This window comes from Cohnella phaseoli (assembly GCF_003386235.1).
Classification (GTDB): Bacteria; Bacillota; Bacilli; order Paenibacillales; family Paenibacillaceae; genus Cohnella; species Cohnella phaseoli.
This window is the reverse complement of the sequence record NZ_QRDZ01000020.1, coordinates 1-57,671: the sequence shown is the minus strand read 5'-3', so window position 1 is coordinate 57,671 and position 57,671 is coordinate 1. Positions and strand designations below refer to the sequence as shown.

General features: G+C 54.3%; 40 protein-coding genes (1 of these 40 running past the window's edge). 8 read left to right on the top strand and 32 right to left on the bottom strand.

Annotated elements, in window-relative coordinates; genetic code table 11:
- The 3 genes from DFP98_RS23010 to DFP98_RS23000 all read left to right on the top strand — a co-directional run.
- Positions 1-816 carry the 3' portion of an extracellular solute-binding protein gene (locus tag DFP98_RS23010; RefSeq protein ID WP_116063034.1) on the top strand. 783 nt of this gene lie to the left of the window's left edge, so only the last 816 of its 1,599 coding nucleotides appear in the window; its start codon lies beyond the left edge, outside the window; it ends in the stop codon at positions 814-816.
- Positions 817-966: 150 nt separating this feature from the next.
- Positions 967-1,788 carry a response regulator transcription factor gene (locus DFP98_RS23005; protein ID WP_181917883.1) on the top strand — a complete coding sequence of 274 codons (822 nt, stop codon included), beginning with the start codon at positions 967-969 and terminating at the stop codon, positions 1,786-1,788.
- Positions 1,789-1,806: 18 nt separating this feature from the next.
- Positions 1,807-3,573: a sensor histidine kinase gene (locus tag DFP98_RS23000; protein WP_116062960.1), complete on the top strand. Its 1,767-nt coding sequence runs from the start codon at positions 1,807-1,809 to the stop codon at positions 3,571-3,573.
- Between the two features lie 297 nt (positions 3,574-3,870).
- Here the strand turns inward: DFP98_RS23000 and DFP98_RS39820 are convergent, their stop codons facing one another.
- From DFP98_RS39820 to DFP98_RS22960, 8 genes are read right to left on the bottom strand one after another with little or no spacing between them, the layout of a single operon-like run.
- Positions 3,871-4,821, bottom strand: a complete 951-nt coding sequence (locus DFP98_RS39820) for a hypothetical protein (protein WP_246016656.1) — start codon at positions 4,819-4,821, stop codon at positions 3,871-3,873.
- A complete protein-coding gene (locus tag DFP98_RS22990; RefSeq protein ID WP_116062959.1) occupies positions 4,818-6,095 on the bottom strand; it encodes an alpha/beta hydrolase family protein in 1,278 nt (425 codons plus the stop codon). The genes DFP98_RS39820 and DFP98_RS22990 overlap by 4 nt, the downstream gene beginning before the upstream one ends.
- Positions 6,096-6,107: 12 nt before the next feature.
- Positions 6,108-8,453, bottom strand: a complete 2,346-nt coding sequence (locus DFP98_RS22985; RefSeq protein WP_116062958.1) for an alpha-L-rhamnosidase-related protein — start codon at positions 8,451-8,453, stop codon at positions 6,108-6,110.
- 33 nt (positions 8,454-8,486) lie between these two features.
- Entirely contained in the window at positions 8,487-9,443 is a 957-nt protein-coding gene (locus tag DFP98_RS22980; RefSeq protein ID WP_116062957.1) for a zinc-dependent alcohol dehydrogenase, read from the bottom strand.
- Positions 9,444-9,498: 55 nt separating this feature from the next.
- Complete coding sequence (locus tag DFP98_RS22975; protein WP_116062956.1) at positions 9,499-10,506, bottom strand: zinc-binding dehydrogenase; 1,008 nt, start codon at positions 10,504-10,506, stop codon at positions 9,499-9,501.
- Positions 10,507-10,527: 21 nt separating this feature from the next.
- Positions 10,528-12,213 (bottom strand): ABC transporter substrate-binding protein, encoded by a 1,686-nt coding sequence (locus DFP98_RS22970; protein ID WP_246016655.1) that lies wholly within the window; start codon positions 12,211-12,213, stop codon positions 10,528-10,530.
- A 41-nt stretch (positions 12,214-12,254) separates the two neighbouring features.
- Positions 12,255-13,160, bottom strand: a complete 906-nt coding sequence (locus DFP98_RS22965) for a carbohydrate ABC transporter permease (protein WP_116062954.1) — start codon at positions 13,158-13,160, stop codon at positions 12,255-12,257.
- Positions 13,161-13,179: 19 nt separating this feature from the next.
- Positions 13,180-14,136, bottom strand: a complete 957-nt coding sequence (locus DFP98_RS22960; RefSeq protein WP_246016654.1) for an ABC transporter permease — start codon at positions 14,134-14,136, stop codon at positions 13,180-13,182.
- Positions 14,137-14,363: 227 nt separating this feature from the next.
- Between DFP98_RS22960 and DFP98_RS22955 the strand changes: the two genes are divergently transcribed.
- The gene (locus tag DFP98_RS22955; protein ID WP_116062953.1) at positions 14,364-15,221 is read left to right on the top strand and encodes an AraC family transcriptional regulator; all 858 of its coding nucleotides are present in this window, start codon (positions 14,364-14,366) and stop codon (positions 15,219-15,221) included.
- Positions 15,222-15,241: 20 nt separating this feature from the next.
- Here DFP98_RS22955 and DFP98_RS22950 read toward each other — a convergent pair whose 3' ends face one another.
- Entirely contained in the window at positions 15,242-16,438 is a 1,197-nt protein-coding gene (locus DFP98_RS22950; protein WP_116062952.1) for an SGNH/GDSL hydrolase family protein, read from the bottom strand.
- A gap of 406 nt (positions 16,439-16,844) precedes the next feature.
- Here DFP98_RS22950 and DFP98_RS22945 point away from each other — a divergent pair, with 406 nt between their 5' ends.
- Entirely contained in the window at positions 16,845-22,349 is a 5,505-nt protein-coding gene (locus tag DFP98_RS22945) for a discoidin domain-containing protein (RefSeq protein WP_181917882.1), read from the top strand.
- A 143-nt stretch (positions 22,350-22,492) separates the two neighbouring features.
- Positions 22,493-22,942 carry a hypothetical protein gene (locus DFP98_RS22940; RefSeq protein WP_116062950.1) on the top strand — a complete coding sequence of 150 codons (450 nt, stop codon included), beginning with the start codon at positions 22,493-22,495 and terminating at the stop codon, positions 22,940-22,942.
- A 343-nt stretch (positions 22,943-23,285) separates the two neighbouring features.
- On the opposite strand, the gene DFP98_RS22930 is transcribed toward DFP98_RS22940, so the two are convergent.
- The 10 genes from DFP98_RS22930 to DFP98_RS22885 all read right to left on the bottom strand — a co-directional run bounded on the left by DFP98_RS22930 (position 23,286) and on the right by DFP98_RS22885 (position 37,752).
- Positions 23,286-23,567, bottom strand: a complete 282-nt coding sequence (locus DFP98_RS22930) for a hypothetical protein (RefSeq protein WP_246016653.1) — start codon at positions 23,565-23,567, stop codon at positions 23,286-23,288.
- Between the two features lie 153 nt (positions 23,568-23,720).
- Positions 23,721-27,632 carry an S-layer homology domain-containing protein gene (locus DFP98_RS22925; protein WP_181917881.1) on the bottom strand — a complete coding sequence of 1,304 codons (3,912 nt, stop codon included), beginning with the start codon at positions 27,630-27,632 and terminating at the stop codon, positions 23,721-23,723.
- Between the two features lie 113 nt (positions 27,633-27,745).
- Complete coding sequence (locus tag DFP98_RS22920; protein ID WP_116062948.1) at positions 27,746-30,346, bottom strand: winged helix-turn-helix domain-containing protein; 2,601 nt, start codon at positions 30,344-30,346, stop codon at positions 27,746-27,748.
- A gap of 214 nt (positions 30,347-30,560) precedes the next feature.
- Positions 30,561-31,460: a nucleoside hydrolase gene (locus tag DFP98_RS22915; RefSeq protein ID WP_181917880.1), complete on the bottom strand. Its 900-nt coding sequence runs from the start codon at positions 31,458-31,460 to the stop codon at positions 30,561-30,563.
- A 2-nt stretch (positions 31,461-31,462) separates the two neighbouring features.
- On the bottom strand, positions 31,463-32,296 hold the full coding sequence (locus DFP98_RS22910) for a sugar phosphate isomerase/epimerase family protein (RefSeq protein WP_116062946.1): 834 nt from the start codon (positions 32,294-32,296) through the stop codon (positions 31,463-31,465).
- A 125-nt stretch (positions 32,297-32,421) separates the two neighbouring features.
- Complete coding sequence (locus tag DFP98_RS22905; protein ID WP_116062945.1) at positions 32,422-33,792, bottom strand: ABC transporter substrate-binding protein; 1,371 nt, start codon at positions 33,790-33,792, stop codon at positions 32,422-32,424.
- Positions 33,793-33,894: 102 nt separating this feature from the next.
- Entirely contained in the window at positions 33,895-34,731 is an 837-nt protein-coding gene (locus DFP98_RS22900; RefSeq protein WP_116062944.1) for a carbohydrate ABC transporter permease, read from the bottom strand.
- A 12-nt stretch (positions 34,732-34,743) separates the two neighbouring features.
- A complete protein-coding gene (locus DFP98_RS22895; protein WP_116062943.1) occupies positions 34,744-35,637 on the bottom strand; it encodes a carbohydrate ABC transporter permease in 894 nt (297 codons plus the stop codon).
- Between the two features lie 18 nt (positions 35,638-35,655).
- Complete coding sequence (locus DFP98_RS22890; RefSeq protein ID WP_116062942.1) at positions 35,656-36,642, bottom strand: hypothetical protein; 987 nt, start codon at positions 36,640-36,642, stop codon at positions 35,656-35,658.
- Positions 36,643-36,678: 36 nt separating this feature from the next.
- Positions 36,679-37,752, bottom strand: coding sequence for a Gfo/Idh/MocA family protein (locus tag DFP98_RS22885; RefSeq protein WP_116062940.1), 1,074 nt, complete (start codon positions 37,750-37,752; stop codon positions 36,679-36,681).
- A gap of 371 nt (positions 37,753-38,123) precedes the next feature.
- Between DFP98_RS22885 and DFP98_RS22880 the strand changes: the two genes are divergently transcribed.
- On the top strand, positions 38,124-39,155 hold the full coding sequence (locus DFP98_RS22880) for a LacI family DNA-binding transcriptional regulator (RefSeq protein ID WP_116062939.1): 1,032 nt from the start codon (positions 38,124-38,126) through the stop codon (positions 39,153-39,155).
- 126 nt (positions 39,156-39,281) lie between these two features.
- Here DFP98_RS22880 and DFP98_RS22875 read toward each other — a convergent pair whose 3' ends face one another.
- The 12 genes from DFP98_RS22875 to DFP98_RS22820 form a co-directional block, all read right to left on the bottom strand.
- Positions 39,282-40,085, bottom strand: a complete 804-nt coding sequence (locus DFP98_RS22875) for a formylglycine-generating enzyme family protein (protein WP_116062938.1) — start codon at positions 40,083-40,085, stop codon at positions 39,282-39,284.
- Between the two features lie 147 nt (positions 40,086-40,232).
- On the bottom strand, positions 40,233-40,865 hold the full coding sequence (locus DFP98_RS22870; RefSeq protein ID WP_116062936.1) for a glycoside hydrolase family 11 protein: 633 nt from the start codon (positions 40,863-40,865) through the stop codon (positions 40,233-40,235).
- 337 nt (positions 40,866-41,202) lie between these two features.
- On the bottom strand, positions 41,203-43,470 hold the full coding sequence (locus DFP98_RS22865; protein WP_116062935.1) for a glycoside hydrolase family 3 C-terminal domain-containing protein: 2,268 nt from the start codon (positions 43,468-43,470) through the stop codon (positions 41,203-41,205).
- Positions 43,471-43,494: 24 nt separating this feature from the next.
- Complete coding sequence (locus DFP98_RS22860; protein WP_116062934.1) at positions 43,495-44,382, bottom strand: carbohydrate ABC transporter permease; 888 nt, start codon at positions 44,380-44,382, stop codon at positions 43,495-43,497.
- Between the two features lie 24 nt (positions 44,383-44,406).
- Positions 44,407-45,339 (bottom strand): ABC transporter permease, encoded by a 933-nt coding sequence (locus DFP98_RS22855; protein WP_246016652.1) that lies wholly within the window; start codon positions 45,337-45,339, stop codon positions 44,407-44,409.
- Position 45,340: 1 nt separating this feature from the next.
- Positions 45,341-47,998 (bottom strand): glycosylhydrolase-like jelly roll fold domain-containing protein, encoded by a 2,658-nt coding sequence (locus DFP98_RS22850; RefSeq protein WP_116062932.1) that lies wholly within the window; start codon positions 47,996-47,998, stop codon positions 45,341-45,343.
- The gene (locus tag DFP98_RS22845; RefSeq protein WP_116062931.1) at positions 47,995-49,536 is read right to left on the bottom strand and encodes an ABC transporter substrate-binding protein; all 1,542 of its coding nucleotides are present in this window, start codon (positions 49,534-49,536) and stop codon (positions 47,995-47,997) included. The genes DFP98_RS22850 and DFP98_RS22845 overlap by 4 nt, the downstream gene beginning before the upstream one ends.
- 84 nt (positions 49,537-49,620) lie before the next feature.
- Complete coding sequence (locus tag DFP98_RS22840) at positions 49,621-51,249, bottom strand: response regulator transcription factor (protein ID WP_116062929.1); 1,629 nt, start codon at positions 51,247-51,249, stop codon at positions 49,621-49,623.
- A complete protein-coding gene (locus DFP98_RS22835) occupies positions 51,224-52,972 on the bottom strand; it encodes a sensor histidine kinase (protein WP_181917879.1) in 1,749 nt (582 codons plus the stop codon). The genes DFP98_RS22840 and DFP98_RS22835 overlap by 26 nt, the downstream gene beginning before the upstream one ends.
- A gap of 32 nt (positions 52,973-53,004) precedes the next feature.
- Positions 53,005-53,631, bottom strand: a complete 627-nt coding sequence (locus tag DFP98_RS22830) for a TetR/AcrR family transcriptional regulator (RefSeq protein WP_116062927.1) — start codon at positions 53,629-53,631, stop codon at positions 53,005-53,007.
- Between the two features lie 18 nt (positions 53,632-53,649).
- The gene (locus DFP98_RS22825; RefSeq protein ID WP_116062926.1) at positions 53,650-54,852 is read right to left on the bottom strand and encodes a pectin acetylesterase-family hydrolase; all 1,203 of its coding nucleotides are present in this window, start codon (positions 54,850-54,852) and stop codon (positions 53,650-53,652) included.
- A 35-nt stretch (positions 54,853-54,887) separates the two neighbouring features.
- Positions 54,888-55,778, bottom strand: a complete 891-nt coding sequence (locus tag DFP98_RS22820; protein ID WP_220377152.1) for a poly(ethylene terephthalate) hydrolase family protein — start codon at positions 55,776-55,778, stop codon at positions 54,888-54,890.
- Positions 55,779-56,032: 254 nt separating this feature from the next.
- Here DFP98_RS22820 and DFP98_RS22815 point away from each other — a divergent pair, with 254 nt between their 5' ends.
- The gene (locus DFP98_RS22815) at positions 56,033-56,320 is read left to right on the top strand and encodes a hypothetical protein (RefSeq protein ID WP_116062924.1); all 288 of its coding nucleotides are present in this window, start codon (positions 56,033-56,035) and stop codon (positions 56,318-56,320) included.
- A gap of 75 nt (positions 56,321-56,395) precedes the next feature.
- On the opposite strand, the gene DFP98_RS22810 is transcribed toward DFP98_RS22815, so the two are convergent.
- Positions 56,396-57,184, bottom strand: coding sequence for a TatD family hydrolase (locus DFP98_RS22810; protein ID WP_116062923.1), 789 nt, complete (start codon positions 57,182-57,184; stop codon positions 56,396-56,398).
- Positions 57,185-57,671 lie beyond the last annotated feature (487 nt).

The window sequence follows — 57,671 nt, the reverse complement described above, 5'->3', positions numbered from 1 at the left end:
AAGCTCATTACCCAAGATGCCCTTACGCAAACGAGAGATCAAGTCGTCGAAAAGCTAAATACGGGTAAAGTTGCCGTATATGCTTCCTACGACACGGCGGATCTGGGCAGCCAAGCGACGGTCGAGTTGAAGAAGAACGATCCTAACGCCGGATATACGATGATCTGGCCGCTGCGCAAGGAAGGCGTAGATCCCAACAAAGTCTATCCCAACAACTACGACAGCATCGGCTGGAACGTTAACGTCATTACGACCGAAGCCAAAAATCCGGAGGGGATATTCGCTTACCTGGATTGGTTAACGGGAGAAGAAGGAGAACGTATCATTTTCTGGGGACCCGAAGGCTTGTATTGGGAAGGAACGGATGAGGACGGCGCGCCGATCTGGACGGAGAAGTTCAAGACAGACGTGGAAGAGAGAACCAAATTCATGGCCGTTACGGACAGCTTTCAATGGGCCGGCAATACGAGCTTTATCGACGGTTCCAAGGCGAGCAACAACATGAAGCTGCCGGAGGATCAACGCGATTGGGCGGCGGAAGCCCAGTTCACGATTGCATGGAAAACCTCCTTTAACACGACGCAATTTTCCAACTTGACTCCGGATCCCGCATCCGAGGAAGGCAAAGTTCTGCAGAAAGTAGCGGATATCGAAACCAGCGTCATTGCCAAAGGTCTCTATGCCGGAAGCGATGAGGAGGTCGAGAAAATCATCATGGATGGCGAGGATGCCGCGAATAAAGCCGGTTACGTTAAGCTTCTGGAGTACGAAACGGCAAGGTGGCAAGAAAATCTTAAAAAAATGAACGGCAAATAAACCGGAATGCCCTGCTGAATTCAAGAATCGACTTCGAATACACTTCAAGTGATGCTTCGTGATCAAAATTGGACTTTTTGAACTACCTCTAGAGAGTATACTAGAAATAGTATGCTCTTTCGGCATGATACAGGAAAAGGAGGAATCCGGATGTACAACGTGCTGCTTGTGGACGATGAGGATTTAGACTTGGAGGCGTTGCGAAGATTCATTCCGTGGGAGCAACTGAACATGCAAGTCGTAAGCGCGCAGAACAGCGCGATTTCCGCTGCCAAATACATCGACCAAGCGGAGCTGGACGTCCTTGTTACCGATATTCGCATGCCCCAGATGTCCGGCTTGGAGCTAGCCAAGCTGGCGCAAGAGAGAAACAAAAACATACGAATCGTCTTCATTAGCGGGTACGAGGATTTCGCCTACGCCAAGCAGGCTTTAAGTCTTAATGCCTGTTCCTATATTTTGAAACCGGTTAACGACAACGAGGTCTATGAAGCTTTAACCAAAGTAAAGGAAATGCTGGACCAGGAACAGAACCGGAAGCAAACGGAAAGAGCCTATATGGAAATCGTGCAAGCCCGGAGTACGGATCGCAAGCCTCCATTGCCCGACCTGAAACAAGCCCTCGCGGATTGCGATAAAAAGCAAAACAAGAAAAACTCAAAATTAGCTCAGGAAATTATCGCCTATATTCATGCTCATATTCATGAAGTCATTACTTTGCGAAATGCCGCGAATACCTTCTCCTACACCCCCAATTATCTCGGGTTAATGTTCAGGGAAGAAACGGGAGTCGCCTTTACGGATTACGTGATTCAAGCGCGTCTTTTGAAAGCCCAGGAGCTGCTAACGGATACGAATCTGAAAATATATGAAATCGCGGATAAAGTAGGTTACCGGAATCTGAATTATTTCAGCAAACAATTCAAAGATTGCTTCGGAATATCTCCGTTGGAATTCAGAAGGCAAAGCTGATCGGGGGCAGGCATTCGGATGGAGGACACGCGTAAAAGATATATTCCTTTCGGCTATAAGCTATTGATCTCCTATATTCTTATTTGCCTCGTGCCGATTATCGCGATCGGCTTATTCTCTTATACGACCTTCATGAGCTCGATGAAAGAGCAAAAACGCGACAATATGATGGAAACGCTTCAGCAGATCGGGGACAATGTCGCTTTCAAGCTTGACGATATACGCCGTATATCCGATCTCCTGTACAACGACGACACCCTTGCTAGAGATATTCAGAACTATAACATGGGCTGGGATAGCTACGAGAGTACCGTCAGATATGTCATTCCCAAATTCCAAAGCACGATAAACGCCACCGGGCAAGAGATTCAATTGACCGTTTACATGAACAATCCGGCGTTTCCCGAAATCTACGGAAAATCCGAGCAGCAGATCGATCCACTCGGGGTGCAGAAGCGTTCGTTCGAAATGTACAACATTAGCCGCATCGAGAATGAAGATTGGTACAAGCGGTTTCCGGAAGAACAATACGGGAAAACGATGTTATGGCAGCAGGTCGGAGACGATCGCGAGCATGGCAATATTTCCTTCCTGCGCAGACTGGTCGACTCGAGCGACCCGTTCACGCACAGTCAAATCGGCTTTATCCGAATTACGACCAAGATCGCCGGAATTTTTCAAAGCCTGGATTATCGCAAGCTGGGAACGGGTACGTTGGTGTTTGCCATCGATGCTCGGGACAGGATCGCGTATTCCTCGGAGGATACTTTAATTCATCGCAATCTGGTCGACTACGCATCGGATAACAAGATGGTCATCTCGCAAGAGCTCCCCGGAATCAACATGAAATTAGCAGCGGTAATTCCGATCGAGCTCTTGGAAAACAACGCGAAGCGGCTCGCGAATTGGACCGTCCTCGTCTGTCTGATCAGCATATCCGTATGCGCCATTGCCAGCATCTTCATTTCTCGGGTGTTCTCGAAACGGATCGGCAAGGTGGTTTCCTTACTCCGCATGTTCCAAGAAGGCGAGTTCGACAAACGAATCCGCTATAAGGGCGGCGACGAATTTACGTTCATCGCGTCCGGGCTGAATCAATTGGGCGAGCATATGAATCGGCTGATTAAAGAAACGTACCTGACCAAGATAGAAAAGCAGGAGCTCGAGCTGGAATCGCTGCAAGCGCAGATCAACCCTCATTTTCTATACAATACGCTGTCTTCGATCAGCCGATTGGCCAAATTCGGGGAGCTGGAGAAGCTTCAATCGATGGTCATGGAGCTGTCCAAGTTTTATCGATATTCGCTGAACAACGGCGAGACGCTCATCTCGGTCGCCAAGGAACTCGAGCAGATCAAAGCGTATATCGAGATTCAAAAAATCAAATACACGGATCGGTTGGTCGCCGAATTCGAAGTGGACCCTTCGGTTCTGGCCTACGACACGGTTAAGCTGATCTTGCAGCCTTTCGTCGAGAACGCCATCGAGCACGGTTGGAGCGGAGAAGGAATTATCCGCATCGGGATTCATGCCGTCATGGACGGGGGGCATATCGTCTTCCGTATCATAGACGACGGATCCGGGATGAGCGAAGACACGATGGTCCAGATCTTCAAGCCGAACGACGGAGTCTATTTAGGTTATGGGATTCGTAACGTCGAACAGCGGATCCGATTATATTTCGGCAACGAATACGGGGTGTCCATTCGGAGCAAGATCGGCGGGGGCACCGAAATAACGATTACGATCCCCGCCACGACCAGACAACGAATAAATTCGGATTGAATCGTATTTTTCGCCAATTCAATCCATGGAAATCGAACTTTTACTGCGAATCTGTCTATTTGCACACAAATGTTTACGCAGGGAATTTAGCCGAAAAATCGTACAACGCAGCTCGAATCAGGCCCAAAATGAGAATATTTGTTCGGGAAATCGTACAAAGCACCTCAAATCGGGCTCAAACGATGGAAGTTTGTATGAAAAACCGTACAAAGTCGCTTAATCGATCATCCTTGTACGACCCTGCTTATGGGACACCCCTATTACTCTCGCCTAGCATTGCCGGACTGCCGGACTGCCTTAGAAGATCCCCATATCCCGGATCTGCATCTCGCTTCTGAAGACGCCGGGAACTTCCCAGCCGATATAGATCGCTTCCAATCCGAGATCGGAATAGGAGACCCCGTCGAAATAACCGTTCTGCTTGGCGATCTCCAGCGCCTGCTCGATGTGCGGCTGCAGTTCGACGTCGACGCGATGCCATTGTCCGTCTCCGGTCGGCGAATCGTACAGGCCGCCGCCGTCAAGCGTATAGATGAGCTTGTGCGTGTCTCCCGCCGGGTTGAAGCCGCTATCGATGTGCCATTCTCCCGGCGGAACGTCGTGGCGGTTGTCATAGATCGGCACGCAGAAATTGAGGAAATCCCCGCTTCCGGAAAGATCCCCGACGATAAGATAAAATACGGCAATCGAGGCGTGAAGGCCCGGATCGTACTGTTCCGGCGACATCAGGGACTCGGACTCCGTAATCCGCGCTTGAAAGCGCAGACGCAGATCGTCCCGGTCCGCGAGCCTGTACGGGCTGCCGTACCGCTGCTCAAGGTACAGATGCACCCAGGGGTCGGTCGGCCTGACCCGAGGCGTGTCGTACTCCTCTCCCGTATCGACGCGGAGCGTCACGGTTCCGTCGTCCGCTACGGCCAGCGTTTTGGCCGCGTTCTCGTACGTATACATTTTGCTGTCGCGCTTTCCAGTAATTTTGGAGATATCGCTCTTGGAATTCCATTGCGACACAATCCATTCCGACTTCAGCCCTTCCAGATCGCGGCCGAAATCCAGCTTTCCGCTTACGCGGGCCGCGCCGGGAATCGGATGGAATACCATCGCTCCGCGCTCGAAGCCCGTATCGAGAATCCAATTGCCCGCCGATTCGTTGTCCGCTCCGGACGGCGAACGCGTGCAACCGGTCTGAGCGAGCGGGATAGAGATAGCCAGCAGCCAGCAACCCAAAGATCGAAGAATGCGGTTCATTCATTCGCCCTCCCTGCTATATCCGTCAGCCCGACGCTGACGATATAACCTCTCGCGTCTATGGCATTCGCGTAGTAGGCTTTCGTCTTGGCGGGCAACGCGGCTTCGATCCGCGGCTTCAGACCTTCGTCCGTAGGCACATTCACGACCCGCTTGCTCCATACCGGACTGAGTCGATCGGATACGTTCAGCGTATAGTAGAACTCCGCGCGGACAATCGGCTCGGGACTATCCAGCTCGATTGAGACATCGACGCCGTCGATCCCGTCCCGCCATTCGTGACGGACGGTGCGTGCCAGCGGGGCGGACCCGGATACGACGCTGTCCGCAAAGGCGTAAATTTCCGGCGGACGGACGGCTTCCTCCTGATTGTGCGGCATGCCGGGATGAATGCTCAGAACGGCGTTATCCTTCACGACCTCGTAGGACTTGGTAAATACGGTCAGCGGAAAATGCGCGTCGTTATCCCCGTTCACCCACAGCATTGGCAGCTTGGCGCGCTGCAAATAGACGGAAGGCTCCCATAGACGCTCGAACCTCGCCCGGGTTTCCTCCGGCCAGCTCCGATAAGCGTCGCCGAAATAGCTTTCCGACTCCGCTACGAATCCGCTGCCGTAGACCGGAATCGCGAAGCGGTACCGCTCGTCGGTGCCGACCGCAATTTCCGTCAATACTGCGCCCCACGACACCCCGACGATTCCAGTACGCTGCGGATCGACTCCCGGCAGCGAACGCAGAAGCGAATGCGCGAGGGCGATGTCCGCAACGGCATGGTAAGTCCATTGCTCCCGCTCCGGCCTGTCGATGTCCTTCCATACCGGCTGATTGGCCGGTCCTCCCCATTCGTGAGGCTTGTATCCGCCTGCCTGCTCATCCCACTCTGGCAGATGACCTTCCAGATCCATCGCGATGGCGGCATAGCCGCGGCGGTTCCATTCCCTTACCCAATCGACATAGGCGGTACCGGCGCCGCCGTGCACAAGAACGACGGCCGGTACCCCGGCCTCGCCAGCAGCTGTTCCCGATTCCGGCATGCCGACGTAAGCGAATACCTTCGTCGGTTTATCTTCATACGGCAGACCTTCATAGAATAGCGCCCTGACGCCGTCTGCGGCATCATGCTCCGGCGCATAGGCGAAAGCGGGGATTTCCATTAGCCTCTTCCTTTCCCATGGTCCCGAATCCGGCGCTGTCCCGCATCCCGGAAGTCCGAGGATCAGGAGCGCAGCGGCGATAAGTGCGGCGACCGCGCTGACGGCGACCTTGGAGAACATCGCATTTCCCCCTTAACCGGAGCTGCCCGGCATGCGGCAGGCGAACTCGGCGCCATCCTTCCCTTCGACGCGCCGAACCGTTCCGTCCGGCAGCCGAACGTCCGCCGACCTCCCGCGCAGCCCGGCTACCTCTAGCCGGAACTCTCCTTCGGAAATGCGCCAAGCGACCTCCACCGGTCCGTGCGGGGTTACGGCTTGGCCTTGCGCCCATTGCAGCGGACCCGGCCGCGGCTCGATCCGGATGCGTTCGTATCCGATGCCGTCCGGCTTTACGCCGAGAATTTCGGACGTGAATTCGTACAAAGGCACGGCTCCCCAGGCGTGGCAATCGCTGCGTTGGGACACCGGGTCCTCCAGCCATGTCGTCAAATGCAGACCAATCTGATCCCGCCACCGATCCCACAGCGCGAAGCTAAGGTCGTATCGCCCGGCCGAGGACAAAGCGCGGAACAGAAAGAAAGCCATCGAGTAAGACACCTGTGGCAGCGAGGAATCCTCCATCAGCCGTTTCGCCAGCTCAGACGCTTCCTGCCCGTGTACCGCTCCCGAGAGAATCGCCCAGATTTGCGCATGCTGACTGTACGACTCCAGCTCGGGTCCGTCCCGGTACAAGCCCCGCTCGGCCGAGCGGCAGCGGGCGTTGACCGCCGCGAGAATTTCCTTCGCGCGGCCCCTGTACTCGCGGGCTATCTCCTGCCTGCCGGTTGCCTCGTTGATGAAGGCGGCCTTCTCCAGCGCGTCCGCATACATCAGGTTATACACGGTCAACGGGCCTTCCGAAGACGGAACGCCGCGCGTCCGCTCCCACTCCTTCACCCAATCGACATAGGACCAATACCCTCGCGGTGCGGCTCCGACGAGACCGTCGCCGCCGATCCGGCGTGCGAACCAGTCCAGCACGGCGTCCACGGTCGGACGGTAGCGCGCCGCATGCTCAGCGTCTCCGTAATACAGCAGGTGGTCGTATAGCATCATGATCCAATACAACGCGAAGCCGGGAATGACCTGCGGTTGAATCGACGGATAGCGGCTCAGCAGCATGCCGCCGGGCAGCAGCGAGCTATGGAATTCATAGATCGCCTTGCGCGCCAATCGGTCGTCCCCGCTAATCGCATACGTGAACATCGCCTGCAGACGGGTATCCATGCTGTACTGCAGCTGCTCATAGAACGGGCAGTCATAGTAACCCTCGTGCATGCAGCGTTGCAGCGTACGCACGCTGACGTCCCACAACGGCCCCAGACTGGAATCGGAGGCTTCGAAGGAAGCCCGAACTTCAAGCGGGTAGCCGGTTTCCCGGTAGTACGCGCGATGAATGACGAGCGGCTCGCCGCCCGCCTCGACTTCAAACCGGATAAAGCGGAACGTGCGGAACAGGAACGTTTCATAAACCTCGTCTCCCGCCATCCGGCCCGCCACCGAATACCGCTCGAGATACCCGCGCAGGACGTTGCCTTCGGCCTTATCGCGGACGCCTTTGACGCCGTCCTCCGATTCATAGCCCTCCGAGCACAGGAAGCGAATCTCGCTTCCCCGTCCGCCGGCCATCTCCATTCGCAAATACCCCGTCGTCAGCTCCCCGGCGTCCAGCTCTACGACCGCCTTGCCGTGCGCGGGCAGCCGAAGCCACTCCCGCTCGGACGAAGCCTCCCGCATTACTGCTCCCGGAGACATCTCCGCGCGGGTAACGGTCACGAAAGCTCTGTCCCGCTCGAACATCGGCGGAATCGTCCGCGCCGTAAGCTGCCAGGGCGTCAGGAAACCGTCGTGCTCCAGGTGGGTCCGTGCAATGACAACGGCCCGCTTCCAGTCCCGGTCGTCGAACTCCGTTTCCTGCCAGCCGTGCGGAAGCCGGTCTCCCTCGACCGACTCCCCGCCGCCGACGCAGGTATAGCTTTCCGGCAGGAACGCGATCGCGTCGTCCACCCGGCACAGCCACGACTCGTCCGTATCGAGCCGCAGCAGTTCTTGTCCATGCGGATCCGTTACCCTGCCTTGAAAAAGCAAAGCTCCGGTATGCGCGCTCGGAATCGCGGAAGGACGAGGCTCCCCTTCCTTATAATGCAGCACCTTCACGGCCAGCGTGTTAAGACCGTCTCTTAAAAAAGCGGACAAATCTATCGTTTCGTAATAGTGGGTCCGCAGATCGCCCCGGGCCGGTCCCGTCGACGCCGAAACGCCGTTCACGTACAGACGGTAGCGGTTGTCGGCCGACACTTCCGCGACCAAGCGGGCCGCATAGGCGTCCACAAGATGAAACGTTTTGCGGAAATAGACCAGCTCGTTGCCGTCCGCCCGCTCCCCGCGATTGCGCTCCGTCCAGATCCACGAGGCTTCCCACGCTTTATTTTCCTCCATTGCCGCCTCTTCGCCTCCTTTTCCATTCTTCGCTCACGGCACGAAGCAAATCTTGATAGCCTCTTGATCGCGCAGCAGCCGAACGGCCTCCCCGTAAGCCTCCAACGGAAGCTCCTTGGAAATCAAGGGCCGCATCTCCAGCTTGCCTGCCACGATAAGCTCCAGCGCATACTCTGCGGATTCCCGAAAATGACCCGGGTAGCCGATGACGCTCAGCCCCGAATGGTTCAGGACATAATCCTCCCGCTGGACGGCGAACAGCGCGACCGCTTCCTTCGTATGGTCCATCATGTAACTAACCGCAGCCGGGTATCCGACACAATCGACGGCGATATCCGGCGCCCCCGCCTCCGTCCGAGCGGCAAGCTCGTCCGATCCGGCTTCGTACGTCCGGTCTGCGCCTAACGACTTCGCCAGATCCCGTCGCGATGCGAGAGGATCGATGCCGACGACCTCCGAGGCCCCTTCGGCCTTCAGCATCTGCAAGGCGATCAGGCCGGCCGGACCTAGCCCGTTGACCGCACACCGTTTGCCTTCTATGCCCAGAGTGCGCTTGAGCCGAATAATCGTTCCGGCAATGCACATTGCCAGCTCCAGCGATACGACCTGCGTGTAATGCAGCTCCTGCGGCACCTCGATCACGTCGGCCTCGTCCATGACCACGTATTCGGCGTAGCATCCGGGACGAAGCTGTCCCGGATCGCGCCATGCGCATACGGTTTGACCGACCGCGAGCCTCGCTCCTTCGCCCGCGGACGCGATCGTCCCGGTCATTTCATGTCCGGGCTGCCCCGGAATATAGGGAAAGGGGACTGGCCCCTGATGGGCAAACATCGGCTTGCCGTGATAGATGTGCAGATCCCATTGCGGACACGTCGTCACCGCCTTCACCTGGACCAGCACCTGTCCCGGACCCGGCTCGGGAATCGGCACGCGGACGACCTCCGCCTGCTCCTTCCCGCTTATCACGAGCGTTCTCATTGTCTCCATGCCATATGGCTCCTCTCAATCTCTCTCTCAAGCTGCCGCTAGTTCCGGCAATTCGTTACGATTCCGATACGCCTTCCCAATCCAGCAGGACGCCCAGACAAGCTTCGCTGCCTCCGCGGATCAGCTCCCACGCCTTCTCCGCCTCGTGCGCCGGATAACGATGTGTGATGAGCGGCACCGTCTTCAGCCAACCTTCGCGAATCGCCTGTATTGTCGCCTCCATCCTCGGTCCCGTCCAGCCCGAGGGAGTATGCAGCGTAATCTCCTGCTCCCTCAGCTTCTGAATATCGACGACGCCTTCCGTGCCGAGATAACCCGCGGACACGAGATGGCTGTCTCGCTTCATCAGCGACTGCAGCTCTCGCACACTCTCCATCGCGCCGACCGTATCGACGACGATCGCCACGGCCTCGCCCCGCAGCGCCGAGCCAGCCGTCTCCCGCCGCATATTCACCTTGCGAACCGACGCTTCCGCCAGTCCAAGCCTGCCGTCATGCCGGCCGAGCATCGCGACCTCCGCGCCGCGATGGGCCAGCGTCTGGGCGGCCCAATGTCCGACAAGCCCGTCGCCGATCACGACGGCCAGCTCGCCCGGCGCAACCGCGGGACGCATCCCGCAGTTGTAGCCGACTTGCGCCAGCACCAGTCCGGCATAGGCGGACATGGATTTATCGTCCGTCTCGTCGGGCAGCTTCCACACCTGATCGGCGCCGGAGACGGAGGGCTGAATGTGGCCGGCTTCGGCAAAATACAGCCCGGAAACGCGGCTCATCGCCACGAACACCCGGTCTCCCTCCCTTAGCCCTTGCACGGCACGCCCAACCGAGCGCACGATGCCGACCTTCTGATACCCGGCCGCATGCGGGAAGGGCCAAGGATCGCCCTCCGCATACGGCCGTTCTCCGGCAATCCGCTCGCCGCGCAGGAACGAGCCTTCCGTTCCCGCGCTGATCCACGAATGCCGCACCTCTACGACGATGTCATCGTCTCCCGGCTCCGGAATATCGACCGTTTGGAACGATACGCGATTCCGATCCGGGAAGACGACCGCTTTCCCTTTCAATGCGCATTCCCCTCATCCGGTTTATTTTTTGGCGTCGTACGCCTTCTGATAAAGCTCCAAATAGCGGGCCAAGTTCATATCGTTCAGACTACTGACGTAGGCATCCCATTCCTTGTCGATGTCGACATCGCCTGTAATGGAGCGGACAAGCATCTCATTCGCCCGGTTGTGCAGCGTCAGCTGCAAATCGGCGATTTCCGAAGAATCCTCGTCGGACAGATAGAGCGGCGGCACGATTTGATCCAAGCCTGCTTTGTAAGGATCGTATTTCTCTTTGGTTTCGGTATACAGCATTTTCTCCAGCGGATTGGTCGGATCGTCGACTTGGCTCAGACGAAGCGTTGACGGATTAAAGATCGGACCGGACAAGCTCCAGTGTACGTTCTGCACGTTGCCCCAAGATTTCAGCGCCTTCCACACCGCTTGTTCGCCGTTGATGCCGATCTCCCCGTCCTTCGCCCACTCCCACTCCGAGCCCGGCTCGCCGTAGGAACTGCGCAGCGTCGTTTCGGTGTTGTACATAAAGTCGAGCAAGCGGAATGCGGCTTCCGGATTTTTCGCATCCTTCGTTATAACATAGGCTCCCGTATTCAGAACTCCGTATGGGTCGTATGGGGTTACCTGTACGCCAGCCGGTCCTTTCAATGGAGGCACCGCCACGTATTCCAGCCAACGTCCGCTCTCTCCGAAAAATTGGGTAAACTCGCCCATGTGCAAAGTCGAGACGGCGCCTAGAATCGGCACGTCCGGATTTTCGCCCAGCTGCTTCAGTTGGTTTCCGTCCTGCGTCAATGCCTGGGCATCCATCAGCCCATCCGCGTACAGGCGACGCAAATATTTGAGTCCTTCCTTCCACTCCGGCTTGTTGTAAGGAACCTCGATCTTGCCGTTATTGGCCGTCAGCCAGGACATCGGGGAATAGGTAAATGAATTGAGCAGGAAGTTATGGACCTGTGTCAAATAACCGGTCGGCGAGCCGGAAAACGGAATTTCGTCGGCTTTGCCGTTGCCGTTCGGATCCTTTGTCTTGAATGCCTGCAGCACATTGTAGAACTCCTCGGTTGTCGTTGGCATGGCCAAACCAAGCTTGTCGAGCCATGGCTTGTAAATCCACATTTTCTGCATGAACATCGCATGGAAGCCTTCGTTCGGAGCCGGCATCGCATAGATATTGCCGTCCGGAGCAGTAATCGTATCCTTCACGTAAGGCATCGCCTCGAATATCTTGTTCGTTTCCGTGCCGTATTGCTCGATCAGATCGTTAAGCGGCCGGAACAGGCCCTGGCTGCCGAAGATCATCTGCTGCGCCGGAGAAATCCCCATCGTCATAATGACGTCGGGAAGATCCTCCCCGCTGGCCAGAACCAGATTCAACTTCTCCGAAGCCGATTTCTCCGGCAGGATGTCCCATTCGATATGGATATTGGTCTTCTCCTCCAAATACTTCGTGAACGCATTGGTGGCGAAATCCTCGACGAGCGAGTTGGCGTGAGTCATAATCTTGATCGTTGTTTTCTCTTTCGTGATCGGAAGCTCCCCCGGCCCCGTAACGGAATCCGCATTGCCGGACGAAGAGGACTCCGGACTGGCGGCGCTTCCGCTCGGAGGCAGCGAGCTGCCGTTATTGCCGTTATTCCCGGTGCAAGCGCTCAAAACCAACGTCATTACAAGCATTAAAACGACCGTAATGCCTAAACCTTTCTTCAAAATAAAACACCCCTTATATGAATTGTTTTGTGATACCGTCTTCAGCCTTTCAAGGAACCGATCATAACGCCTTTAACGAAATGCTTTTGTACGAAAGGATAGATGATCATCAGCGGCAAAGTCGCCACCACGATCAACGAGTATTTAAGCAGATTGCTGAGGCCCTCCCGCTTCGCCGCGCTCTGCACGTCCACGACTGCGGAAAGCATGTTCATATTGATGTTGTTCTGGATCAGAATTTCTCTGAGCACGATCTGCAGCGGGTACAGCCCCTGACTCTTCAGGAAAATAAACGCGCTGAAATACTGGTTCCAATGACCAACTGCATAAAACAGCGTAATAACGGCGATGATCGGCATGGATAGCGGCAGCACGATCTTGCGAACGAAGGTGAAGTCGCTGCAGCCGTCCAGCTGCGCGGCTTCCAGCATTTCCTCCGGAATCGAGGTTTGAAAATAAGTCCGCGTTATGACCACGTTCCACACGCCCAAGGCGCCCGGCAACAGCATCGCCCAGACCGTGTCGAGCATGCCGAGATCTTTCACCAGAATATAGAAAGGGATAAGCCCTCCCGAGAACATCGTCGTGAAGACGAAAAGAAACATGAAATAGTGGCGCCCGTACAAGTCCCTTCTCGACAGCGGGTACGCGGCCAACACCGTCATCGTCACATTGATGGCCGTACCGACCGCCATGTAGAACAGGGAGTTGCGAAAGCCGGACCAGATCAGCTTGTGGTGGAACACCGCCTTATAGCCGTCTAGCGTAAAATCGACCGGCCATAGCCAGACGCGGCCCGACACGATGGCTTCCGAGCTGCTGAACGAAGCGCTTACAATGTAAAGAAGCGGATATAAGACTGACAGCAGAAACAGCGATAGAATCGAATAATTGATCACGGTAAACCAGCGGTCGCCGCCAGAATCCCGAATCGCACGGTTGTCCAAGCGAAACTCTCCTTTCCCGTTACCAGAGGCTCGTCTGTCTCGTCTTGCGCGCGATCTGGTTCACTGCAATGAGCAGCGACAGATTAATGACGGATTTAAACAATCCGATAAGCGTGGAATACGAATAGTTCATGCCCGGCGAATTCAGCGCCACCTTGTACACATAAGTATCGATAACCTCGGAAGTTCTCATGTTTAGCGAATTCTGCATCAACAATATTTTCTCGTAGCCGACATCCAGCATATGACCCATATTGATAATCAACAGAATGATCGCAATCGGCAAAATGCCCGGTAGATCGACATGCCACATCCGCCTCACCTTACTTGCCCCGTCGATGACGGCCGACTCATGAAGCGCCGGATCGATGCCGGCGAGCGCCGCCAGATAGATAATGCAGCTGAAGCCGACCATCTGCCATACGCCGGACCATACATAGATCGATTGAAACCATTCGGCTTTGGCCATGAACTGAACCGGTTCGAAGCCCAGCCCTTGGATGACGTGGTTGACCATCCCTTTGCGCGGATCAAGAAGCTCGAAGATGATGCCGACCATGACGACTACCGAGATAAAATACGGCGCATAGGTGATCATCTGAACGCTTTTCTTGAAGAACACGCTGCGAACATAGTTCAGGCTCAAAGCCAAAATAATCGGGAACGGAAATCCGGCAATCAGGCTGTAGAAGCTGATCGTTAACGTATTTCGCAACAATCTCCAGAAATCGTAGGAATGGATGAATCGGTCCAGATGCTTGAGTCCGACCCATTCGCTGCCCCAAATTCCTTTGGTCACCACATAGTTTTTGAACGCAATTTGCGCCCCGTACATCGGGATGTAGCTGAACACGATAATGAAGAGAACGGGAAGCGCCAGCATGAGATAGAGCTGCCAGCCTTTGCGGATTTTGCTCCATGCGGACTGGCCGTTCCCACCGGCAGGGGATCTGTGGATGGTCTGTTCGTTTTGCACGGTTTTCTCACCCCCCTTCGTTGTCCGGACGACCGGCGCTTAATGTAAGCCTTTACAACCCTGCCATCCTATTATAAACTCGTACTGTCATTATGTATTTGCATTACATGTTCTTGTTTCGCTAGAAACCCCATTTATTTTGTTTACACGCACACAAAATTCATTATTTTATTTGTACTAAATTGACTTCAACTGTTTTTCTCAATTTAAGGGAGGCTGTTTACGCCATGCATATCCGCAAATACGGCAACATTACCCTCACCTCTCCCCAGCGCTACGAGAGCGGCGGCATTCACCCCTATCATCATGAGATTCTGTACATATCCTCAGGCGAGATCCAATTGAGTTGGCTGAACGAGGTTTATGAGACGAGGGGGCCGGCGCTTTTTTTCCTGACGCCGAACACTCCGCACCAACTCACGAAGATTTCCACCCAATACAGCTTTCTGTTCATGGAAGCCGACATTCAGCACGATCCTTTCCTCAACCTGTCGGAGATGATGCGTTGGAACACGCTGCAGTGCGGGATGCAGGCTCCTTCCTATGCGTTGTCGGCGATTATCCAGACGATGAACCTGATCCGCAACCATTTCGAATCCGAGCTCTCGACGCATACCGGTCTGATCAACCAGTTGGTGACGGCGGAAATGCAAAAGGTGGTGCTGTTGGTGCGGCATATCGTCACCCAGTCTCTGCATACGGCCAAACCCGACAAGAAGCTGCGGGCGGAGTCGGACGACGGTGTCAAGACCGAGACGGAGGAGGCGGTCGACATGCTGATGCATTTCATGGAATCCTACTACCGGGAGAACATCACCCTGAAGGATCTAACCGACCGGATCCACCTTAATCCGTCCTATCTGATCCGGGTGTTCAAGCAGATGAAGGGCATGACGCCGTTCCAGTATTTAAACAACCTGCGGATGAACGCAGCCATCAGCCACCTGGAAAACAGCGAGCTGTCCGTACAGGATATCGTCAAGCTGACGGGGTATCAGAGCATTCATTATTTCAGCCGAGTGTTCAAAAATACGTACGGAGTCAGCCCGACGATATGGCGGCAGAACCATCGGACCGTCCCGTAACTTCATGCAGCGTTCATCGTTCAGGGGACAAGCAACCCCGTTATATATTGGGCATACCAGCGAATCAGAAAATCGTTCGGATGATTGATGTTGTTGCCCGTCATATCCGCAAAGAGCTTGTGTTTCAGCAGCTCCTGATGCACGCCGGTCAGATCGGCCACCACAATTCCTTCCCCCTCGAGTCGATCGATCGCCGTCTTGTAATTGGGCTGCTGCTTGAGAAATTCCGTTTCCGGATTAGGAAGGCTTGTGCTTACGACAATGAATTCGACGTCGGGATTGGCGCTGCGGATCTGATCGACGATGTCTTGAATATTGCTGCGAAATTGTTCCGGCGGAACGTCTAAGGTTCCATCGTTCATACCGAATGCGAGGATGACCAAGTCCGGACGGCGCTCCGCAACGAGCGCCCTCGCTTCCGCTTTGCCCCAGGCGGAATCCTTGCCTCCGACGGAAGAATTCTCGAAGATAAGCTCGGAAGCGTAATTCCGCTTGAGCGCCTCAACCAGCAGCTCGCCCCAGCTCGGCAAATAGGGTGCCGCTCCCGTTATTCCGCTTGCATTCTGCCCTTCCGCGATGCTGTCCCCGTATAGGATCAGTTTTAAAGGCTCCCCTGCCCGCAGCCTGCCGAGGGCTCTCTTCAAGGCCCGTTCCGCAAGGGACGGAACCGGTCCTTTCCATTCGTTCGCCCTGTGCGTATAGGTCACGCTGACCTGCTGCTCATGAAAAAATGATCCTTCTCTGTAAAGAACGTACCCGCCTCCTTTTTTGGCGAAGTCCATTCCTGGGATGTGCGTGCGAGGGTATAGCCGGGACTTTTTCATCACGGGAATGCGGGAGCCTTCCGGCAGCTTGAGCTTTCCATTCTCGAATAACCAATCCACGCCCGGCTCATAGACGATATCTTGACCCGCATTCGTAACGGAGACGATTTCCAGAGGGGTAAACAGCAAGCTCGCTTCCGGAGGTTTTTCGCCATCCGCCACCATGAGAAGCGATTCCCCGTACATCGTGGTCCCTTTCCAGAAAGGGACCAGTGCCCTTTCAACCGGATCGGGGATGTCGGAATAAGTAGCCCCGGTCCTCTCCTTCTTTAGCTGCAGATACAGACCAACGGTCGCCGCCAGCAGCAAAAGCGCAAGCATGCCAGCGACGGCCATCCGCCGATTGATTCCTCTCCGTTCCTTGCTGCCGGCTAGCTTGTAATCCCGTTTCATTCGCCCGGTCGCTCCTTTCTTTCCCGTCTAAAGCAATCATAGATGAAACGAACGACCGCGTATTTACCTCACATGTTGCAATTAGGAGAATCCGGAAATTCAAAACCCGTGCCAGGCTTCATCTGACAGTTAAGCGCTTGTATTTTTTTGACCTTGCCTTTTCCGGCAGGAGAGGTTTCCGAAAAAGCAGATTCTTTTGCCAAACCTTGCGCAAGTCGATGGAGTGCAAATCCTCCTTCTTCTGATGATCTTATTAAGGAGAAAATTCTCTTTCAGGAATTAGCCAACAACAATATGTCGTGTAAATACTTTCGAATTCGACACGTCTATAATAAAGCTCAACATCATGTAAAGGCTTACATCAATCAGTTACAGCAATCCGAACAACGACTTAAGGAGGAACATGATGAGGAAAAGTTTAAGCATGGGTCTTACCTTGCTGTTGAGTATGATGCTGTTGGGGAATCGCGAGGTCTACTCCCAGAGCTCGGAATCCGTATTAAGTGCGCAGTCCGGTCCAACCGGCTTCGAGCCGCGGATCGGACTGCTCGCCGCCATTCCGGACATGTGGAGCTTCCCGGATTCGGCCATCCGGGACGTAGCCGACGCGGGCGTTGACGTCGTGGAACTGAAAGCGGTGGCCAACGACCCGCTGGCGCATCCGAATCCCGGAGGCGACGGCGTCATGAGCGCCAAAGGCACGTACGACTTCTCTCTACTCGACGCACAGATCGACCGTTGGGAGGCAAAAGGCATCCGGGTCGTGCTCGAGGTGACGCTGAACGGCTCGTTCCGGCAAGATTGGTGGCCGGAGTATTATGCCGATTACGTGGCGGAGGACGGCTCGATTCTCCCGAATCGCTTCAACGTCTATGTTCCCGCGCTGCAAAACGGCTACGACAGCTTTATCGAAGCGGTGGTCGACCATTACGACGGGGATGACGGCGTCTACGGATTCTACATCGACGGGCCCGGCTACTACGGAGAAGTGGAAATGCTGACCGACAATTACGCGAGCCCGAAGTTTTACAGCTACGACCCGCATGCCAAAGCGGCCTTCCGCTCCTATCTTCAAACCGTCTATCCGAGCGTCGCCGCGCTGAATACGGCCTGGGGCTCCTCGTATACCGGCTGGGGCGACGTTCAATCTCCATTGCCGGACTACTCTCTCGGGGAGGGCGAGGTGGATCTGCGGCAGAGTTGGTCGGACTTTGTGACCTGGCGTCATACGTTCCTCTACGACGTCATGGAGAGATGGCTCTCAACGGCCAAGAGCGCGACGTCCAAGCCGCTCGGCATCAAGATCGGCGGCGCCAAGATGGGCTCCAATCCGAACTCCGCCGCTTTCTCGGCGTCCACGGCCGATTTGCTGAAGCTGCTGGCCAGCGGCGGGCATCCCGCCTTTTTCGACGACACGAACAATGAGAACTTGAGCTCGATGCGCCACAGCACAACGATCGGCAGCCATTACGGCGTCAAAATCTGGGGAGAAGGCGACGGCGGCATCCCGGCCGTCTCGTACAATCAGCAGCGACAGAACGCGGCCAACCTGTTGATGTCGGGCGCCGATACGATGCACTACGCCTACGTGGAGTGGCTGTTTAAGGGCTTCGATTGGGGCACCGCCTCCTGGACGGGCGGCTTCGAGAAGACGAAGGACTATTATTATTGGAAAAGCCTGAACGAAACGGTTAAGCAATATCGGCCGGACTACGAGCCGAGCGAGGTCGCCTTCTTCCAATCGCACCATTCTTCCTGGTATCGGGGCGGCGACAAGACGAACCGCGACGTCAGCCTCGTCTACGATGCCGAGATGACGCACGGCGCCTACGGCGCGTACGCTTCGTGGGCCCGCTATCTGACGACGCCGGATGTCGTGGACGAGCAGCTTATTCTGGATGATATTTTGAGCCGCTACAAGGTGCTGATCGTGCCGAATACGTCGAGCACCGTCACGCTGGAATCGGTCGGAGACAAAATCAAAGCATGGGTGCAGGGTGGAGGCAAGCTGGTTACGTTCGGGGAAGGCGCGCTCACGTATCAGATCGACGAAGATCGTCGGCTCGTCTCTCCGACTCCGTCAGATCCCTCCGGTTGGAGCCTCGGCCTTAGCGGAGGCACGGCGGCAGCGGCGACTTCCAGCCGGGAATGGCGCGTTGCCGATAGCAAACCGGCTTGGCTCTCCTCGCTGACGACGGCGGACGCAGGCGAGCTGCCCGCGATCGACAAGGCCTTCGTCTCGCTGGCGGCGGGAGCCGTTCCGGTCGTAGAGGACGGAGACGGCAACGCGCTCGTCGTCGAGTATCCGTACGGCTCGGGCAGCGTGCTGTTCACGACGACTCGCGTACAGAACAACGCCTTCTTTAACGAGATCATGCCGAACATCTTGTCCGACTTCGCAGATTCGGCCGGCGTCGCGCGGCCTATCCGGTTCGAACCGACCGTTGCGGCTGCCTATACGGGCACCGACGCGGCCAGCGGCAGCAAGCTCGTCGTTTCCTACAGCGGCAAAAATCTGATGGATTCCCAATACGACGAGGCAGGCGGAGTTCAGCAGCGGATCGAGTTCTCCCCCTCGCTGACCGGCAGCGCCGAGGTGCTGCAGTTCACCAAGTATTACGGAAATCCGTCCGTCGGCTCTCCCGGCGCGCGCGACACGATGACCGACGCGATCGCGACGACGGTCACTCTTCCGGCGGACGTCACGCACTACCGGTCGGCAAGTCCAATCCCCATCTACGATGTGCAGACGACGAACCAGCACGGAGATTACCCGCGCGAGAACATGATCGACGGCATGATCGGCGGCGAAGACCACGGCTTCTGGGCCGGCACGCCGACCGCCGTTCAGACGATCATCGCCAATGTCGGCAAGGAACGGGTCGTTCAAGCCGTCGTCATCGAGCCGCGTCAAGGCTTCGGACCGAAGAACGCGACGGTCTCGGTGTCGAGCGACGGAACAAGCTATACGGACGTATGGAACGGAACGCTGCCCGACGAACGCCAGGTCGTCTATTTCGAGCGGCCGATGCGGGCGCAGCTCGTTAAGCTGTACGTCACCTCCTCGTATTCTCCGGACGGAACCGTACAGATTCGCGAGCTGCAGCTGTACGGACCGGAATCCGAGGACGATTCCAAGCGGATCGCTCCGGCCAGCGCCACCGCCTCCTCGCAGGGGGGTGGCTCCCCCGTCTCGAACGTCCACGATTTGCGGGAGGATACGTACTGGCGCAGCGGAGCTTATCCGACCGAACCGGCTCCTCAGTCGATCGTCTACGATTTGGGCGCGAGCCATCGCATCAACCGGGTCGAAATTCAGCCCGTGCCGAATGAAGGGCCGAAGGATATCGACATTCTGCTGTCCACGGACGGCAGCAGCTACAGCTTCGCGTATACGGCGACAAGCGCGAACGGCGGACAGCTGCATACGTTCAAGCCGACCGAGGCGCGTTACGTCAAGCTGAACATCCGCTCGTCCTACGGCTGGAGCGACACGGGCATTGCCGAGATGGCCGTCTATGCGACCGGGGCCAAGGAGGAGGAGGATAAGGAAATTGCGGCGGCAACGGTGCAAGCTTCCAGTACGCTAAGCTACTACGCCTACAATCCGGCCAAGACGCTGGACGGGGTGAAGGATTTGCCGGAGGAGGGCTTCTGGGTAAGCGGCAAGCCGGCTGCCTCCGCCAATCCCCAGTGGCTCGTCTACGATCTGGGCAGTCTTCGCACACTCGGCATGGTCCGCATTTTGCCGCGAGAGAATTATGGGAATAAGGACACGGAAATTCTGGTGTCCGCAGACGGAATCCGTTATACGAAGGTGGCCGACTACACCGCCGCCAACGCTGCGCAGAGCCGGTCCTTCGGCCGGACGGACGCGCGGTTCGTGAAGCTGCTGTTCAAGTCCGGCTACGATGCGGGCAGTGTGCAGATTCGGGAGACGGAGTTTTTCGGACCGATTGTCCCGGGCAGCGACAATCGTCTGCCGATCGCGTCGGTAGTCGCCTCTTCCGAGGTCGCGCCCTATGGGCCGAGCCGCGTCGACGACGGCGTGTACGATAACGGCTCCGGCTTCTATGTCGGGACGGAGCCTTCCGAAAGCCAGCCTCAGACGATTACGGCCGATCTAGGCACAGTGCGGAACGTGCGGGCGATCGCGGTCGATTCGCGAATGGGCGCTTATCCGCTCGGTCCCGCCGAAGTCATCGTGCTGGGATCGGCCGACGGCGTCCATTACGACCGGCTGTCTGCCGGCTACTTGACGCAGGGCCGAACTGTCCTCGGCGTCGGGGAGGCGACGGCGCGTTATATTCGGCTCTACATGAAATCGTCCTACAGCGGCGACGGCACGAACCAGCTCAATGAGCTCGCCGTGTACGGCGATTCGGAAGATCCCGCGCCGGGTTCCGCCTATTACTCAAGCTTCAGCCCGGGCAACGCGCAAGGCTGGACGCTGATGCAGAGCCTGACCGGCTACATCTATTCCGATACGTATTACTTAACGGTGACCGGAGCGGACCCGTACTTGCACTCTCCGGACAACCTCGTCATCGATGCTTCCCGTTACGCTTACGTCAAAATCAGCATGAAAAACAACACGGCGGACGACTCCGCCGAGCTGTATTGGCTGAGGGACGACGACACTACGTGGGATCTGGTCAAATACCAATCGTTCGACATCCGTCCGAACGATGACGGCTATACCGAGTATATTATCGACCTGTCCGCAGAGCCGGAATGGAAGGGCGTCATCCGGCAATTGCGGCTAGCCCCGGCGAACACCGCCTCCAGCGGCACGATCGAGCTCGACTACGTCAAGGTCGACGCCGACGGCGACGCTCGGGTCGGGTACGAGGAGAGCGAAGCGATGACGCCGCTCTGGTCCTCGAACACGATCTATAATGAATCGGTTATGTTCGTCTCTCACGACGGCGGTCAGCCGGAAACGAAGCTGCACTATACGCCGCTCGATATCGTATCGATCAAAGACGCGTCGCTCGGAACGGAGTATATCGAAGAAATCGACTGGACGTATGATTCCACGTCCGGCAAGCTGAAACTGCTGCCCGGAACGAAAGCCGGCTTCATGACGACAAGCGAGCTGTATCCGACAGCCTATCAATCCGGCTGGGCGATGTATCGTCAGGGCTCCGGCTACATTCTGTACCGGGAGGGTACGGACATTACACGCAGGCAGTTGGCCGTCACGTACACGAAGTCCGAGCCTTGGGACGGCGTCGTTCCGCAATATGCGGGAGCCGACCTGCCGAATACGTCCGCCAAGCTGACCGCAGGTTCACCGCTAAAGGTCGCCTTGCTCGGGGACAGCATCTCCGTAGGCAGCAACGCTTCAGGCTATTCGGGCGGCGCGCCTTACATGCCGAGCTGGGGCCGCTTGTTCGTCCGGCAGCTAAGCGAGGCGTTCGGCAGCGACGTCACGCTGGCGAACAAGTCTGTCGGCGGCCAGGTGTCCGCCTGGGGGGCGGCGAATTCCAGCTTGATCGCGGCGGATCATCCCGATCTCGTCATAATCGCCTTCGGCATGAACGACGGCACTTATCAAGTATCTCCGGCCGCTTTCGAGAGCAACGTCAAGTCGATCATGGACGACGTGCTCGCCGTCAACGCCGACGCGGAATTCATCCTCGTCGCCACGACGCTGGCGCGGGAAGGCGTCTGTTCGGACGCGGCTTGCTCCATCGTATTGGCGGGTAACCAGGCGGACTATAAAGCGGCGCTGGACAATCTCGCAAGCACATACGACGGCACCGTGATCATGGACATGACCGGCGTTCATCGGGAATTGCTGCAGCATAAAGACTTTCTCGACATGACCGCCAACAACGTCAACCACCCCAACGACTACCTCGTTCGTTGGTACGCACAATATGCGTCAGCTCTGTTGATTCCTTGAAACCATTCCGGATAAAAAAAACCGCTCCGCAAGGTCTATGTCGACCTTCGGAGCGGCCCGGAATTGAAAAAACTATAACGTGCCAATTCACATTCAGGAACACACACCTTGCGGACCGCTCTTTCGGTCTGGCAGACCGTTACGTGGGCGAATCCGCGGGTTCGACCGCCTCTTACGGTCTGGCAGACCGTTACGTAGGCGAATCCGCGCTTTTGACCGCCTCTTACGGTCTGGCAGACCGTTACGTAGGCGAATCCACGCTTTTGACCGCCTCTTACGGTCTGACAGACCGTTACATAGGCGAATCTGCGCGTTCGACTGCCTCTTACGGTCTGGCAGACCGTTACGTAGGCGAATCCGCGCTTTTGACCGCCTGTTACGGTCTGACAGACCGTTACATAGGCGAACCTGCGCGTTTGACCGCCTCTTACGGTCTGAGAAGCCGTTACGGGAGCGGATTTGAGCGATTGAGCGTCTCTACGGTCTGCGGGACCCTTACATTCGCTCATTCGAACGTCCGACCCTTGCCTAAAGTCTGCAAAACCGTCCCTTTTAAATTGTATGGGCTGATCTTCATTATTCAACTTATATAGTCAGCTATTCGTAAATCAATTGGTCAGCCGTAGAAAAAAGAGACCGTATATTGATAGCAGCCTAAGTGTGCTTCCTTTTCCAATATACATTCTCCCTCTTATGCTTAATGCCATTTATCCAAACCGTCGCTTTTCCTTCGTCGACCTCAAACACAAAAATAACTTGATAGAGCCCCAATCTTACCCATTGTCCTTTCAATTTGCCTATCAATATGGGTTTGGCGGTAAGTGTGGGGGTAACATCAATCGGGCAAACGAATCCAGATAGACTCTTTCCTTCACATCCGGCGGGTTAGCGAGAATGCGGCTGAGTTCATCCAGTGAGGTTGGTGTCCAAAAAACTCTATATGTCTTGTCCAAGCTCGAATTCCTTAACCTTGCTGCGAAGATAGTCTAGTCCGGCTTCTCTGCCATATATGCGTTGACTTTCACGATCCTCGCGACTTTGCTCAACTTGCCGAATGAGATCGGCATCCTCCACAAGCGCTGCGATATCCAATTGCTGCAATTCAGCTCTTTCTCGCTTCATATTTAAATACCCAACAAAGTCGTACACTTCGAGCGCATCTTGTTCAGGAATTTGATCGATCATTTGCTTCAGTTCTTCCCGGTTTACACTCATCATGCTCACCGCCTCTTCATTCAAAATCGCCAACACTTTAATCCCATGATACTACAAGTAGTGAATATCTAAGACAGACTAGCGGTTCGGGGAAGTTCGTTAATCAAGAAACGTTTAACGTCTTTGCTCCCATGAACCGCAATAGCGATATGTTCTTCAATCTTGCAGCGAACGCCAGATCGTCGACACCGCTTCCGCGCGAGTCGCGTGAAGGCGAGGCCTCATCGTATTGTCCGGGTAACCGTTAAGGATTCCGCTTTCCGTCGCGGTAATAACCGCATCCTTCGCCCATGGCGAGATTTCGCTTTGATCCGCAAAATTTGTGCGGGCCGGTACGCTCTCCGATCGCAAGGCGTTCACGATCATCACCGCCATTTGTTCACGCGTAATAAATTCGTCGGGAGCAAATGTCCGGTCATCGTACCCGGAAACGATTCCGTGTGCGTAAGCCGTAGAGACGGCTTGCTCGGACCAATGGTTAACCGTGTCGGCGAAGGTCTTACCCTTCTTGTCGCTTAAACCTAGTACCCGTACCCATATCGCGGCGAATTCCGCCCGGGTAATCGGGCGATCGGGCCGGAAGGTGTCGTCCGCATAACCGCCGACCGCGTTAGCCTCCGCCATTTTCATAATGAACGTTTCCGCCCAATGACCTTGTATGTCCGTGAAACGGGCCGCGGGCTCCTCTTTCTCGACGGGGATCGCAAGTACGGCAAATTTCGTGAAATGGTTCATCGTCCCGCTAATCTCGCCCTTCTCCCAGTCCACTTTCCTATTGTCCAACGGCACCCACCCGCCGAGTTCTTCGTCAAGCCAGCAGAGACTGACCTCCGCGTCTTCTCTTCGTATCGATCCGGCATTAAATCGCAGGCTGACGGTCACGTCCCGGTCGAACTTTCCGGCTTGATCTTTGGTAAATTCGATCACCTTGCTCGCCAATCGTTGTCCGCCGGCTAAAGGAAGGGGACTCGTATCGCGAATCTCGTTAATCGATAGACGGAACAGGCGATTCATTGCCCCGGCGGGAATTACGATTCGGCCTCCCTCAAACTGCACCTCCCTGCCGTTCACGCCTATAGAGTAGACGTTGTCCGGCAACGCTGCTTCTTCATAGCCCCCCATTCCGGGGCTTGTTCCGCTCTCCGTCCGCTGTTGGATCAATCGGAACCGGCCCGCCACCGCGAACGCCTCGTTGCCCGCCATGTCCGCTGCCCGAATATGCAGATACCAATCTCCGTCCGCTCCGCTTTTCGTCAAAACGGCTTCGTTCTCGAACGATATCCAGCCTGCGGCCGGCGGCGATATGTCGGTTGTCCATGCATATTTCAAAGACGAGGCGTCCACGCGGCTTCCGCTGTCGCTTACCGTTGTCTGGACTGCCGCCGATGCGGAGGCGGTTTCGTTGCCGGTCGGGTCGAAGTCGACCGCAGGCGCCGTCTTGTCGATCTTAACCGCGAGCCGGTCGGATATCGTATTTCCCGCTCTATCCGCTGCTTGGAAGGAGATCGTATGTATACCTTCCTCCGAGAGCTCGATCGGCGTCCCGTTCGTATAGGCTTGCTCCGGACCTTCATCCAACGTATAGGCGAGCGCTGCAATCTCGCTGGCTCCCGCCTCGGCATACACGCTCACGGTTACGCTTGCGTTCGTCCACTCATCGCTTCTATAGGCGCTTCCGTCCGCCTTCTTCATCTCGATTTCGAGCGACGGCGACTTATACACGGTCAGATTCGCCAAACCGCGCATCGAGTTGCCCGCCAAATCGACGATACTGCCCAATTGAGCGTTATAGGACAGAGTAACCGCTGCCCCTTGCTCGAACGCATCCGCAACAATAAAGGTAAGCGTCTTCGTACCGTCGCCTTCTACATTCACAATGGTCTGGCCGATTTCATCGGATTCGATCGAGACTCCGGAGACGTCCGCAATGCGTACTTCTTCATCGAACGTCACAAGGATGCGATCTCCATATTCGCGCTTGATGATCGCGCTCGCAACCGTCGGCGGAGCAACATCCATCCCGACAGATCGGGCCGCTCCCCGCAAAGTCGGATAGCTCCTGCCTTCTTCAATTGTCCAAATCGTGTTGAAATCCCAACTGGATTCGAAAGTGGCTCGCCGCTTCATCTCCGCTGTCATCGTAGGAGTGCCTTTACCGGTATCTCCGTGACCGGATGTCTCGCTATCGTATGCGCTCGCAATAACCGGTTCGAAATTCCTCCCCACCAATCCGCCCACACTGCCGCCATTCGCCGTGACCCTGCCTACGGCGTAAGCGCGATTGATACCGCCGACATTGCGTCCCACCAGTCCCCCGACTTCCGAGCTGCCGTTGACGGAACCGGTACTATACGCGTCGTTAATCGTGCCTTTCTCATTGCGTCCCGTCAACCCGCCAACGGCAAATTGACCGGTAATACGGCCGGTCGCGAAGGACTGCCTGACGATGCCGCCAATATTGTTTTGTCCGACTACTCCCCCTACATTGGAATCTCCGCTGACGTCGACCGATGAATAGGCCTGTGCAATTGTACCCCCAAGGCTCTCGCCGACCAGGGCTCCCGTGGAATATCTCCCGCTGATAAAGCCGCCCTCAAGCCCTATGTTTCGCACGACGCCGCCGGATCCCAGGTAGCCGAACAGGCCGACGAAGTCGGCATCCGGACGGTTAATCCTAAGATTTTTAATCGCTTGATTCGCACCATCGAACTTGCCGGTGAAGGGCGCATGGTAATCGCTGCCGACGGGAGCAAAACCTGCACCGGTTCCAGAACCGGTCGCCCATATGTCGGAACGGCTGTCATCCGTCAACACGGCCCCGAAATCGATATCCCGGGCCAGCGTATAATCCGCGCTTACATTCATCGCCATCAACTGCAGTTGATGGGCGTTGCCGATCGTCCGCGACCATTCCGACCGCAGGAAGGGACGAGTGGCGCCGTCGATCATGAACCAGACATTCGTGAAATCCCAGGCGGAATAGCTGCTTTGCGTCAGAGCTTCCGCCACGGTGAGGGCGGTCGCCGTGCATGTCGCCCCCGGGTAGCCTTCATTATTGTATCCGCAGGCGCTGCTCTGTAAGGTTGTCTCCCGATCCCAGAAGCTATCGGTCAGCTCGCCGCCGTTGTTTTGCCCGATCAGCCCGCCGGCACGGACCTGACCGTTAACGAAGCCGGTGGCGTAAGACTCGCTTATTCCGCCGAAGTCGGTGTTGCCCGCCAATCCTCCGACATTGATTTGCCCGTTGACGTCGCCGATCGCATAAGAGCGGGTAACGATGCCGGATAGATTATAGCCTACTAGCCCCCCGGCATTATTGCCGCTCCCGTTCACCGTGCCAGCGGCATAGGATTGACTGATTTGCCCGCCCTCGTTGCCCCCTGCAAGCCCGCCGACAATGTCGATGCCGCTGACGGTTCCTGAAGCATGGGATTCCCTTATCGCACCGTCGTTGCGCCCAACCAGCCCTCCGACGTAGACGGGGCCGTCGACAGCACCGGAGGCGTAGGAAGCGTTCACCGTACTGCCGATTCCGCTGTAACCCACCAGCCCTCCGACGACTCCCTCGCTGCTGCTGACAGAGCCGGTAACAAAGGATGAAGCCACCTCGCCTAAATTGCGTCCTGCAAGGCCGCCGGTGTTGAGCTTGCCGGTAACGGAGCCTCCGTCGAGACCGACGTCTCTCACGATTCCGCCGGGGCCGACGATTCCGAACAACCCGACTAAATCGGTCGCGGGCCGATTGACGTTCAGATTACGAATGATATGCCCGGCTCCGTCGAACCCCCCCGTGAACTGGCTGGCGCTGTCCCCATTTCCGCCGATGGGCTCAAACCCGTTGCCGCCGTTCCAGTCGATCGTCTCCGAAGCGTCGATATCCGCCCCAAGTCTATATTGCGCAGTCAAATCGTTTCGTACAGAGTTCAGCTGCTCCAGAGTCATGACGATATAGGGATAACTTGCCGAACCGTCCCCTTGCATCGCGGCATCCGTGTCTGCCAAAGCTTGCAACGGGAAGGTTCCTATCATTAGAATAATGGTCGTTAGAATAGAGAGTACGCGTTTCATCCGATCCGTTCCTTCCTTGAATGAGCTCAATAGCGTCGATACAGAGCCCATTATATCGGAACGATCCGAACATCGAATCTAACCACGGTTATAGAGCCGGTTATAGACGAACGTTACCCTTGCAATTCTTTGCCTCTTTTGATCGCTTCCAAGCGGCTTTTCACCTGGAGTTTGCTGTAAATGCGATTGATGTGCGCTTTCAGGGTGCCCATGCCAATGCCAAGCGCCTTGATAATCGCCGCATTGTCCAACCCTTCCTCCATATAACGGAATATCGCGTACTCCTTCGGGGTGAGAAGCGTCTCCAATGCCGCCGATTCGTTCGGCGAGACCGCCGCTCCTCCGCAGCCTGAAATAATTTTGCGTACATAGGGGAGCGAGGGTGCGTCCCTGTCCCGGATATTTCCTTTTTGCCGTTGTCGGACGTATTCCGAGAGCAGTTCGGCGACTCGCTTGCCCTTGTCGACGAACACGCGGACATAGTCGTCGGGATTCGCGTATTTGAGCGCCTCTTCCAACGTAAGCAGCGCCTCCTCCGGCTTCTCCGCCTGCGAGAGCATAATCGCCTGGAGCACTTGAATTTCCAGCGCGTCCATCGGTCGGTGGCCTTTCACCGCAATCTGCAGCAGCTTCTCTGACAACGGCCACGCCTCCTGCCGGCGGCCGGTTTCCATCAACACTCGGACAAGAAAAATGTATACGAACAGTTGATAGACGGACACCGGATCGTCCGCCGTCAGCTTGTAACGCTCGATCCACCGGATTGCTGCCGACGAGTCTCCCCCGTCCAACCGAAGAGCGGCCATCTCCGCTTCGATCAGAATCGGCGCTGCTTCGGCGCCGTCCTCCCCAGCTCTCCTGACGGCCTCCTCCAACCATTTCTCGGCTTGCGACAAGTCCTGCTTGGCTCTGCTGATCCGCGACAGGAACAAGCTGGCGGGCACATAGACTTTCTCCTCCTGATAACGCGCCTGGCTGTTGCCCGCGAGCGCCAGCTTCAAATAATGTTCTGCCTGGTCCAACTCCCCCCGTTCGTACAGCAATTCGCCATAGCAGACCAGGATCGAATCCTGCAGGCCCATCAACGCCATAAAGTCGATCATGCTCAGAAAGAAGTTGTCCGAGAGTCCCCGGGGCAAATGTTTGCCGCGTTTGCCGTTATAGGAGCGATAAATGGAAGGAGCGAGCGGCATGTAGGGAGATGCGAAAATCAAATCGGTTCCTTGGGGGCTATGTTGAAGCGAGAGACGGATATAGTCCAGTCCCCGAATCATATCCATGTCGTACTGGGTCGCTTTGAAATTTCTGACGAAATACAAGTAACCCAAATAACGATTCTTCTCTGCCTCGCTCCAGCTTGCCGAAGCGGTCTCGTAATTCTGTTCGGCAAGCCGTAAATGCCGCTCCGCCAGATCCAGGTCCTGAACCCATAGCAACGAGAAAATATAGGAAAAAAAGAGGTAGGGATGCTGCATCAGAAGCTCCTCGGGTATAAGCGATAGCCACGCTCTCAACGCCTGGAACTCTCTGCGGATCATAATGCTCCGCATCTGTTCGAGCAAGCGTACGGCTTCCCCGTACTCCTGCCCGGCCAAGTAGTAATCCACCGCCTCCTCCAGCAGCTCCTCCGACTCGCACCATTGCGCAGCCGCGCGGAAGAGAGCTTTCGTTCTCCCGGGGGCGCGCCGTCGCTGCTCTGTCCTCAGAAACTCTCCGAACAGGTGGTGAAACCGGAACCAGACTTTGTCATCATCCAGCGGAATGACAAACAGGTTGCTATCCGCCAGTTCAGCCAGCTTGACCGATCCGTTCTCCCCGCCTGCCACCGTTTCGCACAGCGGCCCGCTCATCCGCTGAAGAACCGATATATCCATGAGAAATTGCCGCGTTCCCTCGTCCAAACCCTCGAAAACTTCCTCGAACAAAAACCTCTCGACGCTCTCGCCGTCCCGTCCGGCCAAGTCGCGCTCAAGCGATGACGTCCGCTTGCCGGATCGCAGAGACAGCGAAATCAGCTTCAGCCCCGTCACCCAGCCTTCGGTGGTAGCCAAATATCGTTCGATCTGCTCTCTTCGAGCCTCCCGCGCCAAGAAAATCCAAAAAAAATCCACCGTCTCCCGCAGGTCGAAGCGCAGCTGTTCGACATTCATCTCCTGAATCCAGCCCCGGCTGATCCATCTTGCTTTCGAAAATCCGGCTAAAGTACGACCGATGATGACAAGATGGATCGAAGGAGGCAAATACTCGAGAAAATAAGAGAAGGAGGCGACGATATCCTTATCGACGATAACGTGCCAGTCGTCCAAAACGAGGATCAGAGGCTCCCTTACATCGTTCAGTTCGTTCAGCAGAGCTACGAGAAACGGCTCATGTCCGCCAGGGCTTAAGGCAGCTGCCGCCTCCCGGGTTGAAGCGCGCAATCCGCCGAGCGCCCTCTCAAACGCCGCCATCACGTAGTTCCAGAATCTGGCCAGATCGTTATCTTTGTCGTCTAACGACAGCCACCCGACATCGACGCCAAGCTGCCGGGCCCACTCGGCGATCAGGGTCGTTTTGCCGTAGCCTGCAGGAGCGACAAGAAAGGTGGCTCTGCGGGATAATCCTTCATTTAATAGTTCGAACAAGTGCGGACGCGAAACAGAAGCGGAGAGAGGCTGCGGGATCTGCAGTTTGGATAAGAGCACCATAGAGTTATCGTTCCTTACAGAGGTCATCAGTGCCATCCTTCCTCATAGCGTTCTATTCTGATTTTATTATTTTACCATGATAGACGACGGATAAGAGACAGCCCCCTTGAAAGTAATAACGCTCGTCGTACCGCTTCCGGGAAGGAAGCTTAAACCTAACAAAGAAACAGACCTTCTGGCGGGAAGGCCTGCTCTTCTGCTCTTCTGCTCTTCTGCTCTTCTAAGACAATGCACCAAATCTTCACATATTAAATACTCGACTTAATAAGATTTCCTTAGCTTTTGGAACATTCACATCAACCGCAATACGCGCATTATCCTCCAATTCCGCCTGCCTTTGTCTGAACGGCGTGCGCAATACCGCCGTCAACCCTCTGGTCATCTCACCGTCCATCTCCACCGCAACCGGGACGGATCTCATGTTCAGAAGACCGGGATCAACGAGATAGGCAATCGCCAGCGGATCATGCAGCGTGACCTTGCCGGCAATACTCGTATGGAGCCATATGTCCATCAGCGAACACAGATATCGCTCCGCGGCCCCGCTGCAATGATAAATACGATCGACTTCATTCTCGGACAACACGCACTGAGCCGTAACGTCCAAACCCACGAACTCCACTCTGGCCCCGGAAGAGAGGACGATGTTCGCCGCTTCCGGATCGCACATGATATTGTATTCGGGGTAGACGGCGCCGAATGCGCCTCCCATCGCCACAATTCTCGAGCGGGCGAATAATTCCGGCGCCAGCTTGGCGGCAATTGCGATATTGGTGAACGGACCGATAGGAACAAGGACCGTATCCGGGTCCTCCCTTAAAGTTGCAATTATTAACTCTACGGCATGCAAGCTGCAATTAGGCGGATATGTCGTCTTAATATTCCGGCATTGGTGGGGAATGACCGTACTGTCAACTTTATTTCGAATGGGCTGCCCGATGCCCGTAGCCACGGGAATATCCGTCGCCCCCATGACATGCAGCAATTGCAAAGCCAGTTGCGCGCGCATTTCCGCATTTCTGTAGACGGTCGTGATGCCTGCGACCTCCAGTTCGGTCGACTTCAGCGCCAACGCAATGGCCAGGGCATCGTCGACATCGTCGCCGATATCCGTGTCTATCAATATTCTGGTTTTGCCCATGATTATATCCCTAGCGCTTCGCGCAAATACGAACGGGAGGATTGGGCCGATTGAAAATTGCATATTTGCGGATAATCGAGTTCCACGCAGATAACTGAATCGTAGCCGATTTCCTTCAGCTTCTTATAGATACCTTTGAAATCGACGGTTCCCTGCCCCAATGACACAAATCTTTGCATCGGCTTCTCGGGGGCGAGCGTGACATCCGGATCTACATCTTTGAAATGAATATATGAAATTCGATCCTTGTATCTTTCTATCGTTTGGATTTGGTCTATGCCGGCCAGTTGGGAATGGGCGGTATCGAAACAGAAATGAACATATTCCGGATTCGTATGCTGCGCAAACAAGCTTACTTCCGACTCGGTTTCAATCGTACTGCCCCAGTGCGGGTGCAGACACAAACGGATACCCTGCTCGTGCGCCAGCTTGCCCATTATCTCCGCTCTTCGTGCCGTCTCCAGTACATCCGTTGTGAAATTTCCCTCAGGCTTGCGCTTGGGCGCCTGCAGATTCATAATTTTGCCGCCCGTGCGCTTCAGAAATTCAATGCATCTGCGCGCCTTTTCCATATCCGAATCAAAGTCGGCTCCGAGGTAATGATAGATGGCGGTAAAGGTTAGCCGGTATTGATCAAGTATTGCGTTGAACTCTTCAACATCATTCTCGTATGCATCGAGCATAATGTTGAAGTTTTCCACGCCGGTATAACCCAGAAACGAAATCTCTCTGACGCCTTTCTCGAATTCTAGCTTGAACATTGCGGGGTCTTCATGACGTTTGAACTTGTTGAACGGATCCATATGCCACGTCCAGACGGTATACGATAGTTTCATCTGAGGCCCTCCATTATGATTTGATCGGGGCTATCCCATAAGCAGGCCAGCCTGTCGAGGTTAGATGCCCCGGGACGCCCCGGAATTTTCTTTCGGATTTGCAATAATCTGTAAGCTGTGAGAATCTAAGGCTGCATTTTTTTCCAATCGTCCTCCGTTAGTTCGGTCCACCATTCGAACCTATAGTTCCGTTCCTTGATAATCTTGTCCAACGCACTTTGAATGCTTCGGACGGCTTCTTCGGAGGTCATCTTTCCCGCTACGAAGGCCGGGACAGCCGATGAGAATGCCGTATTCACTTCGGCAGGCCAAATCCAGTCCAGATAAGGGGTCGTTTTCGGAATCAAGTCATTGTTCAATTTATCGATAATTTCCGACTTCAGCACATCCACGCCCTTTACAACCTGAACCGTCGGTTGATAACGAGAAATAATTTTGTTGGCGTTCTCCGGCCGCAATAGAAACTCAATGAATTTCACGGTATTCGACAAATTTCCTCTGTCCGCAAACGACGGTACTGCTATTCCTGTCCCCGGCCCCCCGAACGGCTGGGAGAATGCTTGTCCGCCCGCCGCCATGAGCGGAAACTCCATAATGCCAAGCTCGAAATCTGGCGTTTGTTCCTGCGTCAAATTGAACGTATGCGTATGCATCATCGCCGCCTTCTGTTGCAAGAATGTGGCCCGCATTCCGTCTCCGTCCGTTCCGAAGCTTTCGTTGGTCAGCACGCCTTGATCGAAGAAAGCTTTAATCCATTCGAACGCCTGCTTCTCGGCATCTCCGGCAAATTCTTTCTTCCCCGCCAGAAAATCTTGTACGCTCTCCGTCGCCTTATTGCCGGTAGCTTGCGCATACGTGCTCATGTAAAGGTTCGGCCAGAAGCTTGCGTCTTTCCCTCTGAATATCATCGGAAGAATGTTCTTCTTCTCTCGGATCGTCTTCGATGCGGCTACCAATTCCTCGAACGTTTTGGGCTCGTTTAACTGCAGTTCTTTGAAAATCGTTTTGTTATAATAGATAAATCCTGCCGAGGAATTGCCATAAGGGAATCCCCATAGCTTGCCTCCGATTTCATAGGCTTTCAACATGCCATCGTTGAATCTGTCCCGATACGGATCGAGCAACGACGTGATATCCATCAACATGCCGGAGGGAGCAGCGCTGGAATTGATCAAGCCGGCCCCCACCGTCACAAGATCAATATTCTCGCCGGACAGTTTCGCGGCATTCAGGTTTTGGGGTACTTCATTCCATTTGCCCTGCCAGCGGAGGTTCACCTTAATCCCCGTCTCTTGCTGGAACGCAGCGGCGACTTCATTCCAGGCATTCTCTTCCCCGTCATACATTCTTGCGTTGCCAAGAATCGTAATCTCCTGCTTCCCGTTGTTTGCAGGCGGATTGCTCCCCTCCTGCTTTCCGTTTGAATTCGATTTCCCGCATCCCGACATGACAGCAACAACGATAATGACCAACCATACAGCAATCCATTTTTTCATACTGCCCCTCCTCTAATTGATATAAGTTTGCAACACCTAAGAATCGAGCTATTTTAAAGCCTTCCGGCTCTAAAATCGTGCAAAGCTGCATCGTTCAAGAAGCTAACCTTTGACCGAACCGGCCGTGACTCCTTTGACGAACGTTTTTTGCAGCAATAAATAAATCAGAATTACCGGTATAATGGCCATAATCAGTGCGGCGAACATTTCCGGATAATTGACGTTATCCTGATTGGCGAAGCTTGCCATTCCGAGAGGAATGGTTTGGAGCTCCGGGCTTCTGATCAGCAGATTGGCGCGCAAGTATTCGTTCCAGACGGCAAGCCCGCTAAATATGATTTGCGTCGTGATTCCAGGAATCGCCAGAGGCAGCATAACCTTCCGGAAGGCCTGAAAGCGGGAGCATCCGTCGATGGTCGCGGCCTCTTCCAATGAACCGGGCAAAGAAATGAAGAAGGAACGCATTAGGAACATGCCGAAGCTGATCGCCTGGGCTACGTATACCAATACAAGGCCCGACCGGGTATTCAACAATCCCATTTCATGAACGACGTTGAACGTGGGCATCGCCAGCACGCCTGCGGGCATCATAATTCCCAGAAGCAATAACAGGTAAATGAACTTTCTTCCCCTGAAATTCACTCTTGCCAATGCGTATCCCGCACAGCAATTGACGGGGATCAAGATACACAGAAAGGAGAACGTAGTGATCACGCTGTTTAAGTACTTCGTCGAGAAATCGGCTCTCACCCAAGCGTTCACATAATTGCTGAATTGGGGATCGGCAGAGATACCCCATACATTGCTGAAAAACTCGGTTTCCGATTTGAGCGACCCGCTCAGCAACCAAAATATGGGGTACAACGTAACGATAAGAAAGAAAAACATCGCCAGATAGGTCGACCCTATGCGGGCCCCTCTACTGCCAAGCAATTTCATAAGGTCACCTCTTTACTCATAGTTGTCTTCTCTGGTCATCGCCTTTAATTGAATAAACCCGATGATGGCGACGAAAGCCACCAGAATGATGCTCATCGCGTTGGCTTTGCCTACGGCCCCGAATTTGAAGGCCGTCGCCATGATGTGCGTCAACACGACCTCAGTGGAATTAAACGGTCCGCCCTGCGTCATAATATTGACAACATCGTAGTTATTGATGAAAGCTCCTGTCGTCGCGAGCAGGAAGCTCATGACAATGGTTGAATTCAGTTGAGGTATAGTGACGGAGCGGAACTTCTGCCAACCGTTCGCACCATCGATGTCGGCCGCTTCATAGAGATCCCTCGGGATGGCATTCAGACCCGCCAAATACAGGATGGCGTGAAAGCCCATACATTTCCATACATCCACAGCAATAACCGAATACAGGGCAATGTTGGGATCGCTTAGCCAGCCCTGAACGAGAAACGGCATATGCAAGACTTCCAACGCTTTGTTCAATAAACCGAACGAAGGATTATATACCCAGGTCCACAATACGCCTACGACGACGTAACCGAAAGTATAGGGGATATAAGTGCTTACCCTGAACAAATACATGCCCTTCAAGCTCTTAACGAAGAGCAGCGCCAACGCTAGCCCCATGACGTTCTTGAAGATGGGAGAGGCTATCGCATAAATAATGGTGTTTTTAAGCGCTTTCCAAAATACGTCGTCGGCCATAACGAAGGAGTAATTCTGAAGGCCGATCCATGTCATCGAAGAAAATCCGTCCCAACGGTGAAAGCTGACCCAGAAGCCCTTGAAGAACGGGTAAATAACAAACAACAGGAATAGCAGTAAGGCCGGAGCAACCATCGTGTATCCGAACGTCGCATCGCTAGCCGCTTTTCGATACTTCCTCATGAAATCACCTCGATTCTGTTAATTGAAGAAGCTCCGGGACAGCAACAGGACGCCGAATATATAAATCCCTATTCCGACAGTTAACACGCCGTAGGTTTTGAAAGAGGCTCCCGTGTACTCCTTATGGTAAATTCCCCATACATAAGTCCACATATTCCCCGATCTTCCGATCAACCAGGATACCGCGACGCTGATCATCGGAGCAGCCAGCACATGAATCAGATTGCCTCCGTAATGGCATACACCGCACAAGCAAGAAATCATAATGGCTTTTTTGTATTTCTTGTCCAACACGCTTCTGAGTTGTTTTTGTTTGGTCAACAAATAGCCGGAATACAGAACCGTACCGATAAACGATCCCAAACTGAGCAAGCCTATGCATACTAACGCAGGAAATCCATGATTGCCGAAATCCGTTCTAACCCCCGAAGATAACCCGAGCGGGTAGGCCGCAACCAGCACGGAGCTGAAAATCAGCATAAGAGCCGCTTTCGTATCCTGTTTGGGCCGTTGGCGTTTCCCCGCCCTGTTCAAATCTCTATCCCTCAGCTTGCCGGAATATTGACAGACGAAGGTGGCGAAAATCAAAATGACGGCCGCAATCACTACGGTTCTTACCGATACATGATCCGGCAATCCACCGATGATGACAGTCACCAATGTGCCTAGAAGCACGCCGCTGGTAGCGCTTACCGAATTGGACAGGATCAGTCCGACCTTACCTACGACGCTCATCTGGATTTGCATGCCTATAGCCATCGCTCCGCCGCATATCATAACCAATACGGCAAGCCAAGGGGATGCTGCAATGATTGGGATGAAGTGGGTTGGGCGGGCGACCTCGGAAATCAGTACAACAACCCACACCAGTACAAACGAAGAAGTATAAAGCCATAGCATGAATGCGGGCAGCGGGAAGTCCTTGGTGTACTTGGTTCCCATTAACCAGGAACCCCATAGGAATGCTGCCGTCAGAATCATAAATATTGCGCCTGTTTCTGTCATGATAACCGTTGTCTCCCATCTCTGATGCGGGTCTGATTATACCGATACCGATTTGATCAATTTGCTGATCAGCAGAATATCTTGCAGCGCATCCCGGCCGCTCGTCAGAGGTTCTCTATCGTTCACGATGCAATCATAGAAGTGCATCCATTCCTTTCTGTACGCTTCATGAAAGCTTGTAGCAATCTCACTTTCTCTCGGCATGTTCGTGCTCTCAACCGTGTCGCTGATCGAAACCGCTGACGGAGCATTTTTAAGATACGGCCATGGAAACTTCAAGGTCACAGACTTGTCCGGAGCGTATACTTGAATATTCTCGTCCCATATCGGCCTTCTCATCAGGAGTCCGCTTTCAAACACGCACCTGACATCTCCGAACTGGAGTACCGCCGTCATAAAGCCGCCCTGATGAACCCCTGCGTACATCACTTCCGGATTGTTTCCAAAAGCATGCCTCAGTAGCACCGTATCGTGACAAGCGACACCCATCAGCAGATTGTAGGCTTCGAACAGATGTTGGCGATCCGCTCCCAACTCCTCCATCATCGAACGCTTGATTTGTTCCTTGGATTCTTTAAAGAAATCGGGAGACACATCCGCTTCCAGCAGTACATCGTATATTTCTCTGGTATAGGAGAACGAGCCTCCAAAATTGTGCATACGAACCAGACTAATCGACTCCATGCTCTTCACTTGGTTCAGAAAGTACTCATAGCCGGTATCGTACCTTTTCATGTACCCGACCATTAATTTAACGTTGTTATCCTCAGCTGCCCGTATCATCCGATTCGCTTCGTTGACGTTGAACCCGAACGGTTTTTCCGTGAAAATATGCTTTTTGGCGTTGGCCGCCTTTACTACGGGCTCGCAATGATCCTTGCAGCAAACGACCACCGCTTCGATTTCTTGGTCTAGCAGCATTTCCTCCAAGTTGGTATACACGCTCTCGTGAGGGACATTATATTTGTCGGCTACGCGTGTCGCGGTCCCTCTGGATATATCGCATAAAGCATGAATCTTAAAGCCTTCCGAATCGTGCAGATAGGGAAGATGCATAATCTGGGCAACTTGCCCGCATCCGACTACGCCCACCTTGATCGTCTTGTTCATATTCCCACCCCGTTATGTCGTTTTAGCTTCCTTCAGCAAAGCTCGGCAGTATTATACCCAGCTTGCGGCCAACGTCTCTGCCATCGTTGAGAACGCCCTTTTGAACGCGCGTTCATTTTTTCGTTCGGAATTTCCCTTTTCCAAAACTCTCCCCCTCTTGCATTTACGTTAAAAAGAGGTTAATGTAGCCATAGAAGCAAACATTTTATTTTAATCTAGTCGTTCCTCACAAAATGTACGCGCGTTCATTTTGGATGAGACGAATATATCACGGCCTGTTTCACATTGTCAAATACAAAAAACATTCGCTACTAGCCATTTCGATTGTCGATCGGTTAGAATAGGGAAAATACTAGCAGGAGAACATAATTATGGCCAATCGAAGTGATGTAGCAAAATGGGCTGGCGTATCCGAAGCAACGGTATCGCGCGTGTTCAGCGGAGGAGCGGTAAAAGAGGCAACCAAGCGTAAAGTGCTGGCGGCCGCCGAGAAGCTGGATTATCTTCCAAACGCCGTCGCGCAAAATTTCGCCAAAGGACGCAGCGGTCATATCGGGATCATACTGCCCTATTTGCCTAAAGTCCGGCTGTTTTCCGTAGATTATTTCTCCGAGTTGCTAAGCGGTCTCGGTGAAGCGGTTCGAGAGGAAGGTTACGATTTGCTTCTGTTGCTTCGCTCTCCCGAGGAGCAGGACTACAGCGAGCTGTTTCGCGCGCGTAAGGTTGACGCCCTTGTCATCCTGGGAGCCAAGGACACACCTGAACAGAAATCGACGCTGGATGCCTTAAAAAAAGAAGGCCTGCCGTTCTGTCTCATCGATCAGCAATTTACGGGAAGCGGATTTAACGAGATTATAGCCGACAATACTGCGGGCGGATATATGGCCACACAGCACCTCATTGCCCGCGGCTATCGCAGCATCGCCTTCTTGGGCGGCCCTGCGACCTATTCCAACGCACGCGACCGCCTTCGCGGCTACAAGCTGGCGATGGAGGAAGCAGGTTTACCGATACGCGATCAAGATTTGCTGCAAGGCAACTTCAGCCGCAAGAGCGGCTACGAAGCTGCGTTGAAGCTGATTCGGCAAGGGTTGCCGGATGCCGTATTCGCGGCCAACGACCGGATGGGAGTCGGCCTTATTCAAGGATTTAAAGAATCGGGGAGGCTGGCGGGCCGGGATATCGCGGTCATCGGCTTCGACAATACCGATGCGTCGAAGATGTGCGATCCCGCTCTGTCCACCGTGGACGTGCCCTATTTCGAGATGGGAAAGGTGGCCGCCAAGAGGCTGCTGCAGCAAATATTCTCGGGAGATCGTTTGCCGTTCCATGAACGGCTGCCAGTCCAGCTTGTCGTGCGGCATTCTTGCGCTAGGGCGGGCGAAGGAATCATATTGGGGTAAAATGGTGGATGACCATGTGGGCTCACACAAGTGAAGGGGCATCGCGATCGTTTAAATGGCAGGGGCAGCCTTGGGGCTGCCCTGTGTTTGCAGGTCAGCAAGCATTACCGTACTACTTTTGGTTAACTACACACCCCGAACCAAGCGAAAGCCTTGATCCGGCCCATATCCGCTCGCCTCGAACTTGCCGCGAAAGGACGGTTCGTTGTTGCTGACGTCGCCAATCCAGCCGCCGCCCTTCACGATGCGGTAAATACCGCCTTCAATATCCGCATTTTCATACCAATCCCAGCACCACTCCCTCACATTCCCCGACATATCGTAAAGCCCTAATTCGTTGGGCTTCTTGGCCCCGATCGGCTTTGTCGCGTTTTTGTTGCTTTCAATGATCGACCAGTTCCAATCTCCTGACAAATACTTATCTCCGGCGTTACGCCAATACCATGCGACTTCGTCCGCATCGTCGCTTCCGCTGTAGCCGTATTTTTTGCTGAGTTGCCCTCCGCTCGCCGCGTATTCCCATTCCGCCTCGGTCGGCAGCCGGTACCCGTTTGCTCCGTCTTCGATCGTAACCGTCCATTTCACAGGGTCATACTCGCTTTTATTGTCCGGGTCTCTCTTATTTTTGTCTATCCGATAGTACGGCTCCAAGCCCTCTTGCAAACTCCGTTGATTGCAATATTCGACGGCATCGTACCAGCTCACCATCTCTACCGGCCTATCGTCGCTTGCGAATGCAGAAGGATTCCTCCCCATGACTTGCATCCACTCTTTTTGAGTGACCTCGTATTTGCCGATGTAGAAGTCCGATAGAGTCGGGCCGCTTCCCTGGACAAGTACAAAGCTCTTCCTCTCCTCAGGCTCATCTTTCGAGCAGGCGCTGACAACAACGGTTAGGGCTATTAATAGGAAAATAAACCGTTTTTTCATGAATAGCTCTCCTCGTATCGACGCTTTTGACGGAATGCGTAAGCCCGCCGGCTGCGACACCGGCGGACCTTGGCAATGACGATTACAATAGCTCAATATTCCGAGAACGCTTCGGCGTCCGCCGGTTTCGCCGCTTGAAGTCGGCTTTTACCACACCGTGACGTTAGAGCTTCCGCTGCTTTGGTACCCTTCTGTCGCCAATACCTGATAAGACCAGCTGCTTCCCAGGTTCATTCCTTTGCTTTTCCAGGCATTCACATGATTGCCGAACGTGATCGCGACGTTGCTACCGGTCCCTCTCTTCGATTGCCGGACGCTCCAAAACTGTTGGAAGGTTTGCGTGCCGTCGATGGAGGGTGCATTGTACCGCATCGTCGTATAGATGTCGTAGGTGCCGCCGTCGCTAGTTACGGTGCCTTTATGCGTTCCGGTAGGTCTGTAAGTTCCCCAGCTGTCCACGACATAATATTCGATGAGCGAATTTCGCGTCCAACCGTAGAGGGTCAAATAAGCGTTGCCCGACGGCGACCAGACGCCGGCATTATAATTGATGGTTCTGGACGCCGATCCGGTCGCCCAGCCTTTGCCGACCACGAAATTGCCGCTATTCGACCATGACACGCTGTAATTGCCTCCGGAACCGTTCGTCGCATTCACCGTCCCGCCGCCGTCTGTCCAATTTTGCCAATAGGTATTTGCGCTTGCCGTTGCCGCAAACAGACTGAAAACCATTGCGGTCGCAACGAGTCCTGCCCCGATTTTCTTTTTCAACTTTAACATAATAAACCTCCTGACCGATTTTGGAATGGCTCGCCTTACTCGATTTGCTTTGCCGATGGTTTCTCCTTGCAGCGATTCACTTAGCCCGTGTCGTATGCAATGACCACCTTGTCCCACCTCCTTGATGTAAATTATAAATTGGAAGCGTATACACCAAAACCTAGGATATTAAAGATGAATCCCCAGATTTTAAACATGCTCCTAATTTTCTTGCGGTTTCGATCCAGCTATTCAAGAGTGCGGCGTCATAAAATAAAGGTATCCTTCCGCCATTCCCATGGCTTGGGGATACCCTCATATTAGATCGTTATTCCATACCGCTCATTGATGGAGGCCCCTACCTTCCTACCGAATTCGCATGGTGCAACAGCCCGTCCAGCATCTCGTCGGTGAACGCCCCTTTGCTGAAAGCGACCAACGACCGCAGCGGCATTTCCCGGATAAACACGGCCATCATCTCCGAGCTATGCTTGTCTTGGGAATCGGACAGTCCTTGCGTAAATTGGCGGATGATCGGCTCGACCCGGGGATCGGCGATTAAATCCGCCAAGGACGATTGGCGGTCGTATGGCCTTCGGATCGAAGTCGTCGAACGGAGGTTTACCGTCTCTTCCAGCAAAATATGCCGAGAGGACTGACCGATCAGAATATCGAACTCTCCCGTCTCCGCGTGCCAATCTTGAAGCTCCGGATCATAATAAGCGAACGCCCTCTTATCCAGCGTAAAGACGATTTCTTTGGCTTCACCGGCATGAAGCTCGACCTTCGAGAATGCCTTCAGCTCCTTCTCCGGCCGAACTAAACGGCTCACCTTGTCCCTTACATACAATTGAACCGTTTCCTTGCCTGTGCGATCGCCGATATTCCGAACACTAAGACGCACGGCGAGCGTTTCTTGATCGCTGATCTCTTTCTTATCGAGATGCAAATCGCTGTATTCGAACGACGTATAGCTTAAGCCGAAGCCGAACGGGTAGAGCGGTTCGATCTTGCGGCTGTCATAATAACGGTAGCCGATGAAGAGACCTTCGCGATATTCACAGCGGTCGCCCTCGCCCGGAAAAGCGAGGTAAGCCGGAGTGCTTGGCAGATCGACGGGGAACGTTTCCGCAAGCTTGCCGCACGGATTCGCATCTCCGAACAGAATGTCCGCAAGCGCGCCTCCGAAGGCTTGGCCGCCCAAGTAAGCTTCCACGATTCCGCCCGCATGCTTCTCCCAAGGCATATCTAGCGGGGCGCCATTGCACAAGACGACAATGACCCGCTCCTGAACCTGCGCTACGGCGCGGATAATCTCGGCTTGGTTAAAGGGAATTCCCAGATGCTGCCGATCATACGCCTCCGATTCGGTGCGCTCAGGCAGTCCGACAATAAGGATAGCCGCCTCGGCTTCCGCCGCTGTCGTTCTCGCCTCCTCTTCCCACGCATTGTTGACTGCTTCGCTTTCCAGGTCGTAGCCTTGTACGTAGACAAGCTCGCTGCCTTCGCCCAGCTTGGCGGCAATCGCGGCTTCAACCTCGTCCACCTGCGTCGGCTTCATATGCGAGCTTCCGCCGCCTTGAATTTTCGGCGAACGCGCCATTGCTCCTATAATCGCGATTTTACACTGCCCCTTGGACAATGGAAGCAGGCTCGCCTCGTTCTTAAGGAGCACCATGCTTTCCGCTGCGGCCTTACGGGCAAGTCGATGGTGACTCTCGTAATCGCAATCGATCGGCTGCCCGGAACGCTTTGCAGAGAGAACGGCCAATTGCAGCACCCGCTCTACGGCGCAGTCCAGCGCTTCTTCGGCCAATGCCCCGCTCTGCACCGCTTTGATAATGCTTGCGGGACCGTAGCCTTCGCTCGACGGCATCTCCAAATCAAGCCCGTTCCGAATGCCTTCCGACAGCACGTTCACCGCTCCCCAATCGGAGACGACCGCGCCTTCGAACCCCCATTCCTGCTTCAGGATTTGCTTCAACAAATGCGAATGCTCCGAGCAATAAGCTCCGTTGACCCGATTGTAGGCGCTCATGATCGTCCACGGCCGACTGCCCTTGACGGCAATCTCGAAGGCGTTCAAGTACAGCTCCCGTAATGCCCTCTCCTCTACGACGGCATCGGTCGTCATCCGCCGCGACTCCCTGTTGTTGCACGCGTAGTGCTTCAACGAGGTGCCGACATTCTGGCTCTGAACGCCGTTAATATAAGCTTTGGCCATCTCTCCCGACAAATAGGGGTCCTCCGAGAAATATTCGAAGTTTCTCCCGTTCAGAGGAGAGCGCTTCAGGTTCACGCCGGGCCCGAGCAAAATATCCACTCCCGCCGCATGGCACTCCTTCCCAAGCGCAACGCCGATTTCCGTCAGCAGTTCCCGATCCCAGGAGGACGCCAGCGCGGACGCCGATGGGAAGCAAGTGGCCGGAGCGCTGTCGCTCACATCGAAATTGACTTCATATTCGTCAAGCTTCCTTAACCCGTGGGGACCGTTCATCATGACGACGGACGGGATGCCGAGTCTTTCCAGCGCGTTCGTTCGCCAATAGTCCTTGCCCGAGCACATGCTTGCTTTCTCCTCCAGAGTCATGAGGGAAAGCCATTCCTTTACTTTCGTAAGCTCCATCCGTCGGTTCCTCCTCGCTTCGACCTATCCTTTTACAGCGCCGATCGCTATGCCTTTAATGAGATATTTTTGAAAGAAGGGATACATCGCGATAATCGGCAGAACGCCGACGACGGCGATCGCCATCTTCACGGTCGTGCTGGGCAAATTCGCCCCGGCCTCGCCTAATTGCGCGCTGAACTTGCTTTCCGACAGAAACTGAATGTCCGTCAGCATTCGATTCAGAATGTTCTGAATACTGAACAGCCTGGAATCCGTCACGTAGATCATGCCGTTAAACCAGTCGTTCCAGTAGATGATCGTCTGAATCAGACCTACGGTGGCCACGATCGGCAGCGACAGCGGCATAATGATTCTCCAGAAGATTTTGAATTCCCCGGCTCCGTCTATTTGCGCCGCTTCGATTAAGGCCGGAGGGATCGTCGTCATAAAAAAGGTTCGCATCAGCAGTACGTTAAAGCCGTTCATCAACAAGCCGGGCACGATAAGCGCCAGAATCGTATTTTTAATATCGAAATATTGCACATAGATCAGATAAGTCGGGGTCAGCCCGCCATTGAACAGCAAGGTGAAAAAAACGAAAAAGGCAACTCCCCCGCGCCATGGAACGCCTTGTCTGGACATCGGGTAAGCGAGCATCGCGGTCATAAGCAAACTCGCCGTCGTGCCGAAAATCGTGATAAACACCGTTACGCCATAAGCCCGCACGAGCTGATCGGAATGATTCCATAAGTAACGGTAAGCCTCCGACCCCAGTCGATCGGGGAAAAAGGTATAGCCCTGCCGCAGGATCGAGCCTTCATCCGATACGGACGAGATGACGAGCAGCAGGAAGGGCAGCACGCAGGCCGCCGCTAGGGCAAGCATCGGAACATGAAGCCAAATCTGCTTTCCCCTATTGATCGTATTCATGCTTCTCCACTCCAGTCCCAGACCTTAGAACAATGCGCTGTCCTTGTTGAATTTGCGCACCGCGTAATTTGATAGCAGCACCAGCACGAAGCCGACGATGGACTGGTACAGCCCTGCGGCGGAAGACATCCCGATATCACCAAGATTCATCAGAGCCCGGTACACATAGGTGTCGATGACCTGAGTCGTATCGTTAAGCGCTCCCGAGCCTAGCGGAACTTGATAGAATAAGCCAAAATCCGAATAGAAGATTTTGCCGATCGCGAGCAAGGTCATCATAATGATGATCGGGGACAGCAGGGGCAGCGTAATGCTGCGGATTTGCTGCCATTTGGTGGCGCCATCCAGCGTGGCCGCCTCATAATATTCCGGGTCGATGCCGACAATCGCCGCCAAGTAAATGACGCACAGAAAGCCGGCCCCCTTCCACAAGCTGATGATCGTCAGGATGAACGGCCAATACCGCGACTCGCTGTACCACGAAATTTCCTCTATCCCAAGAAGCGGAAGCACGGTCTTGTTTATAAAGCCGGTTTCCATGCTCAGCAGGGAGTAAGCCAAGTAGCTGACGATAACCATCGAGATGAGATGAGGCAGCAGCAGCACGCTCTGATAAAACCTCGACAGGAATCGGCTGCGGATTTCATTCAGCGCAATCGCGATTCCGACGGCAAAGACCGTATTCAAAAGGATGAACGCAAAATTATAGAGAATCGTGTTTCTAGTGATGATGTAGGCGTCCTGCGTCTTGAACAAATATTCGAAGTTTCTAAGGCCGACCCAATCGCTGCCGAGCAGCCCCTTCGTAAAATTGAAATCCTTAAAGGCGATAAGCAGCCCGAACATCGGCATATAGTTGTTGATTAGAAGATAGGCCAAGCCCGGCACCATCATGAGCAGCAAAACACCGTATTTGCGCAAGCCGTTTTTCCGGCGGAGTGGATAGGTTTGTTCCATTCTAGTTCCCGCTTTCCGCGCTTATCGCTGATTGCCTAAGGAGTCTGACCGGACCGAGCAAGCCGGAGGGTTCCTGCTGAACGAACTTCGAAAACCAATCCTGCTGATCCTTGGCCAACGTATTCGTCACCTCGACGGTTAACTCGTTCGTCCCCTGCCGCCATAACTCCGAAATATCCCACACATAGGGAGCGCACAATCGGACACCGGCTTCCCGTCCGTTCACCCAAACCTGCGCAGTCTCGTACGCCCGACCCAAATCAAGCCAGACGGAGTCGGCAGCTTCTTCGTCCTGCACTTGGCATTCGTACTTCATCGTGCCGGAAAATCTCGGCAGCAACTCGCGAGAGCCCAGGTTTCGTAAGCTCGTCAAAGTGCCCCAAAGCTTGAACTCAGGATAGTCCTGCGCCGTGGCCAATGAAACATGCCACTCCGGCGGCTCGATCAGACGGCTTGTCGCTTCCAACGTTGGCGCCGTCTTCCCTTTACGTACCGGATACATCTCCTCGTCGTCGGGCGGAATGCGCAGCAAGACGGCCGATTCATAGGCGCTGAGCGTGAGATCGTAAGCATAATGTCGTCCTTCTCCGACCCGATCCAACGTATTGCCGAAAGCGTCGTAGCGCAGCCATGCTCCCTCGCCCGGTAGAACGACGCGAGTGTTTAACGTCTCTTCGGGATGCTCATTGAATAGCATTACGACCTCCAGGCGGTCATGACGATATTGATAAGTTCGCAGATAAGGCTGTCGGTCGCTTGTTTCCAGCTCGTACATGCCCCAATCCCGCAACGCATCGGCTAGATGAAGTAGAGGTACAACCGAGATCTTGGCCTGATCCTCCAATCTCCTCAACGGTTCCGCATACGGCACGGCTTGGCTCGCACGCTTCGGCAGAGAGTCGACAAAGACGACCCGTAAGCCTGATTCCGCTAGCTCCGACAGCTTCGCGATCAATTCAATCGGCAACGCTTCCGCATAGGGAACGATCAAGCAGCGATACCGTTCTTCGTGAACGGCAAGCTCCCCTTCCATAACGCTTGAGCGAAGCAAGACGTCCGCGGGAAGTACGTCGCAGTCGATTTGGTTCTGCATCAGCTGTTTGACGGGCTCCTGGAACAGCATCGCCTCTCCGGACCATTCCGCCTCCGCGTGATACAGTACCCCCGCAGTGGCCACGTGCTGTCCGTCGTTTAATAAATGGCAAAGCCGGTTGGTGTAGGCATTGAGCAATCCGTAATGTCTGAACTGCGGATTGTATCCCCTCGCATAGAAATGCGGCGGACAGTCCCAATCGGGAAATTCCTTCTGGGAAAAGGCGTGGGGAACGAAATGGTTGACGCCTCTGACCAGCATATGGTCGGTCAGCCACTTCATCAGCTTTAAGCCTTCCGCCCAGCCGTAAGCTCCGAAAATCTCGCAAAACGTCCGCCCCCGCTTCCGGGGATCAAGATGTCCAAGCGAGGCCGCCAGCTTGGTCATGCCATAGTGGAAAAAGACGCTGTCCGTCTCGCCGCCCATCCAGGAAAAGGACATTTCGTCGAAGCCGGGCACGATCTGCCACAGCACCACGTCAAGACCCGACATATCCTGGCCCTCCAGCGCGCGAAAAAAATGACCGGCTCCGCAGCCGAGTCTGGCGTGGACGTTGTTGTCCTCCATAAGGTGACCGATATAAGCTACGCCGCGTTCTTGGCACCAGCGTCCGATTCGGCCGCTAAAATGCTCCGCGTACAGCTTGCTGACGACGTTCATGTAGGCATATCGTACCGCGAACGTATGCGGGCCGCCTTCATGCCACAGCAAGGACAGATGTTGGCGAACAGTCGGACCGTATTCCGCCTCAAGCAGCTCGAGGAGATCGTCTCTCCACGGCAAAGCCATCTTGGCGTTGCCCAGACCCGATGCGTAATCATAGGAAGTTTTGCTATTGTAGAAGCCCGGCTCGTCGGAGAAAAAGCCCGCGAACGTTGCGCCAAAATCGTCCTTATAGCGTGCGTAATAGGCTTCATAGATCGTATCGATCAAGATTTGCGTCGATTCCGGAACGATCGGGTTCAAATAATCCTTCCTGCGGTCGTCTCCCCCTTCACGGGTAACGACGAACAGACAAATCGTCCAATAGCCTTCGGGCACGGGCCAATACAGAACGCCATCCTGTACGGAGGTTTCGAGGTCGATGGGAAGGAATTCGCCGTCCAGCTTGCCCGTGGCCGGATCGCGTCTGGCGGCAGCGGCGCCTACGGGTCTTGCTCCATCCAGAACGGACCAGGGCCGCAGCAGGAAGGAGGCTTCGGGATCCGGCCCCCTCGCATCGATTCGCCGCTCCGACAGGAACTGCCGCTGATGCTCCAGGGGCGCTTCCTTCACCTTGCCCGCGGCATGGCCGGTCGGAAAGTGATCGTCGTCGAACACCCAAATCTGCATGCCGTGGGTTCGAGCTTCGTCCATAATGATGTCCATGTCCCTCCACCACTTCGGACCCAGCATGTCGGGATGGGGTCTGGACTCGACGCATACCGCCCTTATTCCCGCTTCCCTTATGCGCGCAAGCTCCTCGCGGATGACCGCTTCCTCTTCTCCGCGCTGCCAGAGGAACGGGAGAATATAGTTCCGTTCCTCGCCGCGCAGCAACTCCTGCAATTGGATATTCCCGCTCATCGCCCGCCCTCGGCTTTAGCCCATGCGTCCAGCTGACGCTGCTTCTCCGCGATCACTTTATCCAGACCGGCGGTTTTCAGCTTTTGATTGAATTGAGGAAGCACTTTGTCCGGGTCTGCGGAGCCGGTCTCCAGCACGAGGTAGTATTGGGCGATGACGTTGGAAACCGCGGCGATTTCCGTCTTCACGGACTCGGGATCCATCGTAAAGCCCATCGCTTTCGACTTGACCGCTTGCTCGTTGAATTCCTTCATCTTTTGCCAAATATCGGGGTCTTCCCCCTCAAACACATAAGCGAGAAATTGATTGCCGAACAGCCAGCTCATATTCAGGTTATAGCCGTTCGTCATGATCGTTACGCCTTCCGGGTACTTGATCACATTGTCGGACACTTTGACATAATGCTTGCCTTCAATGCCCCAGTCCAACAAATTGACGAGCTCCGCATCCCCGTACATCAAGTCCAGAAACTTCATCGAAGCTTCCGGATTGTCCGCTTGCCTCGGGATGCCCCACATAATGTTCAACACATGATCCGTCATCGATACCGGAGCCGATAGCTCGGCGCTAACCATCTCTTTGCCGATCGAGCGGGATTCCTGCGCATCGAAGCCGGGCTTCAGCTTCGAGAGGTAGCCGAAGGCCCGATCCGCCTTAATGAGTTCGATCTGGCTCGACTTGTTCGTAGAAGCGTCCTTCAGCAAGTAACCCGCCTCATACCAGCTTCTCATCCTTTGCAAGAGCTCGGCATACTCGGGCGATTCAAAGCTGTTGACCAGCTGCAAGCCGTTGTCGTAGCCCGGGAGAACGCCCATCCCGTTGCCTAACCCGTCGTTCCAGCTATAGCTCGTTAAGAAGGAAAACCCCGCACCGCTTGGAATTAACGGCGTGATCCCCGGCTCTTTATCTTTAATGATTTTAAGCGCGGCTTCTACGTCGTCCAACGATTTGATTTTCCCCGCATCGATGCCGTGCTTGTCTGCAAGGTCTTTGCGCATCGTGAAACCGTTGGCGGTCGCCAAATCCCTTACCGGCGTTACGCCGTAGATTTGACCGTCCACCTTGCTTGCATCCAAATAGACGGGATCAAGCGCCTTGCGAATGTTGCTCCCATGCTTGTCGAGCAGTTCGTCCAACGGAAGCAATTGTCCCCGGGACACTTGGGAGCTAAATCCGAACGGCGAGCCAACAACGATGAGATCCAGCTTCTCGTTGCTCGTCAGCATCAGATTGACCTGCTGGGCGTAAGCTCCGTAATTGATCGGCATCAAATTGACGGACACATTGATTTTGGCTGTCGTGATTTTGTTGATTTCGGCTTCTACCGCCTTCAGATCGGGCGGCGTTCCCGTTACGCTCAGAAAGGCGACGTTCAGCTCGTCGGTTTTTTGCGGCTTGCCGCCGCTTGACGGAGCTTCCGTCCCGGTAGCGTTCCCCGGCTTCGCCGATTCGCCCGAGCCTCCATTGGAACCGCATGCCGATAACAATAATAGCAATGCGATGATCAAACTTGCGGACAACCCTGCCTTCTTGCTCATTGTATTTCCCCCTGGCCTCGTCATTTGGCTTTCTCTTGCCATTGTAGCCGGAGACCGCCGCCTGCTTCTGCTTCGGCTTCGACTTTAGCCTGACGCGATTTCGACTTTGCCATTGGCGCCTCCGCGCCGCTCGCTTTGGCGAAAATCTACCGGGGTCAAGCCCGTCTGCTGCTTAAACAGTTTGGCGAAATGGGAGAAATTCGCATAACCGCTGGCCATCGACACGGCGCTTACGGGAAGCTCCGAATGGGCAAGCAGCTGCCTGGCCAGCTTCATTCTTTCGCGCATGATAAACTCCGGAATCGTGCAGCCGAGCTCCTTCTTGAATAAGCGGGTCAAATAATCCGGATGCAAATAAACGTGGCTGGCTGCCGCCTCCCTGGACAAGTTCTGATCCAGATTGGATAAAATGAAACGGGTTGCCTTTTCGACGACATCTCCAACGGAAGACGCTTGAGCGTACCCCGCCGCCTTCGCAACGACATGCGCAAGCCAGCGCTCCAGATCGGCCAAGGATCGCGACGCCGCTTCCGACAACCGCAAGCTCCCCTCGTCGCAAAACATAAGATGCGCTTGGACGCCCTGCTGCTGCAGCACCGCGTGCGTCATTTGCAGGAAATTCTCTTTGAATGCGAGCAAATAGCGGCTATCAATGTCCAACCTTTGCCTCAGACTGCCAATAAACGCTGCCGCTTCCTCCAGCAACCTCTCTTTGACGCCCTGCCGAAGCAGCGCCGCCCACCCGCTCATATCTGGCAAGGCAGCCGAAGCGTCGACGGAACGGTTCTCCGCTTCAAGGCTGACATAACCGACTCCGTTCACATTGTTCCGATCCAACTTCAGCAATCTATGCAGCATCGATGAAACCTCGAATCCGGGTATCGCTTGCCCCCCGTAACAGGTTAACTCGCAATAGAGATTTGTTCTGCAAAATTCAACCCATCGACGGCACATCATAGCGAGCCCGCTCTCTCCTATACGCCGATCCGTAGCGACAGGCATAATAAGAAGCCAAGCCTCGCTGCCAACCGGCACGAATACGTTGCCCGGACTTAGCTTTCCGATTAGCTCTTTGCCCGCATTTTTTAGCGCGTACTCCAACAGCTTTCTGTCTCTGACCCGAAAGTCCCGATGCCAATGCCGAACGACCAGCAGGATCGGGAGCACTTCGGCATCCCCGCACAATGAAATTTGCCGGGCGGCCGCTTCGCGAAGAAAATCTCCGCGATTAGCCGGAATCGTCTCGCTCAACAGATCCGTCCAAAATCTCTCCTGGTTCATGTCCTGCTGGTGCGACCACCACAGCTTATTTCGCTGCGCCTCCATCCGCTCTTGCTCCCGATTCGCGATTAGCGCCGCTTTGCGGATAGCCGTTTCCAGCTCCTCCTTGGACAGAGGCTTGAGCAAATAATCGGAGCAGCCAAGACGTACGGCTTCCTGCGCAAACCGAAAATCCGCGTGACAGGTCATCAGAATCGGCACCGTCCGCAGCTCCTTTTGCCTTATCCACTCCAGCAGCTCCAATCCGGTCCTCTGCGGCATTTCAATATCGCAAAGAAGCACATGAATGTCATGCGCCTGAAAAATCTGCTCTGCGGAGGAAGAACTGTAGGCCGTATAGACGTTGGCAACGTCTAGCCCCGCCCAGTCCACCATACGCTTAACCGCTTCCACAAAATGAATCTCGTCATCGACGATTAACACGTTCAGCATCGTTGTCGTCCTCTCCCTTAGGGAACGGCTTCATCGGCAGACGAATCTCAACCCTTGCTCCTCCTGAATTCCGGTTCGCTAACTTCAAGTCGGCGCGTCCTTCATACAGCAGCTCCAGCCTGCGCCGCGCATTCCACAAGCCATGCCTGCTTCCGTCCTCGCGCTCCAAGCTCCTTCCCTCCGCCAAGCTTTCCAGCACCTCTTGAGGGAAACCGTTCCCCGTGTCCTCTATAACGAGAAGCAAGCGGGGTTCGCTTCCGTCCGATTCCAGCTTTCCTCTAAGGGTTAGACGGAACGGCTTTTCCAACGAAAAGGCGTGCTTAACGGCATTCTCCACGAACGTTTGAATAACGAGCGAGGGAACGGCCAGCTCCAACAAATAAGAAGGAACCTCGATCTCGCCGCTCAGTTGGCCCGGAAACCGCAGCTCTTGAATGCGAATGTAATTCCGCGTATGCATAAGCTCATCTCCAAGGGAGACGAATGAAGCGCCGCTGCGGAAAATATAGCGGAAATAGTCCGCCAGACAGCGGGACATTTCCTGAATCAATTGATAATCGCCAACGGCGGCAAGGCTGTGCATAATGTTTAAGGAGTTCAAATAAAAGTGAGGGTTAATCGTCGTTTGAAGCTGTCTCAGCTCCGCTTGCTGCTTGCTTAATTGTTCTTCGTACACATGGATTTTCAGCTCTCTAATCTGGGTGAGCATATAGTTAAAGTTGTCGTTAACCACGCGGAACTCTTCCGTCGAGAAGCCGGCTTTAGGAATTCCTTGCATATGGCCTTCCCCGATTCGCTTCATCGCGGTGAGAAGCCTCCGAATCGGCAGCAAAACCGTTCGGCGAAGCAGAAGCAGGCTTAGCGGAAGCAGCACAATCGAGCCGACCGAAACTGCCGTGTTCCATTCCCGGAGATTAAACAGGCTCTTTAAGATTTTTTGTTCCGGTATAATCGCTGCGAGGCGAAAGTCTCCCTGCTTCGATAACGCCCCCACGGTTAAATACCGCTCCTGCTTCCCGGATAGGCTGTAGCTTCCTCCGGCGAAGCTAAGATCGATTTCATTGTCGCGAACAAACTCGGCCTGCATCATCGGCTTCCCATCTGTCGTAGCGAACAAGGAAAGTCCGTGTTCCCCCAAGTCGATCATCTTAAGCGGAACAAGCAGACTGTCCGCCTTCACCCAAGCTCCGACATAGATGTTTCGTTCGGCTTGAAGCAGCCGCAAAATATAGTAGCCGCCATTAATCTCGCGAACGATCCAATTTCTTGCCTCTCGCGAAGACTTCATGGAAGTTAAGCTTAGCAACCGGACGATTTCTTCTCCTACCGCAACCCGCTCCGAGTAGGACGGCCGCGAGCTAAACGATTCAATGAGACTGTTGTCGATAGCCGAATAAATAAAAAACTCGTCCATCGTTCCGTAACGGGCGATTTCGTTCGTCAGCTGCTTGGAGAGCTGCACCTTTAACAGCGCCGCCTGCTCCTCGGACTGCCGCTTATCCAGCAACGGCAAATTCGGGTCGGAAACGATCATGCCGATCAGGAAGCTATCGATCTCTTCCAAGATGCCGTCTATTTGGTTCATATAAAGCGAGATATAGCTTTGATTGCTCTCGGCTACCTGCGTTCGGACGACTTGCGCGGCATAATATTGGTTGAAATTCAGCAGGCCGATAAGCGGCACGAGAATCGCGGCTACGCCTGCCACCAGTTTGAAACGCATCGTGTGCCTAAGCCCGCGACGTCGGCTCTCCATCATTGCCCTTCCCATAGATTGAGCAGAAATTCCTTATAACGAATGTTCTGCTCGATTTCCTCCGCTTTCGTCGCATCTTGATTCTGTCGAGAAATTAATACGGACTTCTGCAAATAAATGAAGTAAAGATGCGTCACCATTCGCGTACGCTCGATCCATACGAGCTTTTGCCCCGTTTCCTCCGTTTGCAAATCCAGCGAAAACGCACTCATGGATAGATGGGTTTCCTCGTTGATCAATTCCTTGAACGCCGGCAGCTCCGCCGGATTTTTGCCCATGCTGGCAAAATACACGCTGAAAAGCGAATCGTAATACAGCAAATCCGGATGGTGCTCCCTCAGATACAAATATCTATTTAGAATGGCCTCTATCGAGGCGCGTGGCGATTGGAAGTCGAATTCGAGAAGCAGTCTTCCGAACATTCTCTTGAGATTGTCCACGTACACCTCGGTCGCGAGCTGCTCCTTGTCTTTGAAGTGATGGTACAACGTTCGTCTGGACGTGCCCGAACGGGCAGCGACGAGAACGAGGTCCGAGCCTTCGATCCCCTTCTCGCAAAACGTTTCCAACGCAGCCTCCTTGATCATTTCTCTCGTTAGCTGAAGCTGCTTCTCTCTAAGCTTCATTGTGTGATCCCCCTTGGTCTAGGCCTGCATTCTGGCTTTCTCGGCGTTCGCCGTCTCGGCTTCCTCGGGATACAGAAAACGGGCGCCTCGCGAGACCCTCTCGTTTTTGTGAATAATCCCGTCGAGCCACGTTATCAATTTCGTGCCTTCTTCCTCCGCCTCGTAGAAGGCTTTCATAGGCAGCAAAGTGTGCGGAGTCGTATGAGTTTCCGAATCGTATTCATGATTGGTGAGAAAATAATAAAAATTAGGCAGCTGCTCGTCAAGCTGACGGGTGGACGACCGGAATTGACGGCTCCATTCCTCCGTGATTTGCCTATTGATCTCGTCCCCTTTGCCGTTCAGCCTATTCTGAAACGAGGCCAGCACTTTATCGTGGATAGTACAGGCATGAAGCAGAACCGCATGGGCAGGCATGGCCGTGCCGTTGTGGCGGAATGCGGCTCCTATCATATCCGCTTCCATCGGATAAGAGAACGTCCGCTTAAACTCTGCCTTCCAATTGTCTTCCACAAGGGTCGGCCACCGATCGGAAAGCAAAAAGGAGCTGTCCGAGAGATGATAGATTTCGGCATCGGCATAGTGATTGGCGATTTTGCTTCCCCAGAGGGCGGAACCGAAGCCCCCGGCGCTGGAGCCTGCGATGAGCAGCTTATCCGGCGTCTCGAAATTCTGATAAATCCACTGTAACGCTTCCTCCACGTTATTTCTACCGTTATGCCTGACCGTTCGGGATTTGGAGCTCTTTTGGCTCACGTAGCTTACCGTCGTATGGCCAACATGAAAATCGCCGGAAGCATAAGGGATAAACACGACGTTCCATTCGGAGAACGGATTGTCGGGACGTTGGTCGAATATCCCCCGATGCATGCTAAGAATATAAAAAGGGATTCGCGCGAAGTAATAGCCAAATTGACCATGCTTAAGATAAGAGCGCAGGGACAAGGGGATATGGGCCATCTCGCCTTCCCAACAGCCGCCCCCTCCGCAGAAGTAGATCATCAAATTGCGGCTTCCGCCTTTGCGCGTATATAAGAAGAACTTCGATCCGTCGGCTGCCATGGCGTTTGGGCCCAGCTTCACTTTATTCCATTTGCCGGGCTTCGTTAGTTCGAAGCGGGTTTGGCTGCTCGGTCTGTTAAGAACTTTGCGGTTAAAGTACACGATGGAAAGCACAACAACGACAATGGAATAAAATAGAACGCGCTTAATCTTTTTCATAGAGCGATTCCCTCTTCCCGTCTTTAATATACGTTCTAAAGATTTTGGGTGCGGACATGCTTCCAGCCTTTATTGCGATGCAGCTCGGGGCGTTGGCCTGCAAAGACGGCAGCGGCTTGCCCATCTGCCTCCAACCGATAACGCAGCCATGCGGTCAGATAGCCCCTATGCATACCTCCGTTTCCCATGCTTGCCACATGGTCTGCGCATTTCGTCATAGCCATGGCTGCCGCTTGCCTCGGACGAACCGAATGATAAGCTTTCGAATTGGAAGCTGTCGGTGAAATGATGAAATCGTGCGTACCCGCCATGAAAAACAAGTCGGAATACTGGTTCTCGATTTCATACACATCCTTGGCATCGCACCATTTCAGAGCCGGGAGAGCGATCGTCACAACAGTCTGAAACGGCTCTTCCAAATATCGACTCGCGTTCAACACCCCGGTCGCCCCTTGAGAATGACCAACCGCGCCCATCCGATTCGTCTTCAGCTTCCCGTAGAACGGACTCGTTGGCTTGTCATTTTCGCGCCATACATAATTGACGGTGTCGGCAATTTCCTTGCCGGTTCCCGTATTGGGGCAATAATTGCCGACAACCGCGAATCCCCAAGCGGCCAGATGAGCCAGCAATTCCCCATAGTTCTCCGGCTGGGCATCCGAGCCGTTGCCCCATAGGACAACCGGGCAGGCATCCATCCGGTCTTCCGGGTAATCGATCCGATATAGCGGGCGTCCTTGTTCGTCATGGATGACAACGCTAGCGCTTCGATAGGGCCCCGCTTCGCCGTAAAGCCGCTCCAGCGGCTCCGGTCGGTAGCGGTATAGCCGCTCGCGTAATTTAAGCACGTACATAAGAAGCACAAATACAGGCATGACCACCCACTTTATCCATGGGCGTGCTGTCGGCTGCTCCGAGGTCGTCATACGGCTTTGCACCTTTCGCATTCATTTTATGTTACACTTAGATAATTAATTACACACCATGTGTAACAAATTATAGATTTGGGCCTCCATTCTGTCAATGAAATCGTTTAGTGATCGTAGGTTTTTGAAAAATCCTTAAGAAACATATTTATAACTGCTGCGTCTATTGATACAGAAACTAACAAATCCAGATGAGGTGAACGATGAAGAAATTAGACGGACTCTAGCTTCCCGTAAGGAGGGACTAGAGCCAAATGAGCAAGAGTGTAAAAAAATCACCCGCATGGACAGATCATACAACGCCCGGTACTCGTTGGAGCAAACGGCGGGCAAGTAATGCCGTTCGCCGCTTCACCAGTGACGTTCAAAACGGCAAGTGGTACCGAAAACTGTATTGCTCCTGGAATATTTGCGACTACCGCTTCTACAAAACAAAGCAGCAAGCCATACAAGAATGGGAAGCATCTCGATGGTTAAGGGACCGACTGCTGACACAGGCGGATGTGCTTAACGATTGGGAAAAGTCCTATAGAAGAAAATAAACACAAGCGTCGGTCAGGGAAGCCCGGCGCTTGTGTTTATTAGGTTACGGATATTGGGAGTGCAATTCTTCGAACTTATTTAATCCCGAAAAACTCCGTCGCGGTTTCCGTCGTCGCCTTAGCGACCTCATCTGCAGGTCTACCTACGCATCGTGCTACGGCCTGCAGGATATGCGGGAGGAAAGCAGGTTCGTTCCGTCCATCCGCTGGCTTTTCCTTTAAGTCCCTTGGAGTCAAGAACGGTGCGTCCGTCTCGATCATTAACCGGTTGAGCGGAATCATGCGAACTAGGTCCCTCAGGTGCTTCCCCCGTCGTTCATCGCAGATCCAGCCGGTAATTCCGATATAGTAACCCATTTGTAGATATACCTTTAGCTCAGAATACGTCCCTGTAAAACAATGGACCACCGCTTTCTGAACCGAATGCTCCTTAAGAATCGCATTAAAATCCGTAAATGCCTCCCGCTCATGCAGAAACAACGGCATGTTCAGCTCAATCGCCAAACGAACTTGCTCGGCAAACCATTTCCGCTGCACGTCCCGTGGCGAAAAGTCCCGGTTATAATCAAGCCCGCATTCCCCAATCGCTACCACCTGCGGCAATGCCGCCAATTCTTTTAGCTTCGCGATCGTCTCTGGGGTACAGCTCTTCGCATCATGAGGATGCACTCCTGCAGTCGCATACAGCTTTCCCGGGTAACGTCCGGCATAACGCGCGGTTTCCATGCTGTTCCTTAAGCTCGTCCCTGTCAGAATAAGAGGTGTAACCTCGTTTGCTATCGCTTTCTCGACCACCTGCTCGCGATCTTGATTGAACGAACGATGCATCAAATTAACGCCGATATCTACGAGTGGTTTATTCATAATTGATGTACTCCTTTCCAAAAAACCGTTCTTACAATTCTATTCCTTTCATTATACCTTCTTCGAATGCTTGAGGGATGGGAATTGTTAGTTATAAGAATTTATTAGGACTGCAGAACGGTGTGAAAATATTACTTAAATATGTAGATAGGCGCACCAAGCAAAAACGCCTTCGGCTCCCTCTTGGCACCGGAGCTGCTTTGCGGAGACGATTCAGGCAAAAGGATACCGGACGAGGTTGAGTTCGATTGGATTGACCCGTTTGTCGTTTGAAGTCGCACGCCAAATTCAGATGAAATTTCATACAATTTCATTACTCTTCGTCCATTTGAGGTCAACTTGTACGATTTGTCATACAAATCTGGCGCCCCGACGGCTCCAACACCTTATTTCTCCACAGCCCCCTAATTCAGTTGGAGTCCTCCACCACGAAAATGTACACTTAGTACATGAGGAGGATGAGCGCAGTGGGAAAAATGTCTGAACA

Excerpts from the sequence above, each read along its gene's own strand:
- DFP98_RS23005 (WP_181917883.1), top strand. The coding sequence starts at position 967 with ATGTACAACGTGCTGCTTGTGGACGATGAGGATTTAGACTTGGAGGCG.
- DFP98_RS23000 (WP_116062960.1), top strand. The coding sequence starts at position 1,807 with ATGGAGGACACGCGTAAAAGATATATTCCTTTCGGCTATAAGCTATTG.
- DFP98_RS39820 (WP_246016656.1), bottom strand. The coding sequence starts at position 4,821 with ATGAACCGCATTCTTCGATCTTTGGGTTGCTGGCTGCTGGCTATCTCT.
- DFP98_RS22990 (WP_116062959.1), bottom strand. The coding sequence starts at position 6,095 with ATGTTCTCCAAGGTCGCCGTCAGCGCGGTCGCCGCACTTATCGCCGCT.
- DFP98_RS22985 (WP_116062958.1), bottom strand. The coding sequence starts at position 8,453 with ATGGAGGAAAATAAAGCGTGGGAAGCCTCGTGGATCTGGACGGAGCGC.
- DFP98_RS22980 (WP_116062957.1), bottom strand. The coding sequence starts at position 9,443 with ATGGAGACAATGAGAACGCTCGTGATAAGCGGGAAGGAGCAGGCGGAG.
- DFP98_RS22955 (WP_116062953.1), top strand. The coding sequence starts at position 14,364 with ATGCATATCCGCAAATACGGCAACATTACCCTCACCTCTCCCCAGCGC.
- DFP98_RS22950 (WP_116062952.1), bottom strand. The coding sequence starts at position 16,438 with ATGAAACGGGATTACAAGCTAGCCGGCAGCAAGGAACGGAGAGGAATC.
- DFP98_RS22945 (WP_181917882.1), top strand. The coding sequence starts at position 16,845 with ATGAGGAAAAGTTTAAGCATGGGTCTTACCTTGCTGTTGAGTATGATG.
- DFP98_RS22930 (WP_246016653.1), bottom strand. The coding sequence starts at position 23,567 with ATGATGAGTGTAAACCGGGAAGAACTGAAGCAAATGATCGATCAAATT.
- DFP98_RS22925 (WP_181917881.1), bottom strand. The coding sequence starts at position 27,632 with ATGAAACGCGTACTCTCTATTCTAACGACCATTATTCTAATGATAGGA.
- DFP98_RS22920 (WP_116062948.1), bottom strand. The coding sequence starts at position 30,346 with ATGACCTCTGTAAGGAACGATAACTCTATGGTGCTCTTATCCAAACTG.
- DFP98_RS22915 (WP_181917880.1), bottom strand. The coding sequence starts at position 31,460 with ATGGGCAAAACCAGAATATTGATAGACACGGATATCGGCGACGATGTC.
- DFP98_RS22910 (WP_116062946.1), bottom strand. The coding sequence starts at position 32,296 with ATGAAACTATCGTATACCGTCTGGACGTGGCATATGGATCCGTTCAAC.
- DFP98_RS22905 (WP_116062945.1), bottom strand. The coding sequence starts at position 33,792 with ATGAAAAAATGGATTGCTGTATGGTTGGTCATTATCGTTGTTGCTGTC.
- DFP98_RS22900 (WP_116062944.1), bottom strand. The coding sequence starts at position 34,731 with ATGAAATTGCTTGGCAGTAGAGGGGCCCGCATAGGGTCGACCTATCTG.
- DFP98_RS22895 (WP_116062943.1), bottom strand. The coding sequence starts at position 35,637 with ATGAGGAAGTATCGAAAAGCGGCTAGCGATGCGACGTTCGGATACACG.
- DFP98_RS22890 (WP_116062942.1), bottom strand. The coding sequence starts at position 36,642 with ATGACAGAAACAGGCGCAATATTTATGATTCTGACGGCAGCATTCCTA.
- DFP98_RS22885 (WP_116062940.1), bottom strand. The coding sequence starts at position 37,752 with ATGAACAAGACGATCAAGGTGGGCGTAGTCGGATGCGGGCAAGTTGCC.
- DFP98_RS22880 (WP_116062939.1), top strand. The coding sequence starts at position 38,124 with ATGGCCAATCGAAGTGATGTAGCAAAATGGGCTGGCGTATCCGAAGCA.
- DFP98_RS22875 (WP_116062938.1), bottom strand. The coding sequence starts at position 40,085 with ATGAAAAAACGGTTTATTTTCCTATTAATAGCCCTAACCGTTGTTGTC.
- DFP98_RS22870 (WP_116062936.1), bottom strand. The coding sequence starts at position 40,865 with ATGTTAAAGTTGAAAAAGAAAATCGGGGCAGGACTCGTTGCGACCGCA.
- DFP98_RS22865 (WP_116062935.1), bottom strand. The coding sequence starts at position 43,470 with ATGGAGCTTACGAAAGTAAAGGAATGGCTTTCCCTCATGACTCTGGAG.
- DFP98_RS22860 (WP_116062934.1), bottom strand. The coding sequence starts at position 44,382 with ATGAATACGATCAATAGGGGAAAGCAGATTTGGCTTCATGTTCCGATG.
- DFP98_RS22855 (WP_246016652.1), bottom strand. The coding sequence starts at position 45,339 with ATGGAACAAACCTATCCACTCCGCCGGAAAAACGGCTTGCGCAAATAC.
- DFP98_RS22850 (WP_116062932.1), bottom strand. The coding sequence starts at position 47,998 with ATGAGCGGGAATATCCAATTGCAGGAGTTGCTGCGCGGCGAGGAACGG.
- DFP98_RS22845 (WP_116062931.1), bottom strand. The coding sequence starts at position 49,536 with ATGAGCAAGAAGGCAGGGTTGTCCGCAAGTTTGATCATCGCATTGCTA.
- DFP98_RS22840 (WP_116062929.1), bottom strand. The coding sequence starts at position 51,249 with ATGCTGAACGTGTTAATCGTCGATGACGAGATTCATTTTGTGGAAGCG.
- DFP98_RS22835 (WP_181917879.1), bottom strand. The coding sequence starts at position 52,972 with ATGCGTTTCAAACTGGTGGCAGGCGTAGCCGCGATTCTCGTGCCGCTT.
- DFP98_RS22830 (WP_116062927.1), bottom strand. The coding sequence starts at position 53,631 with ATGAAGCTTAGAGAGAAGCAGCTTCAGCTAACGAGAGAAATGATCAAG.
- DFP98_RS22825 (WP_116062926.1), bottom strand. The coding sequence starts at position 54,852 with ATGAAAAAGATTAAGCGCGTTCTATTTTATTCCATTGTCGTTGTTGTG.
- DFP98_RS22820 (WP_220377152.1), bottom strand. The coding sequence starts at position 55,778 with ATGACGACCTCGGAGCAGCCGACAGCACGCCCATGGATAAAGTGGGTG.
- DFP98_RS22815 (WP_116062924.1), top strand. The coding sequence starts at position 56,033 with ATGAGCAAGAGTGTAAAAAAATCACCCGCATGGACAGATCATACAACG.
- DFP98_RS22810 (WP_116062923.1), bottom strand. The coding sequence starts at position 57,184 with ATGAATAAACCACTCGTAGATATCGGCGTTAATTTGATGCATCGTTCG.